Source organism: Stappia sp. WLB 29 (genome assembly GCF_023507705.1).
GTDB lineage: Bacteria > Pseudomonadota > Alphaproteobacteria > Rhizobiales > Stappiaceae > Stappia.
In genome coordinates, this window is the sequence record NZ_JALBGD010000009.1 from 167097 (window position 1) to 222700 (window position 55604).

Genomic DNA, 55604 nt, shown 5'->3' on the forward strand with positions numbered 1-55604 from the left:
GACATCGACGATGCCGTCGCGCACCGCCTCGCGGGTGTCGGTGAACTTGTAGAGCGTGCCGCCGTAGGATTCGACCCAGTTGATCTTGTACTCGCCCTTTTCGGCGAGCAGGCGGTCGACCTCCGGCTGGAAGCCGTTCTTCATCGCCCAGGCCCAGATATTGGCCTCCGGATGGCTGGAGCCGATGTTGACGGTGATGGTCTGCTGGGCGCTGGCCGGAACGGCGAAGACCGTCCCCGCAAGCGCGGCTGCCACGATGAGATGCTTGAACTTCATGGTCTTCCTCCCCAGTTCGGCCCCGCCAGCGGACGGGGCCCGGCACCCTTGAGGGCGCGTTACACGGTCCCGAGCGCCGCCAGGATCCTGGCCGGCGTGAAGGGCATTTCGGTCACCCGCCCCCCCAGCGGGCGCAAAGCGTCGTTGATGGCGTTCATCACGGCCGCCGGCGCGCCTGCGGTGCCGGCCTCGCCCGCGCCCTTGGCGCCGAGCACCGACTCCTTCGTCGGCGTCTCCACATGGCCGATGACCATGTCCGGCATCTCCGCCGCCATGGGCACCAGATAGTCCGCCATGTTGGCATTGAGCAGCTGGCCGTCCTCGTCGTAGTGGCACTCCTCGTAGAGCGCCCCGCCGATGCCTTGGACGATGCCGCCGCGGATCTGCTCGTCGACCAGCTGCGGGTTGATCACCCGGCCGCAATCCTCGACGCACCAATGCTTCAGCAGCTTGACGAAGCCCGTCTCCGTGTCGACCTCGAGATAGCTCGCCTGCACGCCGTTGGTGAAGGCGAAGGGATAGTCCGAGGTGATGAAGTGGCGGGTCTGCACCAGCTCGCGCGGCAGGCCCTTGGGCAGCGTGTCGCCGCGGAAATAGACGATGCGGCCGAGCTCCTCCAGCGGCATGCGGGCCTCGCCCGTGGCCTTGTCGGCGACCGCACCGTCGACGATGTCCAGCCCCTCGGCCGAGGCCTGCAGCATGGAGGCCGCGACGGTGAGGATGCTCTCCTTCAGCGCAAGGCCGGCCTGAAGCGCCGCCTCGCCGCCGATGCCGGCGCCGCGCGAGGCCCAGGTGCCCCCGCCATAGGGCGTCGTCTGGGTGTCGCCGGTGATCACCTTGACCCGCCCGACCGGCACGCCGACCGCCTCGGCAACCACCTGCGCCAGCATCGCCTCGGTGCCCTGGCCCTGCTCGGTGACGCCCGACATGGCGACGACGCTGCCGTCCGGGTCCATGCGCACGGTGCAGCCGTCCTGCGCCGAGATGCGCGCACCGCCGATGCCGTACATGAACGGGCTGGGATTGGTCAGCTCGATGAAGCTGGCGATGCCGATGCCGCGATAAATGCCCTTCTCGCGCAGCGCCGCCTGCTCGGCACGAAGCCCGTCGTAATCCATCAGCTCCAGCAGCTTGGCGAGCGAGGCGTGATGCGACAGGCCCTCGAAGCGCATGTTGGCCGGCGAAGTGTAGGGATAGGCATCGTCCTTGATCAGGTTGCGACGGCGGATCTCGACCGGATCCATGCCCAGCGCCTCTGCCGCGAAGTCGACGAGCCCTTCCGTGATCGCCGCGGCGATGGGATGGCCGACGGCCCGGTACTGGCAGGTCGGCGTCTTGTTCTGCAGCACGACGGTGGTGCGGGCGCGGTAGGCGGCGAAGTCGTAGGGGCCGCCGCACAGGTTGACCACCTGGTTGCCCTCGATGGCCGAGGTGCGCGGATAGACCGAGTAGGGGCCGATGCCGGTCCAGTCGTCGACGTCGATGGCGAGGATCTTCCCCTCGCCGTCGATGGCGATGCGCGCGTCGATCTCGTGGTCGCGGGCATGGATGTCGGTGGTGAAGCTCTCGATCCGGTCGGCGATGAACTTGACCGGCCGGCCCATCGCCTTGGCGATCGCCGCCGTCGCCATCTCGTCCGGATAGACATGGACCTTGATGCCGTAGGAGCCGCCGACATCGCCGCAGATCACCCGGACCTTGCCCTCGGGCAGGTCGAGATGGCGGGCGATGATGCTCTGCATCATGTGCGGCGCCTGGGTGGAGTGATGGACGGTCATCTGGCCTTCGGCCGGATTGTAGTCGGCAAGGATCGAGCGCGGCTCCAGGCAGACGCCGGTGTGGCGGCCGGTCTTGAAGCTGGCCTCGACCACCGTGTGCGCCTCGGCGAAGACCGTGTCGACCTCGCCCTGCTCGTGCAGACGGCGGAAGGTGAGATTGTCGCCGAGATCGGGATGGATGAGCGGCGTCGCCGCGTCGAGCGCGGTGCGGATGTCGGTGACGACGGGCAGCGGATCGTACTCCACCTCCACCAGCGCCGCCCCGTCCTCGGCCGCCGCGCGGCTGTCGGCGACGACGGCGACGACCGCCTCGCCGGTCCAGGTGACACGGTCGACGGCGAGCGCGTGCTGCGGCGCCGACTTCAGCCCCTTGAGATGGGCGAGCACCGCCACCCAGGGCGTGCAATGCTCGGCAAGCTCGGTGCCGGTGAAGATGCGGCGCACGCCGCGCACGGCGGCAGCCTCCTGCGTGTCCACCGACAGGATGCGCGCATGGGCGTGGGGGCTGCGGACGAAGGCGACATGCAGCATGCGCGGCAGCACGATGTCGTCGACATAACGGCCGCGCCCTTCCACCAGGCGGCGGGCATTGGGGCGGGGAACCGTGCGGCCGATATAGCTGTTGGGCCGGTCGGGATTGCCGAAATTGATGGTCATGCCGAGACCTCCTCGCCCCGCGCGCGGGCCCCCGCGACGGTCTCGATGGCATCGACGACCGCCTCGTAGCCGGTGCAGCGGCAGTAATTGCCGGAAATGTGCTCGCGGATCGCCACGCGGCTCGGCTGCCCGCCCTGCGCAAGGATGTCGGCGGCGGCGAACAGCATGCCCGGCGTGCAGAAGCCGCATTGCAGGGCGTTGCGCTCGACGAAGGCGGCCTGCAGGTCGGCAAGCGCGCCGGTCTCGGTCAGGCCCTCGACGGTCCAGACCTCGGCGCCGTCGAGCTGGGCAGCCAGCATCAGGCAGCCGCGCACGATCTCGCCGTCGACCTGCAGCGTGCAGGCCCCGCACACCCCGTGCTCGCAGCCCGCATGAGCGCCGGTGAGGCCGAGATCGAGGCGGAGGAAGTCGACGAGATGGCGGGAAACGTCGACACGGGCATCGACCGGCTCGCCGTTGACGGTGAGCGAGATGTCGACGCGGGTGGGAAAGCTCTGCGCGGTATCGGACATGTCGGACCTTCAGGAACGTGTCGCGGCAAGGGCGCGGCGCAGCAGCACCCGCGCCAGATGGAGACGGACGGCGGCCGGGGCATGGACGTCGTCGAGCGGCTGCAGGTCGCCCTCAAGCAGCGCGGCCGCTTCGTCCGGCGAGGCGCCGCGGTCGATGGCGGCCATCGCGCCGGTGGCCAGGATCGGCGTCGGCCCGACGCCGAAGAAGGCCGCGCGGACACCGGACGGGCGGTCGACCAGGACGATGCCGGCCAGAGCGTAGTCGCCGGACCGGCGCGCCAGCTCCATGGTGGCCTGGCGCTCGCCGGCCACCGCCACCGGCACCTCGACGGCGACGATCATCTCGTCCTCGGCAAGGTCGGTGGTGAACAGGTCGACGAAGAAGTCGCCGGCCCGTACCCGCCGCTCGCCGGCCGGACCGCGCACGACGATCTGCGCATCCAGCGCCAGCATGCAGGCGGGAAGCTCGGCGGCCGGGTCCGCATAAGCGAGCGAGCCGCCGATGGTGCCGCGGTTGCGGATCGCCGCATGGGCGATCAGGGGCGCTGCCTGCGCGATCGCCGGCACATGGCGGGCGACGAGATCGGAGGAAGCAAGCTCCCGGTGGCGGGTCAGGGCGCCGATGCGCAGTTGCTCGCCGACGAGCTCGATGCCCGACAGCTCGGCAACGCCGTTGATGTCGATAAGGGCCGTTTCGCCGGCCAGCCGCAGGTTGAGCGATGCAATGAGGCTCTGCCCGCCGGCAAGGATGCGCGCCTCGCCCCGCGACTGCTCCAGCAGGGAAATGGCGTGCGGAAGATCGTTCGCCCGGATGTACCCGGCCGCTGCGGCTTTCATCTCGATGTCCTCCCCCGCGCCGCCATGCGAGCCGGACCTTCCCCACGGAAAGGCGTGTCCCGGTTCGGCGGCACATTCTTATTGATCAAATGATCTATTGCGTTCAGGGAAATTGCAAGAGAAAACTTGACGGAGCGGTTTCAGCCCTGAACAAGAGGGCTTTCCAGAAATCCTGCCCCGATGAGCGCAGTACGATGACCAAAGCTTCCCCTTCCGCAGGCGACCGCAAGCGCCTGTCCCCCGAAGAGCGACGGGCGATGATCGTGGCCGGCGCGACGGCCTATTTCTCGGAAGTCGGGCTGGAGGGGAACACGCGCGAGCTGTCCAAGCGGCTCGGCGTCACGCAGTCGCTGATCTTCAACTATTTCAGCACCAAGACCGACCTGCTGGAGGCGGTCTACCGGGCGGTCTATCTCGACCGCATCTCGCCGGACTGGCCGGCGCTGATCGCCGACCGCAGCCGCCCGATCCACGACCGGGCGCTGACCTTCTACCGCGAATACACGCAGGCGATCTTCAGCTACGAGTGGATGCGGATCTTCATGTTCTCCGGCCTTGCCGGCGCGGAGCTGAACCGGCGCTACCTGGAACATGTCAGCAGGCTGCTGCTGCGCCCCTTGATGGAGGAGTTCCGCAGTGCCGCTCCCGGCCCGCGCAAGCCGGAGATGGAGGACATCTGGAACCTGCACGGCGGCATCATCTATATCGGCATCCGCCGCTACGTCTATCAGGTCCCCTGCCCCGACGACCAGGACCCGGCGATCCGCGCCGCCGTCGGCCGCTTCGTCGACGCCTTCGACATTCCGTGCGAGCAGGCCTGCCAGACAGTGCCCAGCCTGCCGGACGGCAAGGCTCAGGCGAACGCCGACATCACCACCAGGTAGATGACGATGAACAGCGGCGGCACGCCGAGATAGGCGTCGCCGAACAGGAACAGCTTCAGCAGGAAGAACAGGAAGGCCGAGTAGAGGCACACGGCGAAGGGCATCAGGAAGCCCGGCGTGATCGGCGCCGTGAGCGCCACCAGCGGGTCGGTCAGCTTGCGCAGCACCACGAAGAAGGTGAGATCGCGGTCCGAGCCGACGAAGAACTCCAGCACCCCGCGCGAGAACAGGAAGGCGGCAAGCCCGGTCAGCGCATAGGTCCCGCCCAGAAAGATCGCCACATTGGCGGGAGCGCCGGCGATCAGGAAGGTGACGAGGGCGAGCAGATAGGTGGCGATGAGCAGAAGAATGCCACCGAACGCGGAAGCTGGCATGAATGTCCGTCCCTTCGAGGATAAAAAAGCGCAGGGCCCGTGGGCCCTGCGCCATGATCTATAGCCGCTTTGTCAGTGGCCTTGAACCATCATCGTGCCGCCCTTGGGCAGGCGCAGACGGTCCACGAAGTCCTGCATCTCCTGACTGGGTTCGGGCGTGATCAGCGACACCACATAGGTGACGAGGAACGCGACCGGGACACCGAAGACGCCGGCGGAGATCGACGCCACGCCGAACCACGAGATCTCGTCGCCCGTGCCCTTGACGAAGTCGAAGCCGTAGACGTTGCCGATCAGGTAGTACATCGTGGTCAGGAAGCCCGCGGCCATGCCGAGGATGCCGCCCATCGTCGTCGTCCGCTTCCACCACACGCCCATGACGAGCGGGGCGAAGAGGCCGGCCGCGGCGATCGAGAACGCCCACGCCACCATCGACAGGATGTCGGACGGCTTGGTGCGCGCCAGGAAGGCCGCCGCGAGCGCGACCACCACAAGCAGGATCTTGGCGACCAGCAGGCGGCGCTTGGCGTCGGCCTTGGGGTCGATCATCTTGTAGTAGACGTCGTGCGACAGGGCATTGGCGATGGCCAACAGCAGTCCGTCGGCGGTCGAGAGCGCCGCGGCGAAACCGCCGGCACCGACGAGACCGACGACCCAGATCGGCATGCCGGCGATCGACGGGGTCGACAGCACGATCATGTCGTTGTTGAGCGCCAGTTCCGAGTACGGGAAGCCGGTGGCGAAACCCTTGGCCTCGCAGGCCGCCTGGATCGCCGCAACGGTTTCCGCCTTGACGCCGCAGATCGTCACGAGCTGGTGGCCCGCGATCGATCCCCACTGGATCATCCACTGCGGGATCGCGGAGAAGGCGAGCTGGTAGTTCGCCTCCGCCCCGGCGCCCACGAAGAGACCCATCAGGTTGAACTTCGAGAAGGCCGCATAGGCGGGTGCCGTGAAGTACAGCAGGAAGATGAAGAACAGCGACCAGCCGACCGACTTGCGCGCCTCACGAACCGTCGGGGTCGTGAAGAAGCGCATGAGGATGTGCGGCAGCGAGGCCGTGCCCACCATCAGGCAGAAGATCAGGAAGAAGTAGTCCATCGCGCTGTAGGTCTGGAAGGGAACCACATAGGGCTTGGCAACCTCCAGGAGCCGCTCGTACTCCGCGATCTGCGACAGCGCACCGCCATAGGTCAGCTGCGGCACCGGAATGCCGAACTGCACGGTGGACATCCAGATCGCCGGCAGCAGATAGGCGACGATCAGCACGATGTACTGCGCCACCTGCGTCCAGGTCACCGCCTTCATGCCGCCCAGCATCGAGCACACGAGAATGCCCGCAAGACCCGCGAAGACCGCATAGCGGAAGTCGATGCCCAGGAACTGCGAGGCGATGATGCCCGAGGCGTAGACCTGGGCCGTGATGTAGGTGAACGAGCAGCAGAACAGCACGACGATGCCGACGAGGCGCGCCATGTTGCCGCCGTAGCGGGTGCCCAGGAAGTCCGGAACGGTATAGGCGCCGAACTTGCGCAGGTAGGGTGCGAGAAGCACGGCCACCAGCACGTAGCCGCCGGTCCAGCCCAGCACGAAGGCAAGGCCGTCGTAACCCAGCACGAAGAGCGTGCCGGCCATGCCGACGAAGGACGCACCGGACATCCAGTCCGCGCCCGTCGCCATGCCGTTGTAGATGGCAGGCACCGAACGGCCGGCGACGTAGTATTCCGACACCTGCGCGGTTCGCGACATGATGCCGATGAACGCGTAGATGCCGATCGTGGCGGCCATGTACGACCACAGGATGAAGCGGTCGGGCACGCCGATCATGGAGAAGATCGCCATCAGGACGACGAAGGCGGCAAAGCCGCCCACATAGATCCCGTAGATCTTTCCCAGGTTGTCGGTGAAATCACCCTTCATGGAAAGTGCCATTGGATCCTCCCCCCTCAGTCTTCGGCGACGCCGAATTCCTCGTCGATCGCATTCTGGCGCGAAGCGAACCAGAAGATCAGGATGACGAAGACGATGAGCGACCCCTGCGCGGCCATGTAGTAGCCGAGCGGGAAGCCAAGGATCACGACGTTGTTCAACGCCGTCACGAAGAAGTGGATGAAGAAGCCGAAGAACGCCCAGATGGCCAGCGAAACCCACATCAGGTTGCGCGTCTTGGACCAGTGCGCCTCCGCCACTTCCGGTGGCAGTTTCTCGGTCAAAACAAATCCTCCCACTGAATGCACCGTCGGCTGAACGACCTCGGCCAGCCCGGTCTTCCCTGCCCGCAATAATCACAAAGTCTAATAGGGTCCTCCCCGACCTTTTCGCACTAGCAGCATGCGATATATTGCAATGCAGGGGCACTTGCGCCGTCAGGTTATTCTCTCCAATGTAGAAAAGGAAAGTTATCCGAAAGACTAATCACCAGAACCGGGACCAACCGGCCGACCACCAGGGAGAGGCACCAAGTGCTTGATTTGATTGGATCCATCCTGCCCCGACGGCAACGTTCCGACTGGGACTCGGCCGTCGAGGCTATCCGCGCCGGCGCCGCTTTTCTCGCGCAAGGAGCGAGTTATTCGTACTTGCGCGCCCGTTCGCTGCTGGCCGGACCCCGCCTGTTTCAGGACGAGGGATTCGGAATGGCGCTGAAGATCTGCAAATGGGAGGGGTTCGCGGTCGCGGCGCAGGACCTGATCCTGATGATCGAGGCCGAGATCCGCCCCCATCTTCCCGCCGATCCGAACCTGCGCGCCGCCGGTCTTGCCGCGCTCTACCGCGCCGTGCTTGCCGCAGAGGACATGCCCGAGCACCGCACGGAGCGCGGCTGGGCCGACGCGATCGAGGAGTTCGACCGCCGGCTGGAGGTCTACATGGCGAAGCCGCCGCTGAAGCCCGATGCCATCTCCATCGCCACCGCGCTGCGCCTGCTCGACCACGCGCCCATCGACGACGCCGTGCGCGAGGCCGACAAGATGATGGTGGTCAACAACGTCGCCTTCCGCTTCATCGACTACCAGGCGACGCTGCGCAAGCGCATCGACCTCGTCGCCTTCGCCCGCCAGCTCTCCGACAGGATGGTGGCCGTTCCGTGAGCCCGGCGTCGGGTGGAGGCAACGGACACCGCGCCGGCGCGACGCCCCTGATCGCGCTCGACGTGGTCGTGCTCGACACCGAAACCACCGGGCTCGACATCCGCAAGGACCGCATCGTGCAGATCGGCGCGGTGCGCATGGAAGGGGTGGAGGTGCACCCCGAGCAGAACTTCCGCCAGCTCGTCGACCCCGGCATGCCGATCCCGGAGGTCGCCCGCCGCATCCACGGCCTTAGCGAGGACGACGTGAAGGGCCAGCCGGATTTCGCTGAAATCGGCCCGCGGCTGCTGGAATTCATCGGCGATTCCGTCGTCGTCGGCCATTCGATCCATTTCGATCTTGCGGTGCTGCGCCACGAGGCCCACAGGCACGGCATTGCCTGGCGCGAGCCGCGCTCGCTCGACGTGGCACTACTGGCCGCCGGCCTCGACCGAGCGATGATCGACACCTCGCTCGACAGTCTGGCGCTCGGCTTCGGCATCCCCGTGGAGGGCCGCCACACCGCCTATGGCGACGCGCTCGCGACCGCGCGGGTCTATTCCGCGCTGATCCCGAAGCTGCTCGCCAAGGACGTGCGCACGCTGGCCGAGGCCGAGAACCTGTCGCGCAAGCCTGCCGGGCTGATCGCCCGGCAGGAGGAGGCCGGCTGGTTCGAGCGCCCCTCCGAGCGGCCGGACTTTTCCCGCACCGTGCTGCGCTCGGGCAGCCAGCGCGCCATCGACAGCTTCCTCTACCGCCACCGGCTCGGCGAGGTGATGAACAGCCCGCCGATCAGCATCACGCAGGACGCGAGCCTGCACGAGGCGGCGCAGCTGATGGCCGAGCGCGGCATCGGCTGCCTGATCGTCGACCCGCCCGGCGAGGACGGCGAGCCCGGCATCGTCACCGAGCGCGACGTGCTGCACGCGCTCGCCCGCGAGGGCGCGGGCGCCAGCGCGGTACCTGTCGGCCAGGTGATGAGCGCGCCGGTGATCAGCGCGCCGGACGACACGTTCCTCTACCGCGCCCTCGGCCTGATGGCCCGGCACAACCTGCGCTATATCGGCGTCACCGACGGCAGCGGCCGGCTGGCCGGCGTCTTCACCTTACGCACCTTGCTGCGCAAGCGGGCGCTGGCGACGCTGACCGTCGGCGACGAGATCGCGACCGCCGCCCGCCCGCGCGATCTCGCAAGGGTGCAGGCCGCCCTGCCCTCGCTCGCCGCCGGCCTGCTCGCCGACGGCCAGGACGCACGGCAGGTGGCAGCGATCATCGCGGCGGAGGCCCGGGCGATGACGGCCCGCGCGGCGGAACTGGCCGAGGCGGAGCTGATGGCCGCCGGCCACGGCCCGGCGCCGGCCGACTATGCCCTGCTGGTGCTGGGCTCGGGCGGGCGCGGGGAAAGCCTGCTCGCCCCCGACCAGGACAATGCGCTGGTGATCGCCGACGAGTATGCCGGCGATCTCGACGATCCGGACGACTGGTTCGTGCGCTTCGCCGCGCGCATCAACGAGATCCTCGACCGCGCCGGCATCCCCTATTGCAAGGGCGGGGTGATGGCGAAGAACCGGCCCTGGCGGCGACGGCTCGGCGAATGGCTGTCGCAGGCGCGCGACTGGGCCGGCCACCCCTCGCCGCAGGCGCTGCTCAGCGTCGACATCTTCTACGATTTCACGCCCGCGCATGTGTCGGGCAGCGGCGGCAGCCGGCTGGCGGGGCAACTGCGACGGGAGGCCGGCGAGATCGCCCGCGGCTCGCTCTCCATGCTGCGGGCGCTCGGCAATGCCGCCGGCAGCCACGCGCCGCCGCTCGGCCTGTTCGGGCGGATCAAGAAGGACGACACGGGACGCGTCGACCTGAAGACGGGCGGGCTGCTGCCCATCGTTTCGGGTGCGCGCGCCATCGCCCTGCGCCACGGCGTCGCCTCGCTGTCGACGCCCCAGCGCCTGCGCCAGGCGGCGGACAAGGCCGGCCGCTCGCAGGCGGATGCGGACCTCTTGGCCGACATTCACGGCTTCCTGATGCGGCTGATCCTGACCCAGCAGATCGCCGACCTGGAGGCCGGCGTGCCGCCGACCAACCGGGTGCGGCTCGACGCGCTGAGCCACCGCGACCAGGACGAGCTGCGCGAGGCGCTCGGCCGCATCGACCTGATCACCCACATGCTGCAGGACCTGCTGCAGGGGCTGTAAGGCAAAGAGGAAAATTCAGCCGCGCAGGGTCTCCTCTAGTGTGGTGAATTTGAAATACGCCTCACTTTGGCAGCACACCCAGAGCGTATTTCAAATTCGAAAACCACACTAGAAACATAAACTTGCTAGTCACCCTTTTGAATCTGAAGTTCGTTCAGAGCATGCCGTGAAATACGACGAACTTCAGATTCGGGTGACTAGATCGTTCCACACCATCTGCCGCGTCAGCTTGCCCGCCTCGACCTCGAACCGGTCGATGAAACGCACGCCGGAAAAGGCAGTGCCGTCCGGCCATTCGCCCGACAAGGTGCCGAAGCAGAAGACCGCGGCCTCATTGACGCCCAGCGCCGTATCGAAGCCCTCGTAGGTCTTGCGCACGAAGCGGTAGCGGCCCTTGGCCCAGGCGGCAAGCTCCTCGGGCCGGGAAAAGCTGACCCCGCCGGGGAAGGTCATGACGAATCCTTCGGCGAGAAACTCCGAGGCGCGGGCGAGATCGCGGGCCTCCATCGCCTCCAGGAAACCGCGCACCAGCGCTTGCGGATCGGGAGACGGGGCGCCGGGCACGCGGGACGTGCCGCCGCGCATGTAGTTGTCGGGGCGCACCTCCTCGATCGCCACGGTGATTCCCTCCAGCGGCGCGGCCATCGTGCCGCGCACGGCGGCGGTCAGCCGCTCGCCCAGAAGCCGCCGCGTCTCGGCCGGGTAGCCCTCGATCAAGGTCACGCGCACCACTGGCATCCGCCTCTCCTCCCTGTTCTCTGACCCAGTCTTCGGCCCGCCCGCCCCTTCCAAAAACAAGGAAGTTTCGCGAGACTGCACCTAGTTGACATATTGATATAATGACATACCATTATCACACATCAACCGGAAAGAACGGCCGCGCAAGACGGCCGCTCGACAGCGCAAGGCGGGCCCGCACGTGGCAGCGACGAAGTCCCGGAACGGATCGGCGGCAGGCTCGGATGCGGGCAACATGGCAGCGCCCGCCACCAGCGCACTCGACCCCAACGGCCCGGTGCCGCTCTACCACCAGATCTTCCTGATCCTGCGCAACCGCATCTATGGCGGCGACCTTGCCGCCGGCGAACGGGTGCCGAGCGAGCAGGACCTGACGACCGAGTTCGGCGTCTCGCGCATCACCGCCAAGCGCGCCCTGAACGAACTGGCCGATGCCGGCCTCGTCATCCGCGAGCGCGGCCGCGGCACCAGGGTGGTCAACCGTCCCCCCGCCCCGGCCGTCACCTCCTCCATCGAGGGCTGGCTGGAGAACATCTCGCTGATGGGCCAGTCGACCACCGCGCAGGTGCTGTCCTTCGCCTATCCGCCGGCGAGCGAGGAAATCGCCGCCGCGCTCGAGATCGAGCCGGGCACCGAGGTCCAGCGCGCGGTGCGCGTGCGCCGGCTCGAAGGCGAGCCGATGTCCTATCTCGTCACCTATGTGCCCGCCGATATCGGCCGCCAGTACGAGCGCGACGAGTTGAACTCGCAGCCGCTGCTCAACCTGCTGGAGCGCGCCGGCGTCGATGTCGCCTCCGCCCGGCAGACCATCTCGGCGACCGTCGCCGACCCGGACGTCGCCGAGGTCCTGTCCATTCCCGCCGGCTCGCCCCTCATCGAGGTGCGCCGCGTGGTGCGCGACCGGATGGAACGGCCGGTCGAATATATCCGCGTCCTCTATCGGCCGGATCTCTACCGTTTCGAGATGTCCATGCGCCGGGTGCGCGCCGAAAGCGGCCCGCGCTGGACAACGACAAGCTCCTCGCCGGTCCCGGCCGGCGGCGGATAACCAAAATGGGGTTCCGGGGTCACCATCCGGCCGCATGAGGCGGCCTGTAGTGGGAGGTTTGCGAATGACTGATACGAAGAAGACCGGTGGCCTGCGCCGCCGCGAGTTCCTTGCCACGGGCGCGGCTGCCGTCGGCCTCGGTATCACCGGCTTCCCGGCGATCCTGCGGGCGCAGCCGGCAGCGGTGAAGCTCGGCCTGATCCACCCCGTTTCCGGCTTCATCGCCTTCTCCGGCACCCAGTGCCGCGAAGGCGCGCTGATGGCGATTGCCGACATCAATGCCGCCGGCGGCATCAAGTCGCTGGGCGGCGCGCAGATCGAGGCGATGCTGGCCGACAGCCAGGGCAAGCCGGAGATCGGCGCGGCGGAAGTGACCAAGATGGTCGAGGCCGGTGCCGACGGCATCGTCGCCGGTTATTCCTCGGCGATCTCGCTGGCGACCTCGCAGGAAGCGGCCAAGACCAACACGCCGCATATCGTCGATGTCGGCGTCTCCGACCAGATCGTCGAGCGCGGCCTGAAGAACACGTTCCGCTTCAGCCCCGGCTACGGCAAGACGGCGCAGTTCGCCGTCGACAACCTCGACACGATCAACAAGGCCGCCGGCTCGCCGGCCAAGACCGCGATGATCATCCACGAGGAATCGCTGTTCGGCACCGGCACCGCCGAGCTGCTGCAGAAGCGCCTGCCGGAGAAGGGCATCAAGGTCGTCGACGTCATCAAGCACGCCAACCCGACCCGCGACTTCACCAACATCGTGCTGCAGATCAAGTCGAAGAAGCCCGACCTGATCATCCCGGCGAACTACTACAACGAGTATGTGCTGCTCGCCCGCACCATGCGCCAGCAGCGCGTCGAGGCGATGGGCATCTACTCGGTGCTCGGCGGCGCCGCCTCCAGCTATCAGTTCGTCAAGGAGTTCCCGGAGGCTGCGGACCTGATCATGGACTGCAACCACTGGTTCAACCCCAAGTCCGACGTCGCCCAGCAGCGCAAGGCCGCCGCCGAGGCCAAGGGCCTGATCTACACCTACGAGGTGTTCCTGGCCTACAACGCGGTGCTTGCCTATGCCGACGCGCTGGAGCGGGCCGGCACCACCGACAAGGAGGCCGTGAATGCGGCCCTTGCGGCTTCGACGCTGGACATGTCCTACATGCCCTACGGCCCGACAAAAATGGTCGACGGGCAGAACGAGGGCGCCCAGCCGGTCAACACCCAGGTCCAGAACGGCGTCATCGAGGTGATCTTCCCCGAAGAGTTCGCCTCGGCTGAGACCGTGTTCCCGATGAAGTCGTAACCGTCGCCCCATCGACGACGACTGCCGGGCGGGGCAACTCCCGCCCGGCCCCCTCCTGCACAGCGATCGGGTGACCATGCCGGACCTGGCGATCATCGTTCCTTCCGTGCTGAACGGGCTGACGACGGGCGCGCTCTACGCGCTGGTCGCGCTCGGGCTGACGCTCATCTACGGCGTGCTGCACATCATCAACTTCGCCCACGGGGCGCTGCTGATGGTCGGTCTCTACGCCGTCTACTTCCTGCACAGCAGCTTCGGCATCGATCCTTATGTGTCGCTGCTGATCGTGCCGCCGGCCATGTTCGCGCTCGGCTATGCCCTGCAGCGCGGCATCATCGGCCGCGCCAGCCACGGCCGCGACGAGAACATCCTGCTCGTCACGCTCGGCCTGTCGATCGTCATCGAGAACCTGGCGCTGTTCGTCTTCCGCTCCGACACGCGCAGCGTCGACACGCCCTATTCCTTCGAGGTGGTCGAGATCCTCGGCGCCTTCCTGCCGCTGCCCAAGGTGATCGCCTTCGCCGGCGCGCTCGTCACGGCGGCACTGCTGTGGCTGCTGATGTCGCGCACGGACCTTGGCCGCGCGATCCGCGCGCTCGCCAAGGAGCGCAAGGGCGCCAAGCTCGTCGGCATCGATGTCGACCACGTCTTCGCCATGAGCTTCGGCCTCGGCATCGCGTGCCTCGGCGTTGCCGCCTGCCTGCTGCTGCCCAGCTACTACGTAACGCCGCAGGTCGGCCACGGCTTCGTGCTGATCGCCTTCACCATCGTCGTGCTCGGCGGCATGGGGTCCTTCGTCGGGGCGCTGGTCGGCGGGCTGATCATCGGCGTCGTCGAAGCGCTCGGCGGCCTGTTCCTCGGCGAGAGCCTCGGCCAGATCGGCATCTTCCTGATCTTCATCCTGGTCCTCGTCTTCCGGCCGACCGGCCTGCTCGGACACAAGGTCTGACCCATGCGCCAGCTCGCCCTTCTCGGTCTCGTCTTCGCCGCCCTGTTCTTCGTGCCCTTCGTGGTCACGTCGGAGGCCTGGCAGAACACCATCCTGATGACCCTCTACGCCGCCCTGCTCGGCCAGGCGTGGAACATCCTCGGCGGCTATGGCGGCCAGTTCTCCTTCGGCCATGCCGCCTTCTTCGGCACCGGCGCCTACACGGTGGCGGTGCTGCAGGTGCAGCTCGGCGTCAACCCGTGGATCGGCCTCGTCGCCGGAGGCCTGATGGCCGTGGCGGTCGCGGCCTTCATCGGCTTCACCACATTCCGCTACGGCCTGCGCGGGTCCTATTTCGCGCTGGTGACGCTGGCCTTCGCCGAGGTCTTGCGGATCCTTGCCAACACCGTGCCCTTCACCGGCGCCGGCGTCGGCATCCTGATCCCGCTCGACCAGAGCGCGGCCAACCTGCAATTCGCCTCCAAGGCGAGCTATTACTGGCTGGTCTGGGCCATCGCCCTCGCCGCCTTCCTCACCGTGTGGTGGATCGGCCATTCCCGCTTCGGCGCGAGGCTGATGGCGGTGCGCGACAACGAGGACGCCGCGCGCGCCCTCGGCGTAGATCCCTTCGCGGTGAAGATGCGGGCGATCATGCTGTCGGGCCTGTTCTCCGGCCTCGCCGGCGTCTTCTACGCCCAGTATTTCCTCTATCTCGACCCGGCCATCGCCTACGGCCCCGCCATCTCGGTGGAGAGCCTGCTGGTGCCCATCGTCGGCGGCATGGGCACCCTGTTCGGCCCGCTGCTCGGTGCTGTCGCCCTGCACGGCGTCTCGGAAGCCTCGCGCGCGCTCATCGGCGACCTGCCGGGCATCAGCCTCGTGCTCTACGGCACGATCCTGATCCTGATGGTGCTGTTCGCCCCGCGCGGCCTCGCCGGCCTGGTGCGCCGCCTGTCGGCCCGCCGCAACTCGCGGGAGACCACGAATGTCTGAGACGGCACAGTCGGACACCATGCTCCGCGTCGAGGGCGTGTCGAAGAGCTTCGGCGGGTTGCAGGCCTCGAAGGACATCTCGATGTCCGTGCCAAGGGGCAAGATCACCTCGCTGATCGGCCCGAACGGCGCCGGCAAGACGACGCTCTTCGCGTTGATCACCGGCTTTCACAAACCCGATGCCGGCAAAGTCTCCTTCTTCGGCGAGGACATCACCGGCATGGCGCCGCAGGACATCGCCCTGCGCGGCATGATCCGCACCTTCCAGATCGTCCAGCCCTTCGCCGGACAGAGCGTGCGCGAGAACATCGCCGTCGGGGCGCACCTGCATATCCGCTCGCGCGATGCGGCGCTCGCCAAGGCCGAGGAAGTCGCCCGCAAGGTCGGCCTCGGCGACCGGCTGGACATGGATGCTGCGGCGCTGACCGTTGCCGGGCGCAAGCGGCTGGAAGTCGCACGGGCGCTCGCCACCGACCCCAAGCTGATCCTCTTCGACGAGGTTCTGGCCGGGCTCAACCCGTCCGAGATCCGCGACGTGATCCCGGTGATCCGCGCCATCCGCGACGAGGGCGTCACCATCCTCTTGATCGAGCATGTCATGCAGGCGGTGATGAGCCTGTCGGAGCACACCTGGGTGCTGAACCAGGGCGAGCTGATCGCGCAAGGCCCGCCGGCCGAGGTGGTGGGCGACCCGCTCGTCATCGAGGCCTATCTCGGCAAGGGCATGGCCGAGCGCATCGCGCGCCAGCGCATGACGGCGGGAGGCGCCCATGCTTGAGATCGACAACCTGCGCGCCGGATACGGCGCGGTCGAGGTGCTGCGCGGCGTCTCGCTGGACATTCGCGGCGGCGAGATCGTCGCCCTGCTCGGCTCCAACGGCGTCGGCAAGACCACGATCTCCTCGGTCCTGTCCGGGCTGCTGCCCGCCTGGAGTGGAACCATCCGCTTCAAGGGCGAGCCGATCGCCGGCCTGTCGCCGCAGGCCATCGTCGACCGCGGCCTGATCCATGTGCCGGAAGGCCGCCACATCTTCCCCAACCTTGCCGTGCGCGAGAACCTGGAGCTCGGCGCCTATCGCCGGGGCAAGCCGAACCGGGCGCGCAACCTGGAGCGGGTGATGGAGATCTTCCCGCGCCTGCGCGAGCGCTCAGGCCAGAAGGCCGGCACCCTGTCCGGCGGCGAGCAGCAGATGCTGGCCATCGGCCGCGGCATGATGGCCGAGCCTGACCTGCTGATCCTCGACGAGCCCTCCATCGGACTGTCGCCGCTCTTGGTGGAGGAAATGTTCGCGCTGATCGGCAAGCTCAACGAAAGCGGCCTGCCGATCCTCCTGGTCGAGCAGAACGTGCTGCAGTCGATGGAGATCGCCGAGCGCGCCTTCGTCATGGAGAACGGCGAGATCCGCCTGTCCGGCCCGACCGCGCAGTTGATGGACGATCCCGAGCTGAAGCGCTCCTATCTGGGGCTTGCCTGATGACCGCCTCCCCTACCACCCTCGCCCAGAAGATCGTCGCGCGCGCGGCCGGCAGGCCCAGCGTCGCGCCCGGCGAGATCGTCACCGCCCGCGTCGACCTCGCCATGATCCACGACAGCGGCGGCCCGCGCCGGGTCGAGCCGATCCTGCAGGACCTCGGAGTCGGCCTGTTCGATGCGAACAAGGTCGTGCTGATCTCCGACCACTTCGTGCCCGGCGACACCGACGAGGGCGCCCGGATCCTCGAGCTGACCCGGCAATGGGCGGCGCAGCGCAAGGTCGCCTTCCACGACGGCGAAGGCATCTGCCATGTGGTGCTGCCCGAGCGCGGGCACCTGGCCCCCGGCATGCTGGTCGTCGGCGGCGACAGCCACTCGCCCACCGGCGGGGCCTTCGGCGCCTACATGTTCGGCGTCGGCGCGACCGAGATGGCCGGTGTGCTCGCCACCGGCGAGATCTGGCTGAAGGTGCCCGAGACCATCCTGATCGAATGGCGCGGCAGGCTTTCCGACGGGGTCACCGCCAAGGACATCATGCTGGCCCTGTGCGGCCGGCTCGGTATGGACGGCGGTAAGTATCAGGCGGTCGAATATGCCGGCGAGGCCATCGCCGCGCTCTCCATGCAGGAGCGCATGACGCTCTCCAACATGGCGGCGGAGCTGGGCGGTCAGGCCGGACTGATCGCCCCGGACGGGGTCACCGCCGCCTTCCTGCAGGACGCCGGCAGCGACCCGGCCGGCTGGGGCGACTGGCAGAGCCTTCGCACCGATCCCGGCGCGAAGCTGCTGGAACATCACATTTTCGAGGCGGGCGATCTCGCCCCGCAGGTCGCAGCCCCGCACTCGCCGGCGAACAGCGGCCCGGTGGGCGATGCCCCGGCAACGCCGGTGGATGTGGCGTATCTCGGCGCCTGCACCGGCGCCAAGTATCAGGACCTTGCCAATGCCGCGCGCATCCTGAAGGGCCGGCGCGTCGCCTCCGGTGTCGAGCTGCTGGTCGCCCCGGCCTCGCGGCGCGACCAGGACCGCGCCGCCCGCGACGGCATCATGGCCGTGCTGGAAGAGGCCGGCGCGAAGCTGCTGCCGAACGCCTGCGGCATCTGCGCGGGCTACGGCACCGCCCGGCTCGGCGAGGACGTCACCTGCATCTCGTCCACGGCCCGCAACTTCAAGGGCCGCATGGGCGCGGCAAGCTCCAAGGTGTGGCTCGGCTCGCCGCTGACGGTGGCGGCCTCCGCCGTCGCGGGCCGGATCACCGATCCGCGCCTGATGCTGGCCGAGCACGCGGGAGGGGCGGCATGAGCGCGGACAAGAGCCTGAGCGGGCGCGTCTTCCTGTTCGGCGACGACATCGACACCGACCAGCTGGCGCCGGGCCAGTACATGAAGGGCGGGATCGCGGCCCTTGCCGCCCATTGCCTGGAGGGCGTGCGGCCGGACTTCGCCGCAAGCGTCGCCCCCGGCGACGTGGTGGTGGCGGGCAGGAACTTCGGCATGGGCTCCTCGCGCGAGCAGGCGGCCGAGGCGCTGAAGCATCTCGGCGTTGCCGGCGTCGTCGCCCTGTCCTTCGCCGGCATCTTCTACCGCAACGCGATCAATCTCGGCCTGCCGGTGCTGACCGCACCAAGCCTTGCAGATCTCACTGAGGGCGAGCGCGTGCATCTCGATCTCGACAACGGCCGGATCGAGCGCGCGGGCGAAAAACCCGCCCTCCCCCTCGATCCGCTGCCCGACAATCTCAAGGCCCTGCTCGCCGATGGCGGGCTGGTGCCGCATCTGAAGAAGCGCTTTGCGCAAGAGCGCCAGAAGGAGCAAGGCCGATGAGCCTGGAAACGCCCGCAACCCCGCCGCCGCCGGACCTGAAGCAGCGGCTCGCCGGACCGCGCATCCTGCTTGCGCCCGGCGTCTACGACGCGCTGACGGCCCTGATCGCCGAGCAGAGCGGCGCGGAGACCGTGTATCTGTCGGGCGCCTCCATCGCCTATACCCGCTTCGGGCGGCCGGATATCGGCCTCGTCTCGATGAGCGAGGTCGCCGACACCATCGCCGTGATCCGCGACCGGGTGGCGGTTCCCATCGTCGTCGATGCGGACACCGGCTTCGGCAATGCGCTGAACGTCCAGCGCACGGTGCGCGTCTTCGAGCGCATGGGTGCCAACGCCCTGCAGCTGGAAGACCAGACCAGCCCGAAGCGCTGCGGCCACCTCAACGGCAAGTCGCTGATCCCGGCCGGCGAGATGGCCGGCAAGATCCGCGCCGCGTGCGATGCACGCGCCGGCGACGGCACGCTGATCATCGCCCGCACCGACGCCATCGCGGTGGAAGGCTTCGAGGCCGCGCTCGACCGCGGCGAGGCCTATCTGGAGGCCGGCGCCGACATGCTCTTCGTCGAGGCGCCGCGCTCGCTGGAGGAGATCCGCGCCATCCATGCCCGCTTCGGCGGACGGGTGCCGCTGATGGCCAACATGGTGGAGGGCGGCAAGACCCCCATCGTCAACGCCGCCGGGCTGGAGGATCTGGGCTTCAGCTTCTGTATCTTTCCCGGCGGGATCGTCCGCGCGCTGGCCGCCACCGCGCGCGACTATTACGGGAACCTGGTCGCGAACGGCTCCAACGAGGCGTTCCGCAACCGCATGTTCGACTTCGCCGGCCTCAACGGCGTCATCGGCACGCCCGAGATGCTGAAGACCGGCGAGCGCTACGACACGGGAGCCGCCTGATGGCGATCGATACCGTCACGCTGGCGATCCTCAAGGGCCGCCTGGAACAGATCGCCGACGAGATGGACGCGACGCTGTTCCGCTCCGCCTTCAACCCGATCATCGCCGAGGCGCACGACGCCTCGCACGGCATCTACGACGCCGTGACCGGCGAGACCCTGGTGCAGGGCAAGTCGGGCCTGCCGATCTTCGTCGGCGTCATGGCCTTTGCCGTGAAGGCGGTGATCGACAAGGCGGCGAAGTCCGGCGGCGTCCATGAAGGCGACGTGTGGATCTTCAACGACCCCTATGACGGCGGCACGCACCTGTCCGACTTCCGGCTGGTCAAGCCGGTGTTCCGGGACGGGAAGCTGTTCTGCTTCCTCGCCTCGGTCGGCCACTGGCACGATGTCGGCGGCAACGTGCCGGGCAACTACAATCCGGCCGCGACCGAATGCTTCCAGGAAGGCATGCTGATCCCGCCGGTGAAACTCTACGACCGCGGCGAATTCCGCCAGGACGTGGTCGACATCCTGTCCGCCAATTCGCGCCTGCCGCTGTCGCTCTACGGCGATCTCAACGGCCAGATCAACGCGCTGGAGCTCGGCGAAAAGCGCATGCACGCGCTGCTCGACGACTATGGCGATGCCACCGTCGCCGGCTGCCTGATCGAACTGAAGGCCCGCGCGGCGCGGATGATGCGCGCCCAGATCGCCGAGCTGCCGCAGGGCACCGTCTCGGCCGAGGACTGGCTGGACAATGACGGCATCGTCGACACGCCGCTGAAGATCGCCCTCGACCTGACCATCGACGGCGACCGCATGGTGATGGACTTCTCGCGCTCCTCGCCCGCCTGCGCCGGCCCGGTCAACATCTCCCGTTCGACCACGGTCGCGGCCTGCTACGTCGCCCTGAAGCACATCTTCGGCGAGGTGCCGGCCAATGCCGGCGTGCTGGAGCCGGTGGAGTTCCGCATCGACGAGGGCTCGCTGCTGGCGGTGCGCGCGCCAAAGCCCGTCGGCGGCTACACCGAGACCATCCTGCGGCTGATCGACGTGGTGTTCCAGGCGGTGGCGAAGATCGCGCCGGAGCCGGCCATGGCCTGCGCCTACGGCACGATCAACGCCCTGTCGCTGGCCGGCCACCGCAAGGACGGCCGCCGCTGGGTGATGTTCTCCTTCTTCGGCGGCGGCCACGGGGCCCATGCCGGGGGCGACGGCCTCAACCACGGCAACGCGCCGATCTCCACCGCGACGATCCCGCCGCTGGAGATCCTGGAGGCGGCCTATCCGGTGCGCTTCACGCAATGGGCGCTGCGGCCGGACTCGGCCGGTCCCGGCGAGACGCGCGGCGGCCTCGGCGCGATCTACGAGATCGAACTGCTGGAGGAAAACGCCGACGTCTTCCTGTTCGGCGAGCGCGGGCGGCACGCCCCTCCCGGCGTCGTCGGCGGCGGCGCGGCCGCCCTCAACCGCTTCTCCTTCGAGCAGGCCGACGGCTGGCACGAACCGCCGATGGCCTCCAAGATGGTCGGCATCCGCATTACCCGCGGCCAGCGGCTGCGGCTGGAAACGCCCGGCGGCGGCGGCTATGGCACACCACACGCCCGCGACCCGCAGGCCGTCGCCCGCGATGTGGCGCAAGGCTATGTGACCCGCGACAGCGCGCAGGCGGATTACCGCGTCGCGCTGAACGAGGACGGCAGCATCGATGCCGCCCGCACCCAGTCCCTTCGTTCCCGGGAGGCCGCCGAATGAGCGGATCTGCATTTGTCATCGGCGTCGATGTCGGCGGCACCTTTACCGACGTCTTCATCCTCGACGAGGCGAACGGGCGCATCACCACCGCGAAGGTCCCCTCCACCCGCGGCGACCAGTCGAAGGGCTTCATCGAGGGCATCGCCTCGCGCGTTACCGACTTCGGCGAGATCCGCACCGTCGTGCACGGCACCACGGTCGGCACCAACGCGCTCCTGGAGCGCAAGGGCGCGCGCACCGGCATCATCACCACGGAAGGCTTCCGCGACGTGCTGGAAATGCGCCGCCGCGACCGGCCGACGACATGGGGCCTGAAGGGCGCCTTCACGCCCGTCGTGGCGCGCACCGACCGGGTCGAGGTCTCCGAGCGCGTGCTTGCCGACGGCTCGGTGCTGCGCGCCGTCGACGAACGGGAAGTCGCCGTGCAGGCGAAGGCGCTGGCGGAGGCCGGCTGCGACGCGGTCTGCGTCTTCTTCATCAACGGCTATGCCAACAACGACAACGAGCGCCGCGCCGTCGAGGCGGTGCGCTCGGTCTGGCCGAACCCCTATGTGACCGCCGCGACCGAGATCCTGCCCGAGATCCGCGAGTTCGAGCGCCTGTCGACGGCGACCCTCAATGCCTATCTGCAGCCCGTCGTCTCGTCCTATCTCGACCGGCTGGAAACCGGGCTGAAGGCCGAGGGGTTTGCCGGGGATATCCTGATCGTCCAGTCGAACGGCGGCGTCATGTCCATCGACACCGCCAAGCGCTACCCGGTGCGCACGGCGCTGTCCGGCCCGGCCGCCGGCGTGATCGCGGCAACGCGCATCGCCAGCGCCGCCGGCTTCGACAACATCATCACCTGCGACATGGGCGGCACCTCCTTCGACGTGTCGCTGGTGGCCGGCGGCGAAGCGGCGCTGGCCGCCCAGACCGCCATCGACTTCGGCATGGTGGTGCGCACGCCGATGATCGAGATCACCACCATCGGTGCGGGCGGCGGCTCCATCGCCGCCGTCGACAAGGGCGGGCTGCTGCAGGTCGGCCCGGAATCGGCCGGCTCCGACCCCGGTCCCGTGGCTTACGGCCTCGGCAACACCCGGCCCACCGTCACCGACGCCAACGTCGTGCTCGGGCGCATCAATCCGGACCGGCCCATCGGCGGCAAGCTCGACCGGCTCGACATCGATGCGGCCCGCGCGGCGATCGACAGCCATATTGCGGCGCCGCTCGGCCTTGCCGTCGAGGCGGCCGCCGAGGCGATCCTCAAGCTCGCCAACGCCAAGATGGCCGGCGCCATCCGCCTCGTCTCCATCGAGAAGGGCCACGATCCGGCGAAGTTCGCGGCGATGCCCTTCGGTGGCGGCGGCGCGCTGCATACCGGCGCCTTGATCAAGGAGGTCGGCCTTGCCTCGGCCCTGGTGCCGCGCTTCCCCGGTGTCACCTCGGCGCTCGGCTGCGTCGTCGCCGACATGCGGCACGACCGGGTGCAGACGGTGAACCGGCTGCTCTCCGAGCTCGACGCCGCAGAGCTCGGCCGCGCCATCCTGCGCGATGCCGAGGAGACCCGGGCCGTGCTCGGCAGCGCCGGCGTCGGCTTCTCCGCCATCGACCGGCTGGTCGAGCTCGACATGCTCTATCTCGGCCAGACGCACACGGTCGGCGTGCCGCTGGAGATCGGCGAGGAGGACCTGACCGCGGACGCGATCCGCGAGGCCTTCGAGGCCGCCTATCGCAGCGCCTTTGGCCGCTTGCTCGACGGCATCCCGATGCGGGTGATGAACTACCGGATCGCGGTGATCGGCCGCCGGCCGCAGCTCGCCATGGCCCTGTTCGCCCCCCAGGGCGGCAAGCCGGCCCCAGAGTGCCGCACCGGCACGCGGCGGGTCTATGCGGAGGGCGCCTGGCACGAGGCCGGCATCTACGAGCGCCTGTCGCTCGCCGTTGGTGCAAGGATCGCCGGCCCTGCCCTGCTGGAGCAGGCGGACACGACGATCTTCGTCGATCCGGGCCTTGTCGCCGAGGTCGACGGCTTCGGCAATCTCGTGATCTCGCGGGCGGGCTGAGCCATGCACGACGCCCCTCTCGACATCGCCCGCACGGGCCTGCTGATCGTCGATCTGCAGAACGACTTCCTGCACGCGGACGGCGCCTATGCACGCGGCGGCCAGACCAGCGCGGACATCGCCGCGCTGCCGGCGCGCGTCCTGCCGCTGGCCGACAGCCTGCGGCGCAAGGGCGGCTGGGTGATCTCGACCCAGTTCACCCTGGTGCCGGGCAAGGGCGGCGAGCCCTTCATCTCGCCGCATCTGAAGGCGCTGCGCCCCTTCCTGCGCAAGGGGGATTTCTGCCCCGGCGCCTGGGGGCACCAGCTCGTCGACGAGCTGCAGCCGGCCGATCTCACCGTGGAAAAGGTCGCCTATTCGGCCTTCTACATGACGCGGATGGAGTGGGTGCTGCGCAAGGCCGGCATCGACACGCTGATGGTCTGCGGCATCGTCACCAATGGCGGCGTCGCCTCGACCGTGCGCGATGCGCATGTGCGCGACTTCCGAACGATGGTGCTGAGCGACGGCTGCGCCGCCTTCTCGCCCGAGACGCACCAGCGCGCCATCGGCGATCTTGGCACGGTCGCCCGGGCGCTGACTTGCGCCGAGGCGCTGGCGCTGATCGAGGCCGCCTGAGATGAGCGGCGCGACAACAGCCGCCGCCCCAAACGACGCCCCTGAGATCTCGCGGGAGATCCCGGCGGCCCCCGATATCGAGACCGACGTGCTGGTGATCGGCGCAGGCGCCTGCGGCCTCACCGCGGCACTGGCCGCGCACGATGCCGGCGCCGAGGTGGTGGTGGTCGAGCGCGACGCCTCGCCGTCCGGCTCCACGTCGATGTCCTCCGGCTTCATCCCGGCGCCGGCAACGGCCGCGCAGCGCGCAGCAGGGATATCCGACGACGACGACGCGCGCTTTGCCGCCGATATCCAGGCCAAGGCCAAGGGAACAGCCAACGAGACGCTGGTCGCCCTTGCCGCCCGCGAGATCGGCCCGGCGCTCGACTGGCTCGCCGACGCGCATGGCCTGGAATGGCAGGTGCTGACCGACTTCCTCTATCCCGGCCACAGCCGTCACCGCATGCATGCGGTGCCCGAGCGAACCGGCGAGGCGCTGCTCGCCCGCCTCATCGCCGCCGTCGAGGCCGCCGGCATCCCGCTGGTCACCGAGGCGCATGCGCAGATGCTGCATCTGGACGAGGCCGGGACGTTGCGCGCAGTGACGCTGGTCCGGCCGGGCGGCGCGCGCGAGACCATCGCCTGCAAGGCGCTGGTGCTGGCCTGCAACGGCTATGGCGGCAACCCGGAACTCGTTGCCCGGCACATTCCCGGCATGGCCGGCGCGCTCTATTATGGCCATGCGGGCAACACGGGCGATGCCGTGCTGTGGGGCGAGGCGATGGGCGCGGCGCGCTGGCAGTTGAGCGGCTGCCAGGGGCACGGCTCGCTCGCCCATCCGCACGGGGTGCTGATCTCCTGGGCGCTGATGATGGAGGGCGCGATCCAGGTCAACGCGGAGGGGCGGCGCTTTTCCAACGAGCATGGCGGCTATTCCGAGCAGGCCGTCCACGTGCTGGCCCAGCCGGGAGGCATCGCCTGGAACATCCTCGACGCGCGGCTGCATGCCTTCGCGCAGGGCTTTCCGGACTATCGCGACGCGATGGCGGCCGGCGCGATCCGCGAGGCGGGCGACATCGCCGCGCTTGCCACTGTCACCGGCCTTCCCAAAGGCGCGCTGCGCGAGACGCTGGAGGAGGTGGCGGAGTTTGCGGCGGGCCGCGAGAGCGACCCGTTCGGCCGCGACTTCACCGCCCAGCCGGCGCTGCAGGCGCCGTTCTTCGCGGTGAAGGTGACCGGCGCGCTGTTCCACACGCAAGGCGGGCTCGGCATCGACGAGAGCGCAAGGGTGCTGGCCGAGGACGGATCGGCCTTTCCCAACCTTTTTGCCGCCGGCGGGGCCGCCTGCGGCGTGTCGGGACCGGATATTTCCGGGTATCTCTCCGGCAACGGGCTGCTGACCGCCATCGCCTTCGGGCGCGTTGCCGGCCGCTCGGCAGCTAGTGTGGTAATTTGAAATACGCCTCCCTTGGCAGCACCCCAGGGGCGTATTTCAAATTCGAAACCACACTAGAAACATATATTTGCTAGTCACCCTTTTGAATCTGAAGTTCGTTCAGAGCCTGACATGAAATCTGACGAACTTCAGATTCGGGTGACTAGCCTCACGTGCTAAAGCGGCCGGGATCGAGCGCGGCGACGACCGCCGGGGCAAGCGCGGGCNCTCACGTGCTAAAGCGGCCGGGATCGAGCGCGGCGACGACCGCCGGGGCAAGCGCGGGCGTGCGGCCGAGGATCAAGTCCGCCGCCAGCCGCGACAGGGCCGGCGAGGTCTGGATGCCGTAGCCGCCCTGCCCCGCGAGCCAGAGAAAGCCCTCCGCCCGGTCAGAGAAACCGGCGACCGGCGTGCGGTCGGGCGCGAAGGACCTGAGGCCCGCCCAGCTGCGCTCGACCCGCGTCACCGAGACGGTCGTCGCCTTCTCGAACCGGTCGAGCCCTTCGGCCAGCACCATGTCGTCCGGCCAGGCATCCTGCGGCTCCAGCGGATCCTCGTCGGCCGGCGAGACCAGGAGCTTGCCGGCCTCCGGCTTGGCGTACCAGGCTTCCGAGGCGCTGACCACCGCCGGCCAGGAGGCGACGTCCATGCCCTCCGGGGCGGGCAGGATCGCCGCCGAGCGCCGGTAGGGCTGGATGCCGAGCGGCGACAGGCCGGCAAGTGCGGCAATGGTGTCGGCCCAGGCCCCGGCGGCATTGACCAGCACCGGCGCCTCGTAGGTTTCGCCCCCCGCCTCGACCCGCCAGACATCGCCCTTGCGCGAAATCGCCGAGACGCGCGCGGAGGTCGTGAGCCGGCTGCCGGCATGGCGGGCGGTGCGCAGATAGGCCTGCAACAACCGGTCGACGTCGATATCGGCGGCACCCGCCTCATGGGCGGCGGCCACATGGTCATCCGAGAGGATCGGAAAGAGTCGCCGCGCCTCCGCGACGGGGATTTCCTCAAGGCCGTCGGCACCATCCAGATAGGCGGCGAAACGCTCCATCTCGTCCGCCTTGGCGACGACCAACTCGCCGCGCGGGCTGAGGAATCCGGTCTCGGCAAAGCCGCCGCCGCCGGCCAGAACCTCGACCGAGGCGCCGTTCAACGCCCGCAAGGTGGCATTACCGTAGTTGCGGATAAAGATCGCCGCCGAGCGACCCGTGGCATGGCGGCCGGGCGCATCTTCCATCTCCAGAACCACGGTGGAGCGCTCCGCGCCCAGATGCGCGGCAAGGCCGATGCCGGCGATGCCGCCGCCGATGATCAGGCAATCGCAGGTGATGGGCATGGCGCAGCTCCTTGGGCAAGATTCGGCCATGATACTGACATGCAAGGACAATTCCGGGAAAGGCCTGCCGCGCCTCACGTTGCGGCGACAGGGACTTCCAGCGTTTCGAGGAAGGCGCGCGCGGCCGGGGAGAGGTGCCGGGCGCGGTGACGCAGCACGAAGAACGGGCGCGGCGGCAGGCTGAGCTCCAGCGCCGAAAGCTGGCCCGAGCGGACGGCGCCTTCCGCGACCAGGGAGGACAGAACGGCCGCGCCGGCCCCCGCTTCGACGGCGCCGCGCAGCGCCTCGTTCGAGGGCAACTCCATCGAGATCCGCAGGTCGGCGGGCGCAAGGCCGAAGCTTTTCGCCAGCCGCTCCAGCATCAGGCCTGTGCCGGAGCCGGCCTCGCGGGCAACGAAGGTCAGCATCTTCAGCGCATCGGCATTGACGATGCCGCGCCGGGCGACGGGATGGTCGCGCGGCAGCACCAGCACCATGCGATCATGACCCACCTCCACCGGCGACAGGTCGGGGTCGGCCACCGGCCCCTCTACCAGGCCGAGATCGGCCTCGCCCTCGCGGGTCCAGGCGGCGACCTGCTCGCTGTTGCCGATGGCAAGCGCGACGCCGAGGTGCGGATGGACTGCGCGGAACGCCTTCAGCCGGGCCGGCAGCCAGTAGTTTCCGACCGTCTGGCTGGCGGCAAGGCGGACGCTGCCGCGCCGCAGGCCGGCAAGATCGGCCAGCACCTCGCCGGCGGCCTCGGCGCGGGCGAGGACGGCGCGCGCCTCGCCCAGGAACACCCGGCCCGCCTCGGTCAGGCGGATGTTGCGGCCGACCCGGTCGAACAGGCGCACGTCGTGACGCGCCTCCAGCGCGGCGATGGCCGCACTGATCGTCGACTGGGTGAGGTTGAGGGCCTCGGCCGCGCGGGTGACGTGCTCGCGCTCGGCCGCCGCCACGAAGATCCGCAACTGTTCCAGCGTCATCGCGCCCTGCCCGAAGTGGTCACATCCAGACGGTCACCATTAGCAGGGAGAGCGCGGCGATGAACAGGGCGGCGATGGCGGCAAGCAGCAAGGGGCGGATGCCGCGGGCGCGGATTTCGCGCAGATCGGTGGACAGGCCGAGGCCGGCGAGCGCCATGGTCATCAGGAAGGTCGTCGCCTCGCCCGCACCGGTGCGCGCGGCCTCGGGCAGCTCCATGCTGCTTGCAACCAGCACCATGGCCAGGAAGCCGAAGACGAACCACGGCACGGGAAGGCGCGCGGCAACGCCCTCGCCCGTGCTGTCGTTTGCCCGGCCGCGGCGGCACCAGGCGGCCAGAACCAGCACCATCGGCGCGAGCAGCAGGACGCGCGACAGTTTGGCGACCATCGCCGCCTCGCCCGCTTCCGCCGAGTGTCGGAAGCCGGCGCCCGCCACCTGCGCCACCTCGTGCACCGAGGCGCCGACGAAGAGGCCGTAGCCGGCCGCATCCAGCCCGGCGAGCGGCGGCACAAAAGGCATCGACACCATGGCGAGCGTGCCGAACAGGGTGACGCAGGCGACCGCATAAGCCGTGTCGCCCGCCCCGGCCCCGGTCACTGAGCGGGTGGCGGCAACGGCCGAGGCGCCGCAGATCGAGGTGCCGGCGGCGACCAGCCGGGCAAGATCGGGCGCAACGCCGAGCAGCCGGCCGGCCCACAGGGTGAGCGCGAAGGTGGCGACAAGCGCGGTGGTGGTGACAGCCAGCCCGCCGAACCCCAGCGACAAGAGGTCGGCCAGCGTCAGTTGCAGGCCGAGCAGCACGACGGCAGCGCGCAGCAGCGTCCCGGCCGACAGGCGCACGCCCGGCACGACGCCTTCCGGCAGCGGCGTCGCCGCGCGGATAACCAGCCCGAGCGCCATCGCCAGCGCCATCGGCCCCAGAAGGTCGAGACCGGGGACAAGCCGCAGCCCCTTGCCGCCGAGCGCAAGCAGGACGCACAGCAGGACGCCGGGCAAAACGAGACCGAAATTTGCGATGGATTTTGCAAATTTCGTCTCAATATTCGAGAATCCGGCGAAACTCATACCTTGCCTCCTGCAACTTCCACGCAGGATGGCAGCGAAGTTTCATTCGCACAAACTGATTGTTTTCGTGATTATGATCGAGAAAGTCGATTGATCTGCGGAGCCGGGAAGACGCGGCCGCGCTCACCGCCCGTTCGATGGAGTTATCCCCGCATCGCCCGCCGCGTCCGGAGGGCGTTATCCCGGCCGGCCGGGAGCGCGGAAGGGACTGCGCGCCCTACCGCTGCTCTGGCAACCAAAGGCCCCGGATCTCGCGATGCTCGTTCGGGGTGACGGCCGAGGGGATGCGGGGGCTCGCGACACCCACGGGCTGTCGTCCCGGCCGCGCGTCAGCGCAGAGCCGACCCAGAGACAACCTCAGCAGGTGCGAGGCGGAGCCCCGCCCAGCCGGCAGCCGTCACATCACCGGCAGGATGCGCGGCGAGGTCGACTGGCCGGTCTTGGCCGAGGCGGTCTCGAAGGCGAGGATCGCGCCGGCGAGATCTTCCAGCGCCGCGCCGACCGACTTGAACAGCGTGATGTCGTCGGCCTGACGCAGGACCGCATGGGTGCCGCGGGTAAGATCGAACAGGTCGGCCTCGATACCGTCCTCGGCGAGCGCTCCGGAGGCCAGCGCCTGGACGATGTCGCCCGCCTCCTTCGTCGCACCCTCGCGGGTGTCGACGAAGACCCGGGCCCGCGCCACCGCCTCGTCGTCGCTCTCGCGCATGGTCGGCTTGAACGCGCCGACGAGATCGAGATGGCTGCCCGGCTTCAGCCAGGCGCCCTGGACCAGCGGCGCCTCGGACAAGGTGGCGCAGCTGACGATGTCGGCATCGCGCACGGCCTCCTCCAGGTTGCTCGCCGGCTGGGCGAGAATGTCGAGCTCCCCGGCGATCTCTTCGGCAACCGTCTGCGCCTTCTCGGGATCGCGGCCCCAGACCGAGATCCGCGACAGCGGCCGCACCGCCATATGGGCGGCGGCAAGGTTTCGCGACAGGCGGCCGGTTCCGACCACCAGCAGATGGCGGGCATCCTCGCGCGCCAGATAGTCGGCGGCCAGCGCGGAGGCCGCCGCCGTGCGCCGGGCGGTCAGCTCGCCGCCGTCGATCATCGCCACCATCTCGCCGGTGCGGGCATCGTTGAGCAGGTAGCTGGCCATCACCGCCGGCAGGCCGCGCGCGCCGTTGCCCGGCACCACCGTCGCCAGCTTGGTGCCGAGATAGCGCCCCGGCACCCAGGCCGGCATCAGAAGCAGCGTGCCGTCCGCCTCGCCCGGCACCCGGAAATCATGGTGATGGCGCACCGGGCTTTCGCAGCCGTCGCGGAACATCGTCCGCAGCGCCTCGATCAGCGGCCGCCATTCGAGAGCGGCGCGGGTGGCATCCGGATCGAGATGCAGCATGGGAGCCTCCGTGAGGGACCGGGAAGGATACGGGCGGACCGGAACGTCCGCCGGCTGGGCCAGCATGGTTGCACGCCAAACCCGGCAGCGCCAAGGCAGGATCGCCGCAACGGGGCAGCCCAAAGCAGGGAGCGAGACGGAAGACCGGCCCGCGCGCCGCCGATGAGACCGGCGCACCTGGCGAAGAAAAAATGCCGCCCCGAAACACAGGCCGGGGCGGCACATGTCAGGTCTCGCCGGAACTCGGCCCGGATGCGGCCCGGATCAACGCTCGCTCAGAACGGGATCTCGTCGTCCATGTCCGAGCCGCCGCCGAAGCCGCCGCCCGAACCGCCGGAGCCGCCCGAACCACCGCCGTAGCCGCCACCGCCCGAGCCGCCGCCATAGCCACCGCCGCCGGAGCCGCCTTCATAGCCGCCCCCCGAGCCGCCGCCTTCGACAAAGCGGCCGCCGCCGCCACCGCCGCCCTCGCCGCGACCGTCGAGCATGGTCAGCGTCGAGTTGAAGCCCTGCAGCACGACTTCCGTGGAATAGCGCTCCTGGCCCGACTGGTCCTGCCACTTGCGGGTCTGCAGCTGGCCCTCGACATAGACCTTGGAGCCCTTGCGCAGGTAGTTCTCGGCGACCTTGGCGAGGCCCTCGTTGAAGATCACCACGCGGTGCCACTCGGTGCGCTCCTTGCGCTCGCCCGAGCTGCGGTCGCGCCAGGTCTCCGAGGTGGCGATGCGCAAGTTGACCACCGGGCGCCCGTCCTGCATCCGGCGGACCTCCGGATCGGCTCCCAGATTGCCCACCAGGATCACCTTGTTGACGCTTCCCGACATCGTCGTCTCCTTGCCTGCCGGACGTTGCCGGCCTGTTCCTGAGCCGGCCGCTGTCCGGCCAGGCTCGTCGATATGATGCGGCCCGCCGGCACTGCGGCGGCCCCCGTTCGCTTCATGCGGCGCGCCGGCGGCACGCCTGAGCGTGCCCCGGGGGCCGGTGTTCATCCCGTGGACCTTAGCCCCGGGCAGGAGGCCGGCGAAAGGCCCGCGGCCGGCGAACTGTATTTTTGGGCGCCGAGCCCCCGCTTTTCCACACGCTTTGTCGCCAAGGCGCCAGACGCCGACATATGATGCGGGCACATGACGCAGGCGGATGGAGCAGGACGCCCCTTGCCCGGCGCGCGCACCCGCACCACATGCCGACAGTCTTGCGCGACAGTATATGTTCCTGATATGTTCACGCAATCGGATTCGGGATCGCCTGCGTAGATACCTTCGGAAAACGTCCCGCCCCATCGGCGCCGGATGCGGAGCCGTTCGGACCTTCGGGAATCGCCCTGGCGGAATCGACGGATGCCGGTGCATGTCGTAGAAGGGCGGTGCCGTCGCCCGCTCCGGACCCCATACCGGCCGTGCCGGCCGCGCTTCACCCCCGGACCGCCGGGGCGCTTGTCATTCCCGGCCAGGGCCGGGCCGTTTCACTTCAGCTGCCGCTGGCCCGCGCCCTCCCGCGCGGAGGCTGCAGCCCTTCCAGACGCCGCAAGGCCGTCATCCGGGAACCGCACGCATGTCCAAGCCGCGTTCGACCTCCACGCCGCCCGCCTCCCTCGCCGACCGGCGCGTGATCAGCGTGCGCGGCGCGCGCGAGCACAATCTCAAGAATATCGACCTCGACCTGCCGCGCGACGCGCTGATCGTGATGACCGGCCTGTCCGGCTCCGGCAAGTCGTCGCTCGCCTTCGACACGATCTATGCCGAGGGCCAGCGCCGCTATGTCGAGAGCCTGTCGGCCTATGCCCGCCAGTTCCTGGAGATGATGCAGAAACCGGACGTCGACCAGATCGACGGCCTGTCGCCGGCCATCTCCATCGAGCAGAAGACGACCTCGCGCAATCCGCGTTCGACCGTGGGCACGGTGACGGAAATCTACGACTACCTGCGCCTTCTGTTCGCGCGCATCGGCGTGCCCTATTCGCCGGCGACCGGCCTGCCGATCGAGAGCCAGACGGTCAGCCAGATGGTCGACCGGGTGCTGGCGCTGGAGGAAGGCACCCGGCTCTACCTGCTGGCCCCGATCGTGCGCGGGCGCAAGGGCGAGTACCGCAAGGAACTCGCCGAGCTGATGAAGAAGGGCTTCCAGCGCGTCAAGATCGACGGCACCTTCCACGAGATCGCCGAGGCGCCCGCCCTCGACAAGAAGCTGAAGCACGACATCGACGTGGTCGTCGACCGCATCGTCGTGCGGCCGGACATCGCCGGCCGGCTGGCGGATTCGCTGGAGACGGCGCTGTCGCTGGCCGACGGCATCGCCATCGCCGAGTTCGCCGACAAGGCGCTGCCCGCGCCCGCCGACGGGGCGGTGCTGCAGAACCGCAACGAGACCCACGAGCGCATGGTGTTCTCGGAAAAATTCGCCTGCCCGGTCTCCGGCTTCACGATCTCCGAGATCGAGCCGCGGCTGTTCTCCTTCAACAACCCGTTCGGCGCCTGCCCGACCTGCGACGGGCTCGGCACCACGCTCGCCTTCGAGCCGGAGCTGGTGGTGCCCGACCACACGCTCACCCTGCGCGAGGGCGCGGTGCTGCCCTGGGCCAAGACCGGCTCGACCTCGCCCTATTATGCCCAGACGCTGGAGGCGATCTGCCGCCATTTCGGCGCCTCGATGGCCACCCCCTGGGCCGACCTGCCGGAAGCGGTGCGCGAGACGATCCTCAACGGCTCGGGCAAGGAGAAGATCGAGTTCGTCTACGACGACGGCGTGCGCAGCTACCGCACCGCCAAGACCTTCGAGGGCGTCGTCGGCAATATCGAGCGGCGCTGGCGCGAGACCGACAGCGAATGGGTGCGCGAGGAACTGTCGCGCTACCAGTCCGACCGCCCGTGCCCGGCCTGCAACGGCTACCGGCTCAAGCCCGAGGCGCTGTCGGTGAAGATCGCCACCCGCCATATCGGCGAGATCTCGCAGCTGTCGATCCGCGATGCCGCCGCCTGGTTCGCCGAGCTGCCGGAGAAGCTCACCGACAAGCAGTCGGAGATCGCCCTGCGCATCCTCAAGGAGATCCGCGAGCGGCTGAAGTTCCTCAACGATGTCGGCCTCGACTATCTGGCGCTGTCGCGCAATTCCGGCACCCTGTCGGGCGGCGAGAGCCAGCGCATCCGCCTCGCCTCGCAGATCGGCTCGGGGCTCACCGGCGTGCTCTATGTGCTCGACGAGCCGTCCATCGGCCTGCACCAGCGCGACAATGCCCGCCTGCTCGACACGCTGAAGCACCTGCGCGACCTCGGCAACACGGTGATCGTGGTCGAGCACGACGAGGACGCGGTGCTCACCGCCGACCATGTGGTCGACATCGGCCCGGGCGCCGGCATCCATGGCGGCGAGGTGGTGGCCGAAGGCACGCCGGCGGAGATCCTGGCCAACCCGAAGTCGCTGACCGGCCAGTATCTGTCCGGCGCCATGGCGATCCCGATGCCGGCCGAGCGGCGCAAGCCGAAGAAGCACCGCCGCATCCATGTGGCCGGCGCGCGCGGCAACAACCTGAAGAACGTCTCGGCGGACATTCCGCTCGGCACCTTCACCTGCATCACCGGTGTCTCCGGCGGCGGCAAGTCGACCTTCCTGATCGACACGCTCTACAAGGCGGCGGCGCGGCGGCTGAACGGCGCACGCGAGACCCCGGCCCCGCACGACCATATCGACGGGCTGGAACAGCTCGACAAGGTGATCGACATCGACCAGTCGCCGATCGGGCGCACGCCGCGCTCGAACCCGGCGACCTATACCGGCGCCTTCACGCCGATCCGCGAATGGTTCGCCGGCCTCCCCGAGGCGAAGACCCGCGGCTACCAGCCGGGGCGCTTTTCCTTCAACGTCAAGGGCGGGCGCTGCGAGGCCTGCCAGGGCGACGGCGTCATCAAGATCGAGATGCACTTCCTGCCCGACGTCTACGTCACCTGCGACGTCTGCAAGGGCAAGCGCTACAACCGCGAGACGCTGGAAGTGGAGTTCAAGGGCAAGTCCATCGCCGACGTGCTCGACATGACGGTGGAGGAAGGCGCGCGCTTCTTCGCCGCCGTGCCGGCGGTGCGCGACAAGCTGGAGACGCTGGCCCGCGTCGGCCTCGGCTATATCAAGGTCGGCCAGCAGGCGACGACCCTGTCGGGCGGCGAGGCGCAGCGCGTCAAGCTGGCCAAGGAACTGTCGAAGCGCGCGACCGGCCGCACGCTCTACATCCTCGACGAGCCGACGACCGGCCTGCATTTCCACGACGTCGCCAAGCTGCTGGAAGTGCTGCACGAACTGGTCGAGCAGGGCAACACGGTGCTGGTCATCGAGCACAATCTGGAGGTCATCAAGACCGCCGACTGGGTGATCGACCTGGGTCCGGAAGGGGGCGACGGCGGCGGCACCATCGTCGCGGCCGGCACGCCGGAGGACATCGTCGAGGCGGAGGCGAGCCATACCGGCCGCTTCCTGCGCGAGGTGCTGGAGCGCCGCCCGGCCCGCGGCATGAACGCGGCGGAATAGGCGCGCCTCCCTGGTGGGACGCGGACGGCGGGCGTGCGGCGGGCATGCTCTTGCCGGCGGTCATGAACCCGCAGCGCGGGCGGGCCGTCCGCGGCCGATGGCTGGATGCCGGATCGCGGATCGAGCGATGGCGCTGCCGCGCCCCGCGGTTCGGCATGACGGGAGCGGGAGGCCGGGTTTCGGCGTGCCGCCGCCGCTCTGGCTGCCAACAGGTCCCGGCGCGCGCTTGCGCTTGGCCGGGGTGACGGCCGAGAGGATGTGAGGCCGTGCGACTACGACACCCACAGGACATCATCCCGGGCAAGGCGAAGCTGCGACCCCGGATCCATTGGCACCCTCGGCAGGTGTGAGACTGACAGGCCACTCGTCGCATCCATCAGGCATGGCGACGGCGCCTCAGCCGACCTTGCTATTTGTAGCCGTCGCTTTTCAGCTTCTTCATCCACTTTTCGAAATTCGCAGCGCCCCCGGCTCCAAGCCGCTTCTGAGGACCCGACTTGAAGAAGGAAATACGCTCGGCGATGAAGCAGCCGGCATTCGAGCAGTTCAAGGTATAGGATTTCCCATCCTTCTTCAGGACGGCGTTACCCGCCATGGCAGTGGCGGGAAGGACCAACAGAAAGAACACAAAAAGCAATCGTCTCATCGAATTCCCCAATATCTCAAGAATAAAAGGCATTTAATCAAAAGACGCCTTCTCGCGGGTGTCAAGAAAATTGCTCCTGCTTACTGCCCTCTCCGAGATCCGCGAGTCGCAGCCGGCCCGCCTGCAGGAACACCGCCCGGTCGAACAGCGAGAGGTCGAGCGGATTGGGCAGGCGCAGGTCGGCAAGGTCCGGCAAGGGTTTCAGCACCGGATCAAAGGTGCGGTCGACCTGCGAGACGAAGACGAGCACCGCGCCGGAACGCCGGGCGAAGGCGGAGAGTTCCGCGACCTGCGTGCCGAGGTCCGGCGTGTCGCGCCGCTGGTCGAGGATCTGCAGATAATCGACGACAACGAGCGTGCCGGGCGCGCAGCCCTGCAGCCGCCCGGTGATGCGGGCCGCGCAGATCCCGTCGGAGCAATCGAATGCGAGGAGATCCTTGAGCTGCCCCCGCGCACCGAGCCGCTCAAGCCGCGCCTCGACCTCGCACTCCACATATTCCAGCGTGAACACGGCGGCCCGGTTGCCGGCCTTCATCGCCTCGATGGCGAGCTCCAGCGCCAGCAGCGTCTTGCCCTGTCCGGGCCGGGCGGCGACGAGGATCATCTCGCCGGGGCGAAGGCGGGGATAGATCAGGGCGGCGGGCGAGCGCTCGGCAGCACGCTGGGCCAGGAGGCTCCAACGGGCATGGCCCTCGCGGGCGGCGATGCGGTCGAGCGCGGCGGCAAGGGGAATGCCCGCCTCGCGGGAGAGCAGGCGAGCCTCGCGCTTGAGGCGGTAAAGGGGTGCGGAAAGCTGCATGCCGGAGACCTCCGTCTGCGGGCGATGAGCGCAATCCCTCCTCATGCGGCGCCCGAACGGGTGGTCCGGTGATGCGAAAGGCCCGGCATGGCACATGCTTTCCCGGAGCGGAGGGGGGAGGCGCGGGCAGCACCCGACTCGCAGCCTAGCCCATCCGCCGCCGCGCAGGGAAGCGCCGCGGCGGCCGGAAGGTGTGAAACCCCGGCGCACGGGCGGGGACGATGCGGGCGCGACGCCCGCTGTTCACCCAGTTCGACGCAGCACGGGGCAAATTGCGAGAACCCCTTTGCCGCGAGGGCACGCATCGCCTAAGTATGGGAAACGAGACCGGGCCCGGCGGGGCCCGATTCCGTCTTCATGAAGGAGCAGATCTTGCACATGACCATCAAGCCGAACGATGTGCCGAGCCGCCTCGACGACGAGGACGACGACGAGAAGACCAAGACGCCGCCTTCGATCCAGGTCGACAAGCATCTGTTCGACGCCCGCACGGTGCTGATCACCGGCCCGATCAATCAGGAACTGGCGCGCGACGTCTGCGCCCGGCTGCTGGCGATGGCGCAGGTTTCCAACGACCCGATCACCGTGATCGTGTCCTCGCCCGGCGGCCACGTCGAATCCGGCGACATGATCCACGACACCATCAAGTTCATCGGCCCGGAAGTGCGCATCCTCGGCATGGGCTGGGTGGCGAGCGCCGGCGCGCTGATCTACATCTCGGTGCCCAAGGAGCGCCGTTATTGCACGCCGAACACCCGCTTCCTGCTGCACCAACCGTCCGGCGGCGCCGGCGGCCAGGCCTCCGACATCGAGATCCAGGCGCGCGAGATCCTCAAGATGCGCGACCGCCTGAACAAGCTCTTCGCGGCGGCGACCGGCCAGCCGATGGAGCGGATCGAGAAGGACACCGACCGCGACTACTGGATGGGCCCGGACGAGGCCATGAGCTACGGCCTGGTCGGCAAGGTCGCGGCCTCGGTCAGCGATCTCGACTGACGACCCACCGGCGCCCCCTTGCAAGAGAGGCGGCGCCGGTACGACATTCCGGCCCGGCCGGCGGCTGCCCCTCTCCTCGAGAGGGCGCGGACGTCCGCCGGGCCGTTTTCGTTTGCGGGGCCCCTCCCCGCCCTACGCGACATCCGAACAGGAGCAGTGCCATGAACCAACATCTCACCCTCGGCGGCATCGACATTCCCGTGCTGGGGCTCGGGACCTGGCCGCTGAAGGACGAGCCGTGCCGCGACATGGTCCGCGCCGCGCTGGAAAGCGGCTGGGACCATGTCGACACGGCGGCGATGTATGCCAACGAGAAGGCGGTGGGCGCGGGCCTGCGCGCCTCGGGCCGCGCCCGCGACAGCTATCACGTGACGACCAAGGTCTGGCACGACAGCCTCGACCCGGAAAAGCTGATCCGCTCCTGCGAGGACAGCCTCGACCGGCTGGGGCTCGACCATGTCGACCTGTTCCTGATCCACTGGCCCAACCCACGCGTGCCGCTGAAGGAGCAGATCGAGGCGCTGCTGGAGCTGCGCCAGCGCGGCTGGACGCGCGCCATCGGCGTTTCCAACTTCACCGCCGCGATGGTGCGCGAGGCGCAGGACCTCGCCAAGGGACAGCTGGTCGCAAACCAGGTGGAGTATCACCCCTTCCTGTCGCAGAAGCGGGTGCGCGAGGCGCTGGAGGCCGCCGGCATGGCGCTGATCGCCTATTCGCCCATCGCCAAGGGCCGCGTCATCGGCAACGAGACGATCCGGGACATCGGCAAGCGCCACGGCAAGAGCGAGGTGCAGGTCACGCTGCGCTGGCTGCTGCAGCAGGAGAACACCATCGCCATCCCCAAGACCGGCACGCCCTCGAGGCTGGCGGAGAACGCCGCCGTCTTCGACTTCGAGCTGGACGAGGCCGAGATGGCGGCGATCTCCACGCTCGGCAGCGCGGGCGGGCGCGGCATCGACCCGGACTGGGCGCCCGACTGGGACGAGGAATAGGCCCGCCGCCCTGGGCGGACGGCCCCGACAAGCATCGGCCTGCCATCGCTTTGCCGCGATGGCAGGCAAAAGTGAGCGTGGGAGCGCCCCGGCGGCACGCGAAGGCCGGGCGCGACAACAGGGGGGAGACCCGGCATGCGCATCGAACGTTTGAATAAAGCAGGAACCGGGCTGGCCGTGGCAGCCCTTTCCGCCCTGATGCTGATGACGCTCGCCCCGCCGCCGGTCGCCGCGCAGCAGCGACCGGACCTCAGGCGCATGAGCTGCAACCAGGCGCAGAACCTCGTCGCACGCCGCGGCGCGGTGGTCATGACCACCGGCCAACACACCTATGAGCGCTTCGTCGCCGGTCCGCGCTGGTGCGACCACTGGGAAACGGTGCGCCCGGCGCAGGTGCGCACCCGCGACACCGGCCGCTGCATCGTCGGCTATATCTGCGAGACGCCGCTGTTCTCGCCCTGGGAGCGGCGCGGCGGCTGGCGCTGATCACAAGCTCGCAAGATAGTCCTCGAAACGCCGCCCGCGCTCGCTCGGGGCCCGCTCGTCCGTCTCCTCCACGGCCGTAATGCGGTCGAGGCGGAAGTTGCGGAAGTCGTCGCGTGCCTCGCACCACCCGGTCAGCAGCCAGACCTCGTCGAAGGCCGTGAGCCCGAGCGGGCGGACCCGCCTGCGGCTTTCCCGCCCGGCAAGATCCCTGTAATCGAGCAGCACGATCCGCTGCCGGCGAATGGCCCGGCGCAGCCCCGGCAACCAACGTTTGGCGGTCTGCGCCTGCGGACGCTCGCGCGCGACGGCACGCAGCGGCAGGCGAAGGGTCGTCTCGCCCCCCGCCTCGCCCGCGGCCGCGCCGATCTTGCCCGCGACACGCAGTGCCGCCTCGCGCAAGGGCGCATCGCCGCGCGCGCCCACCAGCCGCATGCCGAGCGCGATCGCCTCCAGTTCCTCCTCGTCGAAGCGCAGCGGCGGCAGGAAGTACCCCCGCTCCATCTGATAACCGAGCCCTGCCTCGCCGCGCACCGGCGCGCCCATCGCCTGCAGAGTGGCCATGTCCCGGTAGATCGTGCGGGGCGACACCTCTAGCGCGCTGGCAAGCTCCTCGGCCGAAACGGGACCGCCGGCGCTGCGCAGCCGGTCGAGCAGGGAGAACAGACGAAAGACCTTCATGGCCATAGTCCTAGCGCACACCCCTGACAGAAGGTGTCAGCAGCCACGGCGTATCTCCCGCAGTGCATCACGCAGCATAGGAGCATCGCATGCAAGGTCATTGCCTCGAAGTCGTCGCCTACCGGGTGGAAGATCCGGATCGCGCCGACCATGAACGCAGGCTCGCACTCGACAAGATCCGCTCGTTCCCCGGCTTCCTCGCCTGGACGCAGCTGACGGGAACCGGCGAGGCGGCCCAGCGCGTCGATCTCGTCGCCTGGAAGAGCGAAGAGGCGGCGCTCTCGGCCGCACGCGAGGTCGGAGAAGGAGCAGACTTCGCCGGCTTCCGCGCCACGATCGGCAGCGTCGCCAGCATGGGCCACTACGCGGCGAGCCAGCCGGCGCCCCTCGGCCTCCTTTCCGGGGACGGGATGGAGATCGGCCGCTTCCGCCTGAAGGCGGGCGTGGCGGAAGCCGACATGCGCGCGGCCCATGCACGGATGGTGGAGCGCCACCTCTCGCGCCAGCCGGGCTGGCTGGGCCAGCGGCTGGTCCGGCTCGAAAGCGGCACGTTCCTCGATATCGCCATTGCCGACAGCCGGGCGCGGGCCGTTGCCATCTGCAACAGCTGGCAGGGCAACGCGGACTGCGACGCCTTCCTCGCCCTGATCGAGCCGGAAAACATGGAATTCGGCGAATTGGTGTGATCCGAACGCAAGGCAAGCTCGGCACGACGGCGCATTCCCCGCAGGAATGCGCCGTTTTCGCAAGTCCGAAACCTCTTGATTTGACGTGTCCCCTAGGCGCGTTAAGCTTGTTGCCGCAAGGTCCAGTCCCGGTCGGCCTGCCTGCCGGGAATGCAGATGGAGGTGTTTGCTGGCGCAATTTCGGACTTGGAAGGCGCCGTTCCGGTTTGCGAACATGGGCCCTGTCGGCGGAGCGCCAGACCGCTTCGCCTTCAAGAACAAGACGACGTTGCGGACGAGGGGTTAGAGACACGCATGGGGGAGAGCACGATTTTCAACGAGATGCTGACCGCCGACGGCAAGCCCCGCGCGCCCTACAGGCGGCTCGCCGAATGGTTCGACACCCTGTCCCCGGCGGAGATGCGCAAGAAATCGCGCGAGGCAGAGACGATCTTCCGCCGCCTCGGCATCACCTTCGCCGTCTACGGCACGTCAGAGGCCACCGAACGGCTGATCCCCTTCGACATCGTCCCGCGCGTGCTCTCGGCGTCCGAGTGGCGGCGCCTGTCGGCCGGCATCGACCAGCGGGTGCGGGCGCTCAACGCCTTCCTCTACGACATCTACCATCGCCAGGAGATCGTGCGGGCCGGCCGCGTGCCGGCGGAGCTGATCCTGCAGAACGAAGCCTTCCTGCCGGAGATGATCGGCTTCACCCCGGCGCGCCGGGTCTATGCCCATATTATAGGCACCGACCTCGTGCGCGTCGGCGAGGACGACTTCTACGTGCTGGAGGACAACACCCGCACCCCGTCCGGCGTCTCCTACATGCTGGAGAACCGGGAGACGATGATGCGGATGTTCCCGGAGCTGTTCCAGCAGAACCGGGTGGCGCCGATCGAGCACTATCCGGACATGCTGCGCGAGACGCTGGAAAGCGTCGCGCCGGAGAACTGCGACGGCGATCCGACGGTCTGCATCCTGACGCCGGGCATCTACAACTCCGCCTATTTCGAGCATGCCTTCCTCGCCGACACGATGGGCGTGGAGCTGTGCGAGGCCCGCGACCTCTATGTGGAGGACGGCAAGGTGTGGATGCGCACCACCCAGTCGCCGCAGCGGGTCCATGTGATCTACCGGCGCATCGACGATGCCTTCCTCGATCCGCTGACCTTCCGTCCCGACAGCATGCTCGGCGTGCCCGGCCTGTTCGACGCCTACCGGGCGGGCAACGTGACGATCTGCAACGCACCGGGCACGGGCATTGCGGACGACAAGGCGATCTATGCCTATGTGCCGGACATCATCGAGTTCTACACCGGCCAGAAACCGATCCTGAAGAACGTACCGACCTGGAACTGCGCCAAGCCGGACGACCTCGCCTATGTGCTCGACCGCCTGCCGGAGCTGGTGGTGAAGGAGGTGCACGGCTCGGGCGGCTACGGCATGCTGATCGGTCCGACCGCCTCCAAGCGCGAGATCGCCGAGTTCTCCAAGCGGCTGAACGCCAACCCCGCCAACTACATCGCCCAGCCGACCCTGGCGCTGTCGGCCTGCCCGACCCACGTGCAATCGGGGCTGGCGCCCCGCCATGTCGACTTGAGGCCCTATGTGCTGGTCGGAGACAAGGTGCGCATCACGCCCGGCGGCCTGACCCGCGTGGCGCTGAAGAAAGGCTCCCTGGTGGTGAATTCCAGCCAGGGCGGCGGCACCAAGGACACCTGGGTTCTGGAGGACTGACGAACCATGCTCGGCCGTACCGCCGCATCCCTGTTCTGGACCTCGCGCTACAACGAGCGGGCGGAGAACATGGCCCGCCTGCTGGAGGTGGGATATCGCATCGCCATGACGCCGCGCCTGGGCCAGGACGCCGCCGACGACTGGCGCTCGACGCTGGTCAGCGCCGGCTGCGACCAGGCCTTCTTCAAGAAGCACGACGAGCTGACCAAGCGCTCCGTCGTCGCGCACATGCTGTTCGACCCGGACAACCCCTCCTCCGTGCGCTCCTGCATCGAGGCGGCCCGCAACAACGCGCGCTCGGTGCGCACCGCCATCACCGGCGAGATGTGGGAAAGCCTGAACACGACCTATATCGACTTCATGGAAGTGCGCCCGCAGCACATGACCGACGACAAGCTGCCGGGCTTCCTGACCTGGATCAAGCAGCGCTCCATGCTGTTCCGCGGCGCGATGCTCGGCACATTGATGCGCGACGAGGGCTACCACTTCTCGCAGTTCGGCTGCTTCATCGAGCGCGCCGACAACACCTCGCGCATCCTCGACGTGAAATACTGGATTCTGCTGCCGGACAACGAGGTGGTCGGCGGCGAACTGGACCGCTACCAGTGGTCGACGATCCTGCGCTCGGTCTCGGCCCATCGCAGCTATCGCCACGCCTATCGCGATGCCCAGATCCGTCCGTTCAACATCGCCGAGTTCCTGATCCTGCGGAAGGAGATGCCGCGCTCGCTGGCCTATTGCTACGACTGGATCTCCGAAAGCATGGACTCGCTGACCGCCCGCTACGGCGAGCAGCCGATGAGCTACGACATGGCCAAGCGCACCTACCAGCTGCTGGACGGGACGACGATGCAGCAGGTTTTCCAGAGCGGCCTGCACGAGTTCCTGGGGGACATGATCGCCAGAAACAACGGGCTGGGCGCGCAGCTCGCAGCGGACTATCACTTCGCCTGAGACGAGACGAAACGAGCAGAACGACAAGACGCCGGCGGCCGAACGCAAAGCCGGCCGCAGACGAGGAAGCCGGAGAGACATGCGCCTCAGCGTCAAACATGTGACCCGCTATCGGTACGACCGCCCGCTGGCCCACATGGTCCAGCAGCTGCGCCTGACGCCACCCACCCTGGCCGGGCAGAAAGTCGTGTCCTGGACCATCGACGTGCCGGGCTACGACCGGGCCGGGCACTACATCGATGCCTTCGGCAATCCGGTCGCCATCGTCAGCCACCGCGAGACGATGAGCGAGTTGACCATCACTGTAGAGGGCGTGGTCGAGACGCAGGACCGGGCGGGCGTCGTGGGCCTGCCCCCGAGCCCGACGCCCGACAACGTGTTCCTCCGCTACACCCCGCTGACCAAAGCCAACCCGGCGATCCGCCGGCTCGGCGCTCTGGCCGAACGCGGCGAGGCGGACGCGGTCTCCGGTTTCCACGACCTGATGCAGGCGATCCGCGACAAGGTCGCCTACCGCACCGGCGTCACCGAGGTGCATACCGCGGCCGTCGATGCGTTGAATGCCGGCGAGGGCGTATGCCAGGACCATGCGCATATCTTCATCGCCGCAGCCCGTTCCATCGGCGTGCCGGCGCGCTATATATCGGGCTACATGCTGCTGGACGACGGACAGGGGTCGGAGGCGCATCACGCCTGGGCCGAGGTCCTGCTGCCGCAGCTCGGCTGGGTCGGCTTCGACATATCGAACGGCATGTGCCCGACCGACCGCTACATCCGCCTCACCTGCGGCCTCGACTCGCGCTCCGCCGCGCCGATCCGCGGTATCCGCACGGGCGGGTCCGGCGAGAACATGGATGTGGAGGTGGCGGTTTCACAGGAATCGCAGCAAGCTCAGCAATAGGACCGTTGCCGGTACGGCAGCGAACCTGTCAAATCCCCAGGAGCCGGCGCGACGCGCGAATCGTCGCCGCGCGCGATCCGGCCGGGCGTCCGCCCTCCCCGTTTTCGGAGATTGTCTGCTCATGACCTATTGTGTCGGTCTGAAGCTCGATCGCGGCATCGTGATGGCCGCCGATACGCGCACCAATGCCGGGCTCGACAATGTCGCCACCTTCAAGAAGCTGCATGTGTGGGAAAAGCCGGGCGACCGGGTGATCTGCATGATGGCGGCCGGCAACCTCGCCGTCACCCAGTCGGTGGTGAGCCTCTTGAGCGAGCGGCTGAAGGGCGAGGAACCGGGCCGTCCGACGCTGCATACCGTGGACACCATGTTCCAGGCCGCGCGGCTGGTGGGCAGCGCGGTGCGCGACGTGCGCGCCATCGACGGCGAGGCGCTTGCCGCAAACTCCGAGAGCTTCAGCGTCACCTTCCTGCTGGGCGGCCAGATCAGGGGCGAGGCGCCGCGCCTCTTCCAGATCTATTCGGCCGGCAACTTCATCGAGGCCTCCGCCGATACGCCCTTCCTGCAGATCGGCGAGCACAAATACGGCAAGCCGATCCTCGACCGGGTGACGCAGGCGGACATGCGCCTCGGCCAGGCGGCGAAGCTGGTGCTGCTGTCGTTCAACTCGACCCTGCGCTCGAACCTGTCGGTCGGCATGCCCATCGACATGCTGCTCTACAACACCGACAGCTTCTCCGCCCATCGCCAGACCCGCATCCGCGAGGACGACCCCTATTTCGCGGACCTCTCCCGCATGTGGTCGGAAAAGCTGCGCGACGCGGTCGCCGAGATTCCCGACTTCGAGATCTGACGCCCCTCACCCCTCGAGGATGCGGCCGTCCTCCATCCGCACGATGCGGTCGGCAAGGTCGAGGATGCGGTTGTCGTGGGTGACCATCAGCGTGGTGGTGCCGCGCTCGCGGCCGAGCCGGCGTAGCATCTCGACGACGGCAAGGCCGCTGTCGCGGTCGAGCGCGGCCGTCGGCTCGTCGGCCAGCACCACCGGCGGATTGCCGACCAGCGCCCGGGCGACGGCGACACGCTGCTTCTGCCCGCCGGAGAGATTGCCCGGCAGGTAGTCCACCCGCTCCGACAGGCCGACGAGGCCGAGCACATGGCGCGCCGCCGCTCGCCCGTCGCCGGTGACGCGGTCCCCGTGGACGGCGAGCCCCATATGGACGTTCTGCAGGGCCGTCAGGCTTTCGTGCAGATTGTGCGCCTGGAAGATGAAGCCGAGCTGCCGCCGGCACGCGACGAGCTCCGCCTCGCTGGCGCCATTCAGCTCGCGGCCGAGCAGCTCCACCGAGCCGGCCTCGACCTGCCGCAGGCAGCCGATCAGGGTGAGCAGCGTCGTCTTGCCGGAGCCGGATGCGCCCATCAGCACCACCAGCTCGCCGCGCCGGACTTCCAGATCGACGTCGAACAGCACCTGCTTGCGCGCCTCGCCGCTGCCGAACCAGTGACTGAGCCCACGCACGGCGATGGCAAGCGCGTCGCCCATGATCAGAACAGCTCCGCCGGATTGGCCCGTGCCAGCCGCCGCGTGGCGATGGCACCCGACAGCGCGCACATGGCGAGCGTGCCGAGAAAGACGAAGACCGGCCGCCCGGCGGGCATGAAGATCGGCAGGCCGGTGCCGGCGGCGACCGCCGCATAAAGGCCGAGCGCCACGAGCACCCCCGGCACGAAGCCGAACAGGGCGAGGATGAAGGCCTCCTCGAAGACGATGCCGAGGAAGAAGCGCTGCGGATAACCCATCGCCTTGAAGGTCGCGTATTCGCGGATGTGGTCGGCAACGTCGGTCGAAAGCACCTGGTAGACGATGATGACGCCGACGAGGACGCCGATGACGACGCCGAAGCCGAAGACGACGCCGACGGGCTTTTGCGTAGTCTGGAAGCGCTGGTCGCGGGCCGCCGCCTCGTCCAGCGTCCACACCGCGCTGTCGGAGGCCGGCAGCGCCGCGCGCAGGCGCGCCAGCACGGTCGCCCGGTCGGCACCCGGCGCAAGGCGCACCAGCACATAGTTCGGTGCGCCCGGCAGGCGGGCCGGGAACAGGCGCAGGAAAGTCTGGTCGGAGACGACGAGATAGCCGTCGGCGGAAAAGCCGCCGCCGATCTCGAACGTGCCCGTCACCGCGATCTCGCGCCCGCGCGTCTCGAAGCGATAGGGTGTGCCTGCTTCCACGGCGGCGAACAGGCCGGCGGGCACGTTGCGGGTCAGGCTGTCGATCAGCGCGGTGTCGGGCAGCGTCAGGCTCTCGACCTGGCGGGCAAGGGGGGCATCCCGGAAGGGCGCGCCGGTCGGATCGACGCCGAACAGGTCCATCGTGCGGATGGTCCCGTCCGGCTGCTTCCAGTCGATGCGGCCGTAGTAGAAACCGGTTGCCGAGGCGACGCCCTCCACGGCGAGCGCCTGGTAGAGCCGGTTGCGCGGCAGCGGACTGCCGTCGAACAGGGTGTTGGCATCGGAGGCTGAGACGAGGATGTCGCCGTTCAGCACCGTGTAGGGAAGGCGGATGCTCTCCACCAGCGCGCCGAGAAAGCCGAGCTGCATGAAGATCAGCACGTTGGCGAAGGCGACCCCGGAGAGCGCGGCGGCCAGGCGTCCCTTGTTGTGAACGAGCTGCAGCCAGCCGATGGGCAGCCGGCCGAGAAGCGCGGTAAGCATGGGGGTGAGCGGGCCCGTCACGCGCCCTCTCCCGTGCTGATGCGGGCGGTGACCTGCAGGTTGGTGAAGCGGCGCACGCGGGCAATGTCCGCCGGGTCGATGGCGACATAGACCTTGATCACGCGCGCATCGGTGCGCGCGGCCGGGTCCGCGCCCGTCGCGGTCTGGCGGCCGACATCCCAGCCGATCCGCTCTACCGTGCCCGCAATCGTGCCCTCGAAAGCCTCTCCGGCAATCTCGACGGGAGCGCCGGTCTCCACCGCGCCGATCCGCGACTGGTAGACCTCGACCTCCGCCATCATCCTGTCGATGTCGCCCATGTCGAGAATGCCGCGCTCGCCCGGCCGCTCGCCAGGCCGCACATGGATGTCGAGCACGACGCCACCGGCCGGCGCCGGCACCATGGAGCGCGCAAGATCGGCCTGCGCCAGGGCAAGGGCGGCCCGCGCGGCATCGAGATTGCGCAAGGCAACGGCGATATCCGCCTGGGCATCCGGCACATCGGCGGTGTAGCGGCCGAGGGTCGCCCGCGCGCTTTCCACCTCGCGCTCCGCCGCCTCGGACCGGGCGAGCGCATCGTCATGGGTGGCGCGGGTGACATGGCCGCGGGCGAGCAGCTCCTGCGAGCGCTCCAGCTCGCGCCGGGCCGTGGCGGCGGCAACCTCCGCCCGCTCCAGCGCTGCGCGCGATTCCGCCCGGCTGGCCTCGACAAAGACCCGCTGGCGGGCCAGCTCGGCCTCGCGCAGGCGTACCGTCGCCTCCGCCGAGGCGAGTGCGGCCAGAAGCTGCAGCCGGTTGTCGAGCTCGGCCAGCGGCTGCCCCGCCTCGACACGCTCTCCCTCCGCAACCAGCAGCCGCGCGACGCGGGCATCGCCGGCGCCGAAGGGCGGCGCGACGGTGACGACGAACCCGTCGGGCAGCAGGCGGCCGAGGCCGAAGACGGCGGTCGCCTGCTGCCCCGCTGCCGCAGGCGGCGGGCCGCCCGCCGTCCCCTCATCGGCGGCCAGCCAGGGGAGAACGCCACGCGCCTGAAGCGCGGCACCGGCGGCGAGGCCGGCGCCGACCAGCACGAGACCGAGCGCGAGGCTACGCAGGCGGCGAAGGATCGTCCATAGTCGCGGACGGCCCGAACCGGGCCGCGGCGACTCGCGCCGCACGACCGCAAGCGGCAGCGGGGCCGCCTCCCCGCGGGATACAGCGGGGTGCGAAGGCTCGGCTCTGGCGCCCGCTTTGGCGCCCGCGGCGGGGTTTGGGGTTGAGGACATGACACGATCCTGTTAATGACCAGGAAGTCATTAACAGGGCACGACAGGAAGTGCAAGGACGATGACGGAAAGCGATTCCGCTGCGGAAAGCCCGCGCCCGCGGCGCCGGCGCAAGGAGGCCCGGCCCGGCGAGATCATCGATGCGGGGCTGCAGGAATTCGCCGAGAACGGCTTCGCGGCGACGCGGCTGGAAGACGTCGCCAAACGCGCGGGCGTCGTGAAAGGCACGATCTATCGCTATTTCTCCAGCAAGGAGGAACTGTTCGAGGCGGCACTCTCCTCGCGCATCACCCCCTTCTTCGACGATGTGGCAGGCCTCGTTGCCGCCTATCCCGGCTCGTCGGAGGACCTGGTGCGCACCGCCCTGCCCCGCATCTACAAGGCGCTGTTCGAGGACGGGCTGCACGTGTTGATGCGCATCATCATCACGGAAGGCGGGCGCTTTCCCGCGATTGCCGAGCAGTACCACCGCCGCGTCATCAGCCGCGGCCAAGAGGTGCTCACCGCTCTCGTGCGCCGGGGTGTGGAGAGCGGCGAGTTCCGTCGCAGCGCGCTGACCGAGTTGCCGATCGTGATCGTCGCACCGGCGGTGATGACCATCGTCTGGAAGATGACCTTCGACCGGTTCGAGCCCATCGAGGCCCGGCGTTTCCTCGCCGCCCATGTCGACATGGTGCTGGAGGGGCTGCTGGCGCGCGACGACAAGACGGAGAAATAGCCGGAAGCTGCTTCAGGCGGGAACGGGCCGCGGCCCGCCCGGTACAAGCCCCGCAGCGTTTCCGCTTGCCGTCTGCTTCTCCTCGATGATCACGACGGGCAGTTCCTGCGCTGTTCGCGCCACGTGGTACATGATCGGTGCGTGGTCGACATAGTCCCAGAATTGATACCCGGGATAGGGGTTCTCCGCGAGGCACTGTGCGAGGCCGCCGTTGCGCCAGGCATAGTCGAGCACCGCCTCGTGCCGCCCCTCATATCGGCCGAACTCGTCGCGGCCGCGCGTCACATGAGTGGGAGCGACGTTGGGCGGAACCTGGCTCCACTCGATGTCGGTCATGTAGCTCTTCTCCTGCGGCGGAACCTTCTCGAAAGGAACGTTCATGTCGCCGATGAGCAGCCCCGGCCGGCGTTGCTGGTCAATAAAAACAGCCGCCTCGAAAATCTCCTTCATCGCCTGCTTATAGGCTGCGTTGCTGCTGTAGGACGCCTTGGCATGGATGGCCCCGATTGTTGCGACGCCCGTCGGCAGGATCAGCGTCGGACGGGTATGATCCCTCTCCCAATACCAGGAGACCTTGTCGTCGAGCCCCTCCAGGCCCTGCACCTTCTCGTTCCACAGAAAACCGAAGTTGCAGACGCTCTTGGTGCCGCCCCTAGTCTCCGACCAGCGAAAGCCCGCCCGAAAAAACGGCTTCGGGAAACCGACCACATTGAGGCGGGTGGCAAGGTAGTTCATGAACCGGTCCCCCGCCCCCGACCCGTCGACCACTTCCGCCAGGACGAGAACGTCGACATGATGGCTGCGGTACCAGTTCACGATTGTCTCGACCACGAACTCCGTGCTCGCGCTCATGACAAACCCGAAGGGCACATCCGGATTGGCTGTGATCTGGTAGTGTTTCTCGATGTTCCAGAACCCGACGGTGAGAAAATCCTTGCCGCGTTTCAGCATCCGCCCCTCACTTCACAACGCATAATGAAAAAATGGCTGAACGAACCGTGCGGAACCTCCGGTCGCATGTCAGGTCATCGTAGCCAGACACCCCCAAAGATAGCAATGATCGATTTTACAATTTTTAGTATTGAACGGAGGCTCCCGCCTTGGTAGCGTTGCGGCATCTTTCCGCCAGAAGGTGCATATTCCGATGAAAGATATTTATGCCAAGGCATTGAAAGGTCAGCTTTATGCGACCGAGACCGAGACCACCGCAACCGTTCAGGTCTACAACAACCTGCCCGTGAAGATTGCGGTCTACAACTCAACCAACACCGGGATGCGCCAGCTTCTGGGCCATGTCGAGCCGGGCTCCAACGCCCCTGTGACCGGGACGGACGGCGACTATCTGGTGATCGCCTCGGCGATGAGCGGCAGCTTCATCAGCGCCTACGCCCTGAACACCACCGAGACCAGCTACACCGTCGACAATTCGGTCCTGACCGCGCCGAACGACATCGGCTCGATCCCGGAACCGACCGCCAACGTGCTGGTGCCGGTCAACTCGCCGCTGGTGATGGTCGCGATTTCGACCGTCTCGCCGGACGGATCGACCACCAACTACATCACCCGCGAGCAGTTCTGGAACCTGCAGGGCGACAGCTACAGCCTGGCCGTCGGCGAGAGCCGGACCGTCAGCTACACCATCGTCTCGGGCCGCCAGACCACCTCCTCCACCCAGGACACGGTGGGCGCCAGCATCGGCGTCGACGCGCATGCGGGCTGGGGACCGATCTCGGCCGGCATCTCGGCCAGCCTCAACGCGGAGTCCACCACCTTCCAGCAGGTCACGGTCAACGAGCAGACCACCTCCTACATGTCGGACACGGTGACCAATTCCGGCGACGACGACGTGGCGGTGCTGCGCTGGCAGATGACGGACGTGATCACGATCTTCTCGCCGAGCTATCAGCCGCTCGCCTCGATCGTCAGCGGACTGAACCCGATCATCGTCAAGAGCTACAATATCTCCGATCTCATCACCCCCGAGGCTCCCTCGGATGTCATGATGCGCAAGATTCCGGTCGCCATGGGCTGACCCGCTCCCGGCAGGCCGCGGCTCCCTGGAGCCTGCGGCCCTCCCCCACCTTCTCACGCAAGGATTGAAACCATGAGCTGTTGCGATGCCAGCCTCGTAAAGATCGTCAATAATTCCGGCACCGACTTCACGGTCACTGCCTCGGACGGCGTCGTGGGCAACCTGCACGACTTCGCCAACGGCACCAACATTCCCGACCAGGGCAGTTCGAGCGGCGGCGCCTATTCCAGCGGCGGCACGGACGGCAACTGCTCCGGCTATGTGACCATCACCACCGCCAACGGCAGCTATTCGCTCACGCTGAACTATGCCTTCACCGCAGCGAACAACCGCGGCTCCTGCCCCTGCACGGCGAGCGCCCAGGATACAGTGACGGCCGCGAACTATGTCGCGACCGCCGTGGCGACGACCGGCTCCAGCGACGGCACGGCCAGCACCGTGTGGACCATCACCACCCAGCTCACCTGACCTCCCGCGACACAGCGCCCAAATGCAAGAAGGCCCGCCGGATCGCTCCGGCGGGCCTTTCGGTTTCCTGCGGTCGCATGCGGCCGGTCAGCCGATGTCGCGGCCCGCGCAGGTGTCCAGGATCAATGCCGCCGCATCGAAATCCCGGCGACGCGAGGCCCGCAGCGCCGCAGCTTCCGGATCCTGGCCCCACTGCTCGATGTTCCAGTCCTCGTCGACGAAGGCGGCGCCCCAGGCCTCGTCGGCCGACAGCCGCCCCTCCATCAGCGCCAGCGCCAGCAGCGCCGAGCCGCTCAGGGTCGTCGCCACATGCAGCGCCGCAAGCGGCAGGGGCGCAAGCGGCAACAGCGCCTGCCGGATGCGGGCGAGCAGCGCCGCGTCCTGGCGCACCGGCATGATGCCCTCGGCCAGCACGAACCGCCCGCCGAACCGCGCTTCCGCCCAGGAGAGCACCGGCCCCCAGGTGACGTTCTGCCGCTCGACCAGTTCCTGCGGACTGTCCGCCCGGTAGAACAGCAGATCGTTGCCGGCATAGGCGGTGATATCGTCGGCGACCTCCCCCGCGCGCGCCGGCACCGCGTCGATCGCCGCATTGGCGATACGGGTGAGCGGCATGGTCGCCGGATCGATCTCCTTGCCCTGCGCCGCCCATTCGGCGGCGATGCGGACGACAATCTCTTCCTCGGCGAGCGCGAGAAGATTGCGCCCCGTCGTCTTGACCGGCCGGCCATCGAGCTGGACCGCATGCAGCCCGTCGTCCTGCCGCGCGATCCCCGCCTCCTTGTAGAAGCGCTTGGGCAACTCGCGGCGGGACAGGGCCCTGGCGCGCTCGACCGGATCGATGGTGCTGCCGGCCTCGATATCGCTCAACAGGTCGCGCATCACGCAAGCTCCCTTTGTTCCATGTCGCTCCAGCCGAGCAGGGTGCCCAGCGCCGGCACGAGCTCGTCGAAGCGGTCGAGAATGCGGACCGCACCGGCCGCCTCCAGCCGCGTGCGCGGATGATAGCCCCAGCCGACGCCGAGCCCGGCAACGCCGGCAGCGCGCGCCATCTCCATGTCGAAGCCGGTATCGCCGATCATCACGGTGCGGGACGGCTCCGCCCCGGTCTCCGCCATCGCCTGCAGGATCATCCCCGGATGCGGCTTGGACGGGGCCGTGTCGGCGGTCTGGATGGTGACGAAACGCCCTTCCAGCCCGTGGCTTTGCTGCATGTGGCGGACACCGCGCATGGCCTTGCCGGTGGCGATGCCGAGCAGCACGTCGTCGCGGGCCGACAGCGCGTCGAGCGCCTCGCGCGCGCCGGGATAGAGCGGGTCGTGATCGAGCCCGGCGAGCCGGCGCGCCACCTTGGACTGGCGATAGGCCTCCGCCATCGCCGGCACCAGATGATGGTGCTCGGGCGCGGCCAGCCGCGCGAAGGCGACCTCCAGCGACAGGCCGACGATGGACAGGCCCGCCTCGCGCGACGGCGGCGCGAGACCGACGGCCTCGAACCCGACGGCAAGCCCGTGCAGGATGGTCTCCTGGCTGTCGACCAGCGTGCCGTCGCAATCGAAGATCACCAGGTACAGGGCCTATTCCTCCGGATCGTTGGTCTCGGGATCGTACTGGGCGGCATCGAAGCCGAGCAGGTTCCAGCTCTGCTGCATGTGCGGCGGCAGCGGCGCCGAGACGTCGATGGTACCGCGGCCCGAGGGGTGCGGAATGACGATGCGGCGGGCATGCAGATGCAGCTTGTTCTGGATGCCGCCGGGAAATTCCCAGTTCTCGATGTTGAAGTACTTCGGATCGCCGACGATGGGATGATGGATATGGGCGGTGTGGGCACGCAGTTGGTGCGTGCGCCCAGTGATCGGCCGCAGCGACACCCAGGAGACCTTCGGCCCGGCATTTTCCACCACCGAATAGAGCGAGACGGAATGCTGCGCCTCGTCCTCGCCGTGGCGGGCAACGCGCATGCGCTCCTCGCCCTCATCGCGCGCCAGATAGGTGGAGACCCGGCCCTGGCGCGGCTTCGGCACGCCGGCGACCAGCGCCCAGTAGATCTTGCGGGTCTGGCGGGCGCGGAAGGACTTGGCCATCTCGGACGCCGCCTTGCGCGTCTTGGCCAGCAGGAGGATGCCGGAGGTCTCGCGGTCGAGCCGGTGGACGAGACGCGGCTTTTCGCCCTTTGCGTCGCGGAAGGCCTCGAGCATGCCGTCGAGATGGCGCGTCAGGCCGGAGCCGCCCTGCACGGCAAGGCCGGCCGGCTTGTTCAGCACCATGACCTCGCGGTCCTCGTAGAGGACCATCGCCTCGACCGCCTCGCGGTCGCCGGCCACCAGCTTGCGCGGCTTCGGCTTGGCGTTGGCGCTGTCCTTCGCCGCCACATGGGCATCGACGGTGAGCGGCGGGATGCGCACCACCTGGCCGGTGCCGACGCGGGTGGAGGTTTCCGCGCGCTTGCCGTCGACGCGCACCTGGCCGGTGCGCAGCAGCTTCTGCAGGTGGCCGTGGCCGAGGCCCGGATAATGGGTCTTGAACCAGCGGTCGAGCCGCATGCCGGCCTCGTCCGAGGTGACGGTCTTCTGTTCGATACCGGACATGATGCTTCCCGTTGCAGGAAAGGACCCGCGCGCCATCCGCAGCAATGGCCCTGCCCCTTTTCAAGCGCCCTACCTAATCCCGACGCCGTCCGAGGGCAAGCAAAGCATGGTGCCGGCGCAGCGCTTCAACACACGACCTGGCGCCGAAGCAACCCCTCGGCCATCGCCTGGAACGCCTCGACCGCCCGCGGCAGGGCCGCGCGCGGGTCCTCGCTCGCCGCAACCCAGAGCGCGGCAGTGAGCGCCGCCCCGCTCAGCAGGCGTGCGGCGGCATCCACATCGACCGGCTTCATGATGCCGGCCTCGACGAGCCGGGCGATCGCCTGGCGCGTGGCCTGCAGGCAGGCATTCTGGCTCGGCCATTGCGAGGGATCGCCGAGAAAGGCCGGCCCGTCGAGGAGCACGATGCGCTGCACCTCCGGCTCCAGCGCCATCTCGATATAGGCGGCCCCTTCCGCAAGCAGCCCCTGCCACACGTCGCCGGACCCCGCCCCGACCGCCTTGGCCCGGGCGGCCATCTCGCCGTCGACCTGGGCGACGACGGCCGCTAGGAGCCCCTTCTTGTCGCCGAAATTGTGATAGAGCGCGCCGCGCGTCAGACCGGCCTCCGCCGTCAGCTCGTCCATCGAGGCAGCCGCAAAGCCTTTCTCGGCAAAGGCCTTGCGCGCCGCCGCGATCAGCTTGGCGCGGTTTTCCTCCATCGATTCCGCCCGTCGTCTTGCCGCCATCGCCCGCGCTCCTTTCAACATACGAAATGTATGCCAGTTGACATACGCACCGTATGCGACAATATACATACGAGACGTATATCAAATTTCCACCCCTGGGTAAGCCCCGCAGGGGCGGCCCCTTACGCGCCAGCACGAAGGCTGCAGCCATGACCAGACCCGAACCCGTCTTCCCCGAAAACCGCCATGCCCTCTACGAAGAGCACGGCTATTCCGCCGCCATCCGCTCCGGCGACCTGCTCTTCGTCTCCGGACAGGTGGGCAGCCGCGAGGACGGCTCGCCCGAGCCGGACTTCGCCGCGCAGGTGCGCCGGGCCTTCGCCAATCTGAAGGCGACCCTTGCCGCCGCCGGCTGCAGCTTTGCCGACCTGGTGGACGTGACCACGTTCCACACCGACCCGGAAACCCAGTTCGCGACGATCATGGAGGTGAAGAACGAGATCTTCCCGAAGGCGCCCTATCCGAACTGGACGGCGGTCGGCGTCACCTGGCTCGCCGGCTTCGATTTCGAGATCAAGGTGATCGCGCGCATTCCCGAGAAAAACTGACGCCGGGAAAAGCGCCCGTTCAGCAATCGTAGCCGTCGTGGCGGACGATGCTGACGCCGGGAAATGCCGCGATCGTCGCCTCCGCGGCGGCGATCGCGGCGGACCCTTGCGCCGACCGGACATTCCAGCGGCCGATCTCCAGCGCGCCATAGCCTCCCCCCTTGGCCGGCAGCATCTCGATGCGCGTGACGGAGACAGGCTCGTCCAGCGGAAAGACAACTGTGTCCCACAGCGTGGAGGCGCACCACACGCGCACCGATGCCGGCCGCCAGATGGCGAAATGCGACGGGGTGAGCCGTTCGGCAATCTCCCCCGGCGTTTCCAGCAGATCGGGTGCGTGCAGACAGAGCAACCGGCGCCGGCGCTGTCGCCCCTCCTCCGTCTCGAGCCCGCCCGCGGCACGGCCATGGGCAGGATACGCCGGCCAGTCGAGCGGATGGATCTCGATCTCCGCCGGGTCCGCCGCGCTGGCCGCCAGTTGCCCGGCCCGCGCGTGCCACTCGGCAAGATAGGGCGCGGCGGCCCGCTCCTCGCTCCAGGACAGCCAGAGCGTGCCGATGGAAAGCCCATGGGCGACCTGGCGCGGCGCACCGAAGATCGAAACGCTGGCGCGAAAGTCGCCAGTCGGCCATCTGGCATGAAGGACGACGCCGTCCTGCGGACGCTGCCCTTCGGCAATCGCGCGACGGACGCAATGGTCGGGCGGGCCGAAGAGATCGCTCACGGCTCCGATCCAGTCGTCGGGTCGAAACCCGCCGACATCGGCCAGCGCGTATTCCACCGCGAGAACCGGGCGGTCCGCCGCCGGCGCCGACAGGCGGGCTGAAACCGCGGGCA

The 55604-nt window shown here is 68.5% G+C and carries 54 protein-coding genes (2 of these 54 cut by a window edge); 29 read left to right on the forward strand and 25 right to left on the reverse strand.

Going from position 1 to position 55604, the window contains the following annotated elements:
- The 4 genes in view from MNI96_RS17010 to MNI96_RS17025 are tightly spaced (at most 59 nt apart) and all read right to left on the reverse strand, a layout consistent with a single transcriptional unit that may run on beyond the window.
- Positions 1-276: the start of a C4-dicarboxylate TRAP transporter substrate-binding protein gene (locus tag MNI96_RS17010; RefSeq protein ID WP_249695103.1), read on the reverse strand. Its footprint begins 783 nt before the window's first position; the window shows 276 of its 1059 coding nt (coding positions 1-276); its start codon is at positions 274-276; its stop codon lies beyond the left edge, outside the window.
- A gap of 59 nt (positions 277-335) precedes the next feature.
- Positions 336-2711 carry a xanthine dehydrogenase family protein molybdopterin-binding subunit gene (locus MNI96_RS17015; protein WP_249695105.1) on the reverse strand — a complete coding sequence of 792 codons (2376 nt, stop codon included), beginning with the start codon at positions 2709-2711 and terminating at the stop codon, positions 336-338.
- Positions 2708-3223 (reverse strand): (2Fe-2S)-binding protein, encoded by a 516-nt coding sequence (locus MNI96_RS17020; protein ID WP_249695107.1) that lies wholly within the window; start codon positions 3221-3223, stop codon positions 2708-2710. Before MNI96_RS17020 ends, MNI96_RS17015 begins: the two co-directional genes overlap by 4 nt.
- A gap of 9 nt (positions 3224-3232) precedes the next feature.
- A complete protein-coding gene (locus tag MNI96_RS17025) occupies positions 3233-4060 on the reverse strand; it encodes an FAD binding domain-containing protein (protein WP_249695109.1) in 828 nt (275 codons plus the stop codon).
- Positions 4061-4254: 194 nt separating this feature from the next.
- Between MNI96_RS17025 and MNI96_RS17030 the strand changes: the two genes are divergently transcribed.
- Positions 4255-4944, forward strand: coding sequence for a TetR/AcrR family transcriptional regulator (locus MNI96_RS17030; protein ID WP_249695110.1), 690 nt, complete (start codon positions 4255-4257; stop codon positions 4942-4944).
- Here the strand turns inward: MNI96_RS17030 and MNI96_RS17035 are convergent.
- The 3 genes from MNI96_RS17035 to MNI96_RS17045 form a co-directional block, all read right to left on the reverse strand.
- Positions 4914-5318 carry a hypothetical protein gene (locus MNI96_RS17035; protein ID WP_249695111.1) on the reverse strand — a complete coding sequence of 135 codons (405 nt, stop codon included), beginning with the start codon at positions 5316-5318 and terminating at the stop codon, positions 4914-4916. The two genes, MNI96_RS17030 and MNI96_RS17035, sit on opposite strands and share 31 nt — an antisense overlap.
- A 72-nt stretch (positions 5319-5390) precedes the next feature.
- The gene (locus MNI96_RS17040; RefSeq protein WP_249695112.1) at positions 5391-7250 is read right to left on the reverse strand and encodes a sodium:solute symporter family protein; all 1860 of its coding nucleotides are present in this window, start codon (positions 7248-7250) and stop codon (positions 5391-5393) included.
- A gap of 14 nt (positions 7251-7264) precedes the next feature.
- On the reverse strand, positions 7265-7531 hold the full coding sequence (locus tag MNI96_RS17045) for a DUF4212 domain-containing protein (protein ID WP_249695113.1): 267 nt from the start codon (positions 7529-7531) through the stop codon (positions 7265-7267).
- Between the two features lie 423 nt (positions 7532-7954).
- Here MNI96_RS17045 and MNI96_RS17050 point away from each other — a divergent pair, with 423 nt between their 5' ends.
- Both MNI96_RS17050 and MNI96_RS17055 read left to right on the forward strand, forming a co-directional pair.
- On the forward strand, positions 7955-8407 hold the full coding sequence (locus MNI96_RS17050) for a hypothetical protein (protein WP_249695114.1): 453 nt from the start codon (positions 7955-7957) through the stop codon (positions 8405-8407).
- A complete protein-coding gene (locus MNI96_RS17055; protein ID WP_249695115.1) occupies positions 8404-10578 on the forward strand; it encodes a DUF294 nucleotidyltransferase-like domain-containing protein in 2175 nt (724 codons plus the stop codon). The genes MNI96_RS17050 and MNI96_RS17055 overlap by 4 nt, the downstream gene beginning before the upstream one ends.
- 183 nt (positions 10579-10761) lie before the next feature.
- On the opposite strand, the gene MNI96_RS17060 is transcribed toward MNI96_RS17055, so the two are convergent.
- Entirely contained in the window at positions 10762-11316 is a 555-nt protein-coding gene (locus MNI96_RS17060) for a tautomerase family protein (protein WP_249695116.1), read from the reverse strand.
- A gap of 235 nt (positions 11317-11551) precedes the next feature.
- Here MNI96_RS17060 and MNI96_RS17065 point away from each other — a divergent pair, with 235 nt between their 5' ends.
- From MNI96_RS17065 to MNI96_RS17125, 13 genes are all read left to right on the forward strand, one after another.
- Positions 11552-12364 (forward strand): GntR family transcriptional regulator, encoded by an 813-nt coding sequence (locus MNI96_RS17065; protein ID WP_249695118.1) that lies wholly within the window; start codon positions 11552-11554, stop codon positions 12362-12364.
- 64 nt (positions 12365-12428) lie between these two features.
- A complete protein-coding gene (locus MNI96_RS17070) occupies positions 12429-13661 on the forward strand; it encodes an ABC transporter substrate-binding protein (RefSeq protein ID WP_249695120.1) in 1233 nt (410 codons plus the stop codon).
- 76 nt (positions 13662-13737) lie between these two features.
- Positions 13738-14610, forward strand: a complete 873-nt coding sequence (locus tag MNI96_RS17075; RefSeq protein ID WP_067216353.1) for a branched-chain amino acid ABC transporter permease — start codon at positions 13738-13740, stop codon at positions 14608-14610.
- Positions 14611-14613: 3 nt separating this feature from the next.
- Positions 14614-15582: a branched-chain amino acid ABC transporter permease gene (locus tag MNI96_RS17080; protein ID WP_249695122.1), complete on the forward strand. Its 969-nt coding sequence runs from the start codon at positions 14614-14616 to the stop codon at positions 15580-15582.
- Positions 15575-16360 (forward strand): ABC transporter ATP-binding protein, encoded by a 786-nt coding sequence (locus tag MNI96_RS17085; RefSeq protein ID WP_249695123.1) that lies wholly within the window; start codon positions 15575-15577, stop codon positions 16358-16360. The genes MNI96_RS17080 and MNI96_RS17085 overlap by 8 nt, the downstream gene beginning before the upstream one ends.
- Complete coding sequence (locus MNI96_RS17090) at positions 16353-17057, forward strand: ABC transporter ATP-binding protein (RefSeq protein WP_249695124.1); 705 nt, start codon at positions 16353-16355, stop codon at positions 17055-17057. The genes MNI96_RS17085 and MNI96_RS17090 overlap by 8 nt, the downstream gene beginning before the upstream one ends.
- Positions 17057-18358, forward strand: a complete 1302-nt coding sequence (locus tag MNI96_RS17095) for a 3-isopropylmalate dehydratase large subunit (protein ID WP_249695125.1) — start codon at positions 17057-17059, stop codon at positions 18356-18358. The genes MNI96_RS17090 and MNI96_RS17095 overlap by 1 nt, the downstream gene beginning before the upstream one ends.
- Positions 18355-18879, forward strand: a complete 525-nt coding sequence (locus tag MNI96_RS17100) for a LeuD/DmdB family oxidoreductase small subunit (RefSeq protein WP_249695126.1) — start codon at positions 18355-18357, stop codon at positions 18877-18879. The genes MNI96_RS17095 and MNI96_RS17100 overlap by 4 nt, the downstream gene beginning before the upstream one ends.
- Positions 18876-19775: an isocitrate lyase/PEP mutase family protein gene (locus MNI96_RS17105; RefSeq protein WP_249695127.1), complete on the forward strand. Its 900-nt coding sequence runs from the start codon at positions 18876-18878 to the stop codon at positions 19773-19775. The genes MNI96_RS17100 and MNI96_RS17105 overlap by 4 nt, the downstream gene beginning before the upstream one ends.
- Positions 19772-21511 (forward strand): hydantoinase B/oxoprolinase family protein, encoded by a 1740-nt coding sequence (locus tag MNI96_RS17110; RefSeq protein WP_249695217.1) that lies wholly within the window; start codon positions 19772-19774, stop codon positions 21509-21511. The genes MNI96_RS17105 and MNI96_RS17110 overlap by 4 nt, the downstream gene beginning before the upstream one ends.
- Complete coding sequence (locus MNI96_RS17115) at positions 21508-23559, forward strand: hydantoinase/oxoprolinase family protein (protein WP_249695128.1); 2052 nt, start codon at positions 21508-21510, stop codon at positions 23557-23559. The genes MNI96_RS17110 and MNI96_RS17115 overlap by 4 nt, the downstream gene beginning before the upstream one ends.
- 3 nt (positions 23560-23562) lie before the next feature.
- On the forward strand, positions 23563-24177 hold the full coding sequence (locus tag MNI96_RS17120) for a cysteine hydrolase family protein (RefSeq protein ID WP_249695129.1): 615 nt from the start codon (positions 23563-23565) through the stop codon (positions 24175-24177).
- Position 24178: 1 nt separating this feature from the next.
- Complete coding sequence (locus MNI96_RS17125) at positions 24179-25615, forward strand: FAD-dependent oxidoreductase (RefSeq protein ID WP_249695130.1); 1437 nt, start codon at positions 24179-24181, stop codon at positions 25613-25615.
- Positions 25616-25823: 208 nt separating this feature from the next.
- Here the strand turns inward: MNI96_RS17125 and MNI96_RS17130 are convergent, their stop codons facing one another.
- From MNI96_RS17130 to MNI96_RS17150, 5 genes are all read right to left on the reverse strand, one after another.
- Complete coding sequence (locus MNI96_RS17130; RefSeq protein WP_249695131.1) at positions 25824-26924, reverse strand: NAD(P)/FAD-dependent oxidoreductase; 1101 nt, start codon at positions 26922-26924, stop codon at positions 25824-25826.
- Between the two features lie 74 nt (positions 26925-26998).
- Positions 26999-27892 (reverse strand): LysR substrate-binding domain-containing protein, encoded by an 894-nt coding sequence (locus MNI96_RS17135; RefSeq protein WP_249695132.1) that lies wholly within the window; start codon positions 27890-27892, stop codon positions 26999-27001.
- Positions 27893-27911: 19 nt separating this feature from the next.
- On the reverse strand, positions 27912-28958 hold the full coding sequence (locus MNI96_RS17140; RefSeq protein ID WP_249695133.1) for a YeiH family protein: 1047 nt from the start codon (positions 28956-28958) through the stop codon (positions 27912-27914).
- Positions 28959-29355: 397 nt separating this feature from the next.
- Entirely contained in the window at positions 29356-30342 is a 987-nt protein-coding gene (gene lhpI / locus MNI96_RS17145) for a bifunctional Delta(1)-pyrroline-2-carboxylate/Delta(1)-piperideine-2-carboxylate reductase (RefSeq protein WP_249695134.1), read from the reverse strand.
- Between the two features lie 275 nt (positions 30343-30617).
- Positions 30618-31166: a single-stranded DNA-binding protein gene (locus MNI96_RS17150; RefSeq protein WP_249695135.1), complete on the reverse strand. Its 549-nt coding sequence runs from the start codon at positions 31164-31166 to the stop codon at positions 30618-30620.
- Positions 31167-31893: 727 nt separating this feature from the next.
- Between MNI96_RS17150 and uvrA the strand changes: the two genes are divergently transcribed.
- Complete coding sequence (gene uvrA, locus MNI96_RS17155; RefSeq protein WP_249695136.1) at positions 31894-34854, forward strand: excinuclease ABC subunit UvrA; 2961 nt, start codon at positions 31894-31896, stop codon at positions 34852-34854.
- A 409-nt stretch (positions 34855-35263) separates the two neighbouring features.
- On the opposite strand, the gene MNI96_RS17160 is transcribed toward uvrA, so the two are convergent.
- Both MNI96_RS17160 and MNI96_RS17165 read right to left on the reverse strand, forming a co-directional pair.
- A complete protein-coding gene (locus MNI96_RS17160; RefSeq protein ID WP_249695137.1) occupies positions 35264-35500 on the reverse strand; it encodes a hypothetical protein in 237 nt (78 codons plus the stop codon).
- Between the two features lie 61 nt (positions 35501-35561).
- Positions 35562-36299 (reverse strand): DNA helicase, encoded by a 738-nt coding sequence (locus MNI96_RS17165; RefSeq protein WP_249695138.1) that lies wholly within the window; start codon positions 36297-36299, stop codon positions 35562-35564.
- 378 nt (positions 36300-36677) lie between these two features.
- Here MNI96_RS17165 and MNI96_RS17170 point away from each other — a divergent pair, with 378 nt between their 5' ends.
- The 3 genes from MNI96_RS17170 to MNI96_RS17180 all read left to right on the forward strand — a co-directional run bounded on the left by MNI96_RS17170 (position 36678) and on the right by MNI96_RS17180 (position 38773).
- Positions 36678-37295, forward strand: coding sequence for an ATP-dependent Clp protease proteolytic subunit (locus tag MNI96_RS17170; protein WP_249695140.1), 618 nt, complete (start codon positions 36678-36680; stop codon positions 37293-37295).
- 161 nt (positions 37296-37456) lie between these two features.
- Positions 37457-38287, forward strand: coding sequence for an aldo/keto reductase (locus MNI96_RS17175; RefSeq protein ID WP_249695142.1), 831 nt, complete (start codon positions 37457-37459; stop codon positions 38285-38287).
- A 135-nt stretch (positions 38288-38422) separates the two neighbouring features.
- A complete protein-coding gene (locus MNI96_RS17180) occupies positions 38423-38773 on the forward strand; it encodes a hypothetical protein (protein WP_249695145.1) in 351 nt (116 codons plus the stop codon).
- Here the strand turns inward: MNI96_RS17180 and MNI96_RS17185 are convergent, their stop codons facing one another.
- Positions 38774-39451, reverse strand: a complete 678-nt coding sequence (locus MNI96_RS17185; RefSeq protein ID WP_249695147.1) for a helix-turn-helix transcriptional regulator — start codon at positions 39449-39451, stop codon at positions 38774-38776.
- Positions 39452-39540: 89 nt separating this feature from the next.
- Between MNI96_RS17185 and MNI96_RS17190 the strand changes: the two genes are divergently transcribed.
- The 5 genes from MNI96_RS17190 (at position 39541) to MNI96_RS17210 (ending at position 44561) form a co-directional block, all read left to right on the forward strand.
- Entirely contained in the window at positions 39541-40137 is a 597-nt protein-coding gene (locus MNI96_RS17190; RefSeq protein WP_249695149.1) for a hypothetical protein, read from the forward strand.
- Between the two features lie 294 nt (positions 40138-40431).
- Entirely contained in the window at positions 40432-41853 is a 1422-nt protein-coding gene (locus MNI96_RS17195; RefSeq protein WP_249695151.1) for a circularly permuted type 2 ATP-grasp protein, read from the forward strand.
- A gap of 6 nt (positions 41854-41859) precedes the next feature.
- Complete coding sequence (locus tag MNI96_RS17200) at positions 41860-42807, forward strand: alpha-E domain-containing protein (protein WP_249695153.1); 948 nt, start codon at positions 41860-41862, stop codon at positions 42805-42807.
- 79 nt (positions 42808-42886) lie between these two features.
- A complete protein-coding gene (locus tag MNI96_RS17205) occupies positions 42887-43708 on the forward strand; it encodes a transglutaminase family protein (RefSeq protein WP_249695155.1) in 822 nt (273 codons plus the stop codon).
- 121 nt (positions 43709-43829) lie between these two features.
- Positions 43830-44561 (forward strand): proteasome-type protease, encoded by a 732-nt coding sequence (locus MNI96_RS17210; protein ID WP_249695157.1) that lies wholly within the window; start codon positions 43830-43832, stop codon positions 44559-44561.
- A 6-nt stretch (positions 44562-44567) separates the two neighbouring features.
- Here MNI96_RS17210 and MNI96_RS17215 read toward each other — a convergent pair whose 3' ends face one another.
- From MNI96_RS17215 to MNI96_RS17225, 3 genes are read right to left on the reverse strand one after another with little or no spacing between them, the layout of a single operon-like run.
- Positions 44568-45251, reverse strand: a complete 684-nt coding sequence (locus MNI96_RS17215) for an ATP-binding cassette domain-containing protein (protein WP_249695159.1) — start codon at positions 45249-45251, stop codon at positions 44568-44570.
- A gap of 2 nt (positions 45252-45253) precedes the next feature.
- A complete protein-coding gene (gene devC / locus MNI96_RS17220) occupies positions 45254-46441 on the reverse strand; it encodes an ABC transporter permease DevC (RefSeq protein ID WP_249695161.1) in 1188 nt (395 codons plus the stop codon).
- Entirely contained in the window at positions 46438-47685 is a 1248-nt protein-coding gene (locus MNI96_RS17225) for an HlyD family efflux transporter periplasmic adaptor subunit (protein ID WP_249695163.1), read from the reverse strand. Before MNI96_RS17225 ends, devC begins: the two co-directional genes overlap by 4 nt.
- A gap of 61 nt (positions 47686-47746) precedes the next feature.
- Between MNI96_RS17225 and MNI96_RS17230 the strand changes: the two genes are divergently transcribed.
- Entirely contained in the window at positions 47747-48403 is a 657-nt protein-coding gene (locus MNI96_RS17230; protein WP_249695165.1) for a TetR/AcrR family transcriptional regulator, read from the forward strand.
- A gap of 12 nt (positions 48404-48415) precedes the next feature.
- On the opposite strand, the gene MNI96_RS17235 is transcribed toward MNI96_RS17230, so the two are convergent.
- Positions 48416-49354, reverse strand: a complete 939-nt coding sequence (locus MNI96_RS17235) for an endonuclease/exonuclease/phosphatase family protein (protein WP_249695167.1) — start codon at positions 49352-49354, stop codon at positions 48416-48418.
- Positions 49355-49547: 193 nt separating this feature from the next.
- Here MNI96_RS17235 and MNI96_RS17240 point away from each other — a divergent pair, with 193 nt between their 5' ends.
- Positions 49548-50435, forward strand: a complete 888-nt coding sequence (locus MNI96_RS17240; RefSeq protein WP_249695168.1) for a hypothetical protein — start codon at positions 49548-49550, stop codon at positions 50433-50435.
- A 72-nt stretch (positions 50436-50507) separates the two neighbouring features.
- Complete coding sequence (locus tag MNI96_RS17245; RefSeq protein ID WP_249695169.1) at positions 50508-50903, forward strand: hypothetical protein; 396 nt, start codon at positions 50508-50510, stop codon at positions 50901-50903.
- Between the two features lie 87 nt (positions 50904-50990).
- On the opposite strand, the gene MNI96_RS17250 is transcribed toward MNI96_RS17245, so the two are convergent.
- The 4 genes from MNI96_RS17250 to MNI96_RS17265 all read right to left on the reverse strand — a co-directional run bounded on the left by MNI96_RS17250 (position 50991) and on the right by MNI96_RS17265 (position 54219).
- Positions 50991-51785: an ATP12 family chaperone protein gene (locus tag MNI96_RS17250; protein ID WP_249695170.1), complete on the reverse strand. Its 795-nt coding sequence runs from the start codon at positions 51783-51785 to the stop codon at positions 50991-50993.
- On the reverse strand, positions 51785-52477 hold the full coding sequence (locus MNI96_RS17255; protein WP_249695219.1) for an HAD-IA family hydrolase: 693 nt from the start codon (positions 52475-52477) through the stop codon (positions 51785-51787). Before MNI96_RS17255 ends, MNI96_RS17250 begins: the two co-directional genes overlap by 1 nt.
- A 3-nt stretch (positions 52478-52480) precedes the next feature.
- Positions 52481-53491 carry an RluA family pseudouridine synthase gene (locus MNI96_RS17260; protein ID WP_249695171.1) on the reverse strand — a complete coding sequence of 337 codons (1011 nt, stop codon included), beginning with the start codon at positions 53489-53491 and terminating at the stop codon, positions 52481-52483.
- 125 nt (positions 53492-53616) lie between these two features.
- Positions 53617-54219 (reverse strand): TetR/AcrR family transcriptional regulator, encoded by a 603-nt coding sequence (locus MNI96_RS17265; protein WP_249695172.1) that lies wholly within the window; start codon positions 54217-54219, stop codon positions 53617-53619.
- A 149-nt stretch (positions 54220-54368) separates the two neighbouring features.
- On the opposite strand from MNI96_RS17265, the gene MNI96_RS17270 reads away from it, so the two are divergent.
- The gene (locus MNI96_RS17270) at positions 54369-54767 is read left to right on the forward strand and encodes a RidA family protein (protein ID WP_249695173.1); all 399 of its coding nucleotides are present in this window, start codon (positions 54369-54371) and stop codon (positions 54765-54767) included.
- Between the two features lie 19 nt (positions 54768-54786).
- Here the strand turns inward: MNI96_RS17270 and MNI96_RS17275 are convergent, their stop codons facing one another.
- Positions 54787-55604: the 3' portion of a hypothetical protein gene (locus MNI96_RS17275; RefSeq protein ID WP_249695174.1), read on the reverse strand. It continues 148 nt past the right edge of the window; 818 of the gene's 966 nt are visible here — the last part of the coding sequence; the start codon falls outside the window, past its right edge — the gene reads right to left on this strand; its stop codon occupies positions 54787-54789.

Coding starts and splice junctions, on each gene's coding strand:
- MNI96_RS17015 (WP_249695105.1), bottom strand. CDS start 2,711: ATGACCATCAATTTCGGCAATCCCGACCGGCCCAACAGCTATATCGGC.
- MNI96_RS17020 (WP_249695107.1), bottom strand. CDS start 3,223: ATGTCCGATACCGCGCAGAGCTTTCCCACCCGCGTCGACATCTCGCTC.
- MNI96_RS17025 (WP_249695109.1), bottom strand. CDS start 4,060: ATGAAAGCCGCAGCGGCCGGGTACATCCGGGCGAACGATCTTCCGCAC.
- MNI96_RS17030 (WP_249695110.1), top strand. CDS start 4,255: ATGACCAAAGCTTCCCCTTCCGCAGGCGACCGCAAGCGCCTGTCCCCC.
- MNI96_RS17035 (WP_249695111.1), bottom strand. CDS start 5,318: ATGCCAGCTTCCGCGTTCGGTGGCATTCTTCTGCTCATCGCCACCTAT.
- MNI96_RS17040 (WP_249695112.1), bottom strand. CDS start 7,250: ATGGCACTTTCCATGAAGGGTGATTTCACCGACAACCTGGGAAAGATC.
- MNI96_RS17050 (WP_249695114.1), top strand. CDS start 7,955: ATGGCGCTGAAGATCTGCAAATGGGAGGGGTTCGCGGTCGCGGCGCAG.
- MNI96_RS17060 (WP_249695116.1), bottom strand. CDS start 11,316: ATGCCAGTGGTGCGCGTGACCTTGATCGAGGGCTACCCGGCCGAGACG.
- MNI96_RS17065 (WP_249695118.1), top strand. CDS start 11,552: ATGGCAGCGCCCGCCACCAGCGCACTCGACCCCAACGGCCCGGTGCCG.
- MNI96_RS17070 (WP_249695120.1), top strand. CDS start 12,429: ATGACTGATACGAAGAAGACCGGTGGCCTGCGCCGCCGCGAGTTCCTT.
- MNI96_RS17075 (WP_067216353.1), top strand. CDS start 13,738: ATGCCGGACCTGGCGATCATCGTTCCTTCCGTGCTGAACGGGCTGACG.
- MNI96_RS17080 (WP_249695122.1), top strand. CDS start 14,614: ATGCGCCAGCTCGCCCTTCTCGGTCTCGTCTTCGCCGCCCTGTTCTTC.
- MNI96_RS17085 (WP_249695123.1), top strand. CDS start 15,575: ATGTCTGAGACGGCACAGTCGGACACCATGCTCCGCGTCGAGGGCGTG.
- MNI96_RS17090 (WP_249695124.1), top strand. CDS start 16,353: ATGCTTGAGATCGACAACCTGCGCGCCGGATACGGCGCGGTCGAGGTG.
- MNI96_RS17095 (WP_249695125.1), top strand. CDS start 17,057: ATGACCGCCTCCCCTACCACCCTCGCCCAGAAGATCGTCGCGCGCGCG.
- MNI96_RS17100 (WP_249695126.1), top strand. CDS start 18,355: ATGAGCGCGGACAAGAGCCTGAGCGGGCGCGTCTTCCTGTTCGGCGAC.
- MNI96_RS17105 (WP_249695127.1), top strand. CDS start 18,876: ATGAGCCTGGAAACGCCCGCAACCCCGCCGCCGCCGGACCTGAAGCAG.
- MNI96_RS17115 (WP_249695128.1), top strand. CDS start 21,508: ATGAGCGGATCTGCATTTGTCATCGGCGTCGATGTCGGCGGCACCTTT.
- MNI96_RS17120 (WP_249695129.1), top strand. CDS start 23,563: ATGCACGACGCCCCTCTCGACATCGCCCGCACGGGCCTGCTGATCGTC.
- MNI96_RS17125 (WP_249695130.1), top strand. CDS start 24,179: ATGAGCGGCGCGACAACAGCCGCCGCCCCAAACGACGCCCCTGAGATC.
- MNI96_RS17130 (WP_249695131.1), bottom strand. CDS start 26,924: ATGCCCATCACCTGCGATTGCCTGATCATCGGCGGCGGCATCGCCGGC.
- MNI96_RS17135 (WP_249695132.1), bottom strand. CDS start 27,892: ATGACGCTGGAACAGTTGCGGATCTTCGTGGCGGCGGCCGAGCGCGAG.
- MNI96_RS17140 (WP_249695133.1), bottom strand. CDS start 28,958: ATGAGTTTCGCCGGATTCTCGAATATTGAGACGAAATTTGCAAAATCC.
- lhpI (WP_249695134.1), bottom strand. CDS start 30,342: ATGCTGCATCTCGATCCGGATGCCACCCGCGCCGCTCTCGAATGGCGG.
- MNI96_RS17150 (WP_249695135.1), bottom strand. CDS start 31,166: ATGTCGGGAAGCGTCAACAAGGTGATCCTGGTGGGCAATCTGGGAGCC.
- uvrA (WP_249695136.1), top strand. CDS start 31,894: ATGTCCAAGCCGCGTTCGACCTCCACGCCGCCCGCCTCCCTCGCCGAC.
- MNI96_RS17160 (WP_249695137.1), bottom strand. CDS start 35,500: ATGAGACGATTGCTTTTTGTGTTCTTTCTGTTGGTCCTTCCCGCCACT.
- MNI96_RS17165 (WP_249695138.1), bottom strand. CDS start 36,299: ATGCAGCTTTCCGCACCCCTTTACCGCCTCAAGCGCGAGGCTCGCCTG.
- MNI96_RS17170 (WP_249695140.1), top strand. CDS start 36,678: ATGACCATCAAGCCGAACGATGTGCCGAGCCGCCTCGACGACGAGGAC.
- MNI96_RS17175 (WP_249695142.1), top strand. CDS start 37,457: ATGAACCAACATCTCACCCTCGGCGGCATCGACATTCCCGTGCTGGGG.
- MNI96_RS17180 (WP_249695145.1), top strand. CDS start 38,423: ATGCGCATCGAACGTTTGAATAAAGCAGGAACCGGGCTGGCCGTGGCA.
- MNI96_RS17185 (WP_249695147.1), bottom strand. CDS start 39,451: ATGAAGGTCTTTCGTCTGTTCTCCCTGCTCGACCGGCTGCGCAGCGCC.
- MNI96_RS17190 (WP_249695149.1), top strand. CDS start 39,541: ATGCAAGGTCATTGCCTCGAAGTCGTCGCCTACCGGGTGGAAGATCCG.
- MNI96_RS17195 (WP_249695151.1), top strand. CDS start 40,432: ATGGGGGAGAGCACGATTTTCAACGAGATGCTGACCGCCGACGGCAAG.
- MNI96_RS17200 (WP_249695153.1), top strand. CDS start 41,860: ATGCTCGGCCGTACCGCCGCATCCCTGTTCTGGACCTCGCGCTACAAC.
- MNI96_RS17205 (WP_249695155.1), top strand. CDS start 42,887: ATGCGCCTCAGCGTCAAACATGTGACCCGCTATCGGTACGACCGCCCG.
- MNI96_RS17210 (WP_249695157.1), top strand. CDS start 43,830: ATGACCTATTGTGTCGGTCTGAAGCTCGATCGCGGCATCGTGATGGCC.
- MNI96_RS17215 (WP_249695159.1), bottom strand. CDS start 45,251: ATGGGCGACGCGCTTGCCATCGCCGTGCGTGGGCTCAGTCACTGGTTC.
- MNI96_RS17225 (WP_249695163.1), bottom strand. CDS start 47,685: ATGTCCTCAACCCCAAACCCCGCCGCGGGCGCCAAAGCGGGCGCCAGA.
- MNI96_RS17230 (WP_249695165.1), top strand. CDS start 47,747: ATGACGGAAAGCGATTCCGCTGCGGAAAGCCCGCGCCCGCGGCGCCGG.
- MNI96_RS17235 (WP_249695167.1), bottom strand. CDS start 49,354: ATGCTGAAACGCGGCAAGGATTTTCTCACCGTCGGGTTCTGGAACATC.
- MNI96_RS17240 (WP_249695168.1), top strand. CDS start 49,548: ATGAAAGATATTTATGCCAAGGCATTGAAAGGTCAGCTTTATGCGACC.
- MNI96_RS17245 (WP_249695169.1), top strand. CDS start 50,508: ATGAGCTGTTGCGATGCCAGCCTCGTAAAGATCGTCAATAATTCCGGC.
- MNI96_RS17250 (WP_249695170.1), bottom strand. CDS start 51,785: ATGCGCGACCTGTTGAGCGATATCGAGGCCGGCAGCACCATCGATCCG.
- MNI96_RS17260 (WP_249695171.1), bottom strand. CDS start 53,491: ATGTCCGGTATCGAACAGAAGACCGTCACCTCGGACGAGGCCGGCATG.
- MNI96_RS17265 (WP_249695172.1), bottom strand. CDS start 54,219: ATGGCGGCAAGACGACGGGCGGAATCGATGGAGGAAAACCGCGCCAAG.
- MNI96_RS17270 (WP_249695173.1), top strand. CDS start 54,369: ATGACCAGACCCGAACCCGTCTTCCCCGAAAACCGCCATGCCCTCTAC.